We start from the raw sequence: 57,671 nt of genomic DNA, 5'->3' as shown, positions 1-57,671 counted from the left end.
ATTTTGCAACACGTTCTGATCTAGCTAAAGATCCAGTTTTTATTTGATTTGAATTTGTACCTACGGCCAGGTCTGCTATAAAAGTGTCTTCGCTATCTCCAGATCTATGAGAAATTATTGTTTTATATCCAATAATTTGTGCAAACTTTATAACTTCAAGTGTTTCAGATACCGTACCAATTTGATTGAGTTTAATTAATATAGAGTTTGAAGAATTATTTAAAAAGCCTTTTTTAAGTCTTTCTAAATTAGTTACATACAAATCATCTCCAACTATTTGCACATTATTAGTATTTTTCATTAATTTACTCCATGCCATCCAATCATTTTCTCCAAATGGATCTTCTATTGATTTAATTTTGTATTTATTTATTAGTTTTTGATATTCTTTAATAGATTGATCTACCGAAACAAATTTTTTTGAATGAATAGAATACTTATCTTTCTTCATTAATTCATTTGCCGCTACATCTAAGCAAATCGAAACATCTTTGCCATTTTTAAAACTAGACTTATTAATTGCAGCAACAACTAAATCTAAAGCTTTTTCATTATTACTAATCATTGGAGCAAAGCCCCCCTCATCTCCTACAGATGTTGACAACCCTTTCTTTATAATTAGCTTTTTTAAGTTATTAATTACAACAAAGCATATTCTCATAGCTTCTGAAAAACTCTTAGCTTTATCGGGTCTAATCATGAACTCTTGAATTCTTAATCCGTTATTAGCATGTGCTCCACCATTAATAATATTCATTAATGGATATGGTAATTTATAATTATTTTTTACTAAAAAAGTTTTATAAAGTGGAATATTCTTAATCTTTGCTGAAAGTTTTTTAGCAGCCATTGATACTGCTAAAATCGCATTAGCACCTAAATTTGTTTTTTGTCTAGTACCATCAAGATTAATTAAGATTGTATCGATACGTGTTTGATCATGAATATTTTTACCTGATAGTTTTTTAGAGATTTTAGTATTAATTAATTTTACTGCATTTAAAACACTTTTACCCAAATATTTTTTGTTAGCACTATCTCTCTTTTCAAATGCTTCGTAAGTTCCCGTTGAGGCACCCGATGGACAAATGGCAGATGCACTTAATTTTTTTGAATAAACTTCAGCTTCAATTGTGGGGTTTCCTCTGCTATCAAAAACTTGACGAGCTCTAATCTTTAAAATTTTACTCATTTATTTTTTAATCAAATTATCTATTTCGTGTAGCTGAGATAGTAATTTTTCTAATTTATCTAACGGAACCATATTAGGTCCATCAGATGGAGCATTATCTGGATCTTGGTGTGTTTCAATAAAGACACCTGCAACACCTACAGCTACTGCAGCTCTTGCTAAGTATTCTACAAACTCTCTTTGACCACCACTTGTTTCACCTAAACCTCCAGGTTGTTGCACTGAGTGCGTAGCATCAAAGATAACTGGATATCCATTTTTTGCCATTATAGGAAGTGACCTCATGTCAGATACAAGTGTATTGTATCCAAAACTAGCACCTCTTTCGGTAACTAAAATATTATTATTACCAGAGTCAGCAATTTTTTTTGTAACATTAACCATATCCCATGGTGCAAGAAATTGACCTTTTTTAACATTTATAATTTTTCCAGTTTTAGCAGCAGCAATTAATAAATCTGTTTGCCTACATAAGAAAGCTGGAATTTGTAATACATCAGCATAAGGAGCTACTACAGAACATTGCTCAGCATTATGTATGTCTGTTAAAATCGGAACATTTAATTCTTTTTTAATCTTATCAAAAATAGGTAAAGATTGTTCGAGACCCGCACCTCTTTGACCCTTTAAACTTGTTCTATTAGCTTTATCAAATGAGGTTTTATAAATAAAACCCATATTAAATTTTGAAGTAATTTCTTTGATTTTACCCGCCATATCCATGGCATGTTGCTCGGTTTCAAGTTGGCAAGGACCCGCAATAATGCAAATTTTATTATTATTTGCGATTTCAATATTTCCACAATTTACTTTAATATTTTTCATTTATAATTTTTTGCAGCCTTGATAAATGATGAGAATAAAGGATGTGGTGCTAAAGGTCTAGATTTAAATTCAGGATGGAATTGAACTGCTATAAACCAAGGATGGTTTTTTAACTCAATAATCTCTGGCAGTCTTTTATCTGGAGATAGCCCTGAAAAAATTAAGCCATTTTTTTCAAATTGGTCTTTATAGCTTATATTAACTTCGTATCTATGTCTGTGTCTTTCTTGGATTGATCTTGATTTATAGATTTTTTTAATTAATGAATTTTCTTTTAATTTAGCCTCATAAAGACCAAGTCTCATCGTACCACCTAGATCTTTATCTGTTCCTTTTATTAATTTTCCATCTCTATTCCATTCTGTAATTAAACCAATAATTGGAGTACCGGTGTTTCCAAACTCACTTGATGTAGCTTTTTTAATTTTTAACTTATTTCTAGCAAATTCAATAATAGCCATTTGCATTCCAAAACAAATTCCAAAAAAAGGTATCTTTTTTTCTCGTGCAAACTTAATTGCTTCAATTTTACCCTCTGTACCTCTTTTGCCAAATCCTCCTGGTATTAAAATTCCAGAAACTCCCTTTAATTTATTTTTTATTTCAGAAATTTTTAAATTTTCAGAATCTATTCTGACTAAGTTAACCTTTAAATTGTTATCAATACCACCATGAGTTAGTGCTTCATCTAAGGATTTGTAAGCATCCTTAAGGTCAACGTATTTACCAATTATTGCAATATTAATAGATTTTTTTGTTTGTAAAACTATTTTTGTAATCTTTTTCCAAGGATTTAAATTAACTTTTTTCCTTGATTTAATTTTAAAATATTCAAGCACCTGTTTATCTAAGTTTTCTCTATTGAAACTAATTGGAGCTTCATAAATAGTTTTAACATCAACAGTTTGAATTACATTTTTAATATCCACATTACAAAATAATGATATTTTTTTTCTATGATCTAATGGAATAGGTCTTTCCGATCTACAAATGATGATATCTGGTTGTATACCAAGGCTTCTTAATTCTTTTACAGAATGTTGTGTAGGTTTTGTTTTAATTTCATCTGATGCTTTAAGGTAAGGAACTAAAGTTAAATGAACAAATAAAGCATTTTTTTTCCCCACATCATTTGAAAATTGTCTGATAGCTTCTACAAATGGAAGGCTTTCTATATCTCCTACTATTCCACCAATTTCACAAATTACAAAATCTTCCTTTGAGGTATCATTTTTTATAAACTCTTTAATACGGTCAGTTATATGTGGAATAACTTGAACAGTTTTTCCAAGATACCCTCCTTTACGTTCTTTTTTAATTACATCACTATAAATTTTTCCTGTTGTGATATTGTCAGATTTTTTTGCAGATATTCCTGAAAATCTTTCATAATGACCCAAATCTAAATCTGTTTCAGCACCATCATTTGTCACAAAAACTTCACCATGTTGAAATGGGCTCATAGTTCCTGGATCCACATTTAAATACGGATCTAGTTTTCTAATTCTAACTTTGTAACCTCTTGATTGTAATAGATAAGCTAACGATGCTGAAGAGAGACCTTTACCAAGAGAAGAAACCACACCGCCGGTGACAAAGATATATCGCGCCATGGTAGTATCTTATAGACATTAAATATGAAAATGGAAAGAAGTATTTTATGTTAATTATTTATCCATTTTAAGAAAACATATAAATTTTCAATAGAAATCAAAATCGTGTTCTATCACCTTATCACCACATTTAGTTATTAGAAACAGTTGTCCCTCTGACTGCCAATTATTGCTTAATTCATTTCCACTACTATCTCTTTTTCTAAGAGATACATTACCTCTCATATCATATTTATCTCCTTCATATAGTTCCCTGGTTCCGGTAGGATGAAAAACACCATAACGATTGTAGGGATTGGCCATCCCGTTAAGTGTTGTTCTTGAACCTATATTTGAGTCTGCTTTTCTCGATAAATCTGTAATAGTAATTTCATTTATAGTAAGCCTGGCTAATTTTTCATTTTTCGTGTACCCATACTGATACACAACGTCCCTGCCGCCAATGAACATAGTATTACAATCATATTCCCAAGATTGTTCAGGATTCCACAAAAAATTAATTGTTGGGTTAAGCTCACACCACATTATATTTTCATAAACAGATTTAACTATGGTTCTAAAATTACCTTTGCAAGCTGATTCTTTAGCCCCAGCTGTATACCCATTATAAGCAACAACCCCGACAGATGATAAAATACCAATGATGGCAACTACCACTAATAATTCAATTAAGGTAAAACCTTTTTTATTATTTATAACTTTCATTTTTAAAATTTATAATCGATTTGATGTATCTTTTTATATCAAAAGATGTCCATTTTAGGTTTAATAAACTAATGATATTTAAAAACCACTTTCTCTTACAAGAATAGCAATAATATTTTTAAACAATTTTGTAAAAGGGCTCAAAAAAGGCGGAAGTCTCGCATTATCTTATCTATACGTATAATAATTTGAGAAAATTATTATTCTCACTTTAGTAGTCTTAACGTATTATTCTATACAAATGAGATTTTAATATATTCTATACGTATGAGATTATAAGAATTGTAATTATTAATATTATTATATTCTTACATTCTTATTTACGTGAAGAAAACATATAAATTTTCAATAGAAATCAAAATCGTGTTCTATCACCTTATCACCACATTTAGTTATTAGAAACAGTTGTCCCTCTTTATTCGCAGCTATTTCATTTCCACTACTATCTTGTTTTCTAAGAGTTACTTGACCTCTCAGATCATATTCATCTCCTTCATATAGTTCCCTGGTTCCGCTAGCATTAAAAACACCATAACCAGTTTTTCCCGCGTAGGGATTAGTCATCGAGGTAAGTGTTGATCTTGAGCCTGATTTCGTCTTTTTCCCCCGCGCTATGTCACCTGGTAGCGATAAATCATGAATAGCAATTTGATCTATAGTAAGCCTGGCTATTTTTTCATTTTTCGTGTACTCCGTATACACAGTGTCCCTGCCGCCAACGAACATATTATTACAATCATATTCCAAAGATTGTGTGGTATTCCACAAAAAATTAATTGTTGGGTTAAGCTCACACCACATTATATTTTCATAAACAGATTTAACTATGGTTCTAAAATTACCTTTGCAAGCTGATTCTTTAGCCCCAGCTGTATACCCATTATAAGCAACAACCCCGACAGATGATAAAATACCAATGATGGCAACTACCACTAATAATTCAATTAAGGTAAAACCTTTTTTATTATTTATTACTTTCATTTTAAGAAAACATATAAATTTTCAATAGATATCAAATTCGTATTCTATCACTTTATCACGACATTTAGTTATTAGAAACAGTTGTCCCTCTTCCTCCGCCTTCCAATTTGCAAAGCCTAATTCATTTCCACTACTATCTTTTTTTCCAAGAGTTACTTTACCTCTCTGATCATATTTATCTCCATAATAATATGCATTGGGTGAAGCAGCATCAAGAACAGTATAACCAGTGTAGGGATTAGTCATCGTTTTAAGTGTTGATCTTGAATCTAATTTTGTCTCTTTCCCTCTTGCAGCGGCAAGCTCTCTAATTCTATCCATATTACCAAGTTGATTTACAGTAAGCTTGGCTAATATTTCTTCTGAAGTTGCATTTAAGTTTCTGTTATAGTTTTCTTCCTCCAAATTACCACAATCATATTCTCGAGATTGTTGTGAACTCCACAAAAAATTAATTGTTGGGTTAAGCTCACACCACATTATATTTTCATAAACAGCTTTAACTATGGTTCTAAAATTACCTTTGCAAGCTGATTCTTTAGCCCCAGCTGTATACCCATTATAAGCAACAACCCCGACAGATGATAAAATACCAATGATGGCAACTACCACTAATAATTCAATTAAGGTAAAACCTTTTTTATTATTTATAACTTTCATTTTTAAAATTTATAATCGATTTGATGTATCTTTTTATATCAAAAGACGTCCATTTTAGGTTTAATAAACTAATGATATTTAAAAACCACTTTCTCTTACAAGAATAGCAATAATATTTTTAAACAATTTTGTAAAAGGGCTGTATCGACTCCCTTCAATATGAACATAACCAGGTAATTCGAATTGAATTTTACTACGTTTCGCAAGTTTGAAGTCTGCAATATAATGTGCTGTTTGTGGACGATATTGAAATTTTCCTCCTGTAAAATTTCTTATAGCAACTGGACCATTATGAATTGAGCTTAATGAAATGTAAGGAAGATTATTAACAGCAGATAAATCTAGTGATTTTGAAACTAAATAAACTTTATCATGAATTCCATCGTTTGGAATAAAGACAGCTGGGTTTTTTTCTAAAAATCGATCTATTTGTTCTTCTTTAATAAATCCTTTTACCTTTCCAGTACCGAATTGAACAATACCTAAAAGTTGATCTAAATTACTAACCCACATATCTTCAGATAAATTATAAAAATCTTTTATCTTTCCTTTAATGGGTGCTTTAATTAAAAGCTTATTTTGAACTTTTGTAAGACCAGATAATTCTGTTTGTAGAGCAATTAATCTTTGTTGTAACGTTAAGTATTGATCCATATTTCCTGCTGAATTACTTAATCGATTAATCTTTGTCTTGATTAGTTTTATATTTCTTCTTAATGAAATAATTTCATTCTCTAAATCAGGCGAATAAAGTTCAATTAGATTTTGTCCTTTTTCAACTTCATCATCTTTTTCAACTAATATTCTTTTAATCATTGAAGGATAAGGTGCGTAAATTTTTAAATACTGCTCAGAAATATATACTGCAGGTATTTTTAAAGATGACTTCCAGGGTAAGAATAAAACCATTAATAAAGCAGTAATAATGATTAAAGTTCTTTTGGTTTGTTTGTTAAATTTTATTTCAGATTTTAATTTGTACCAATTATTCACTTCACGAATTACCGGTAACATAATGAACCAATAAATTTCAACCGCAAACAGTATGATTCCTAAAAATTTAAATGCTAGGTGATAAACTAAAAGTGCAATACCTAAAAATAGAAAAAATCGATACAGCCATGTCGCCCAAGCATAAACGATAAAAGTCCATCTTCTTGAGGGGTTAATTTCTTCTGGAGGACTATGATTAAGACCAAATAAAGTTTCCCTTATTTTCCACCTTGCAAGAGCAAATGAACGAGGTTGTAAATTTTCAGCTTTTAACCAATCGGAAAAAACATAGTAGCCATCAAATCTCATGAAAGGACTTACATTAATTGTTAAGGATGAAATCCATGATGTTGTTGCAATGAAAAAGGCTGCACTTTTAAATCCACCCTCAGGTAAAATTCCCCAAATAAAAGTTGCAAATAACGCTAGATGTAATTCTGTAAGTATACCACCAAAGTTTATTAATAATCTTTCTTTGTGATTTCTAAGTCTCCAGGCATCAGTTGTATCGGTATATAAAAATGGAAAAAAAACTAAAAAAGCTATTCCAATCGCAGATACTCTGCAGCCATAGTGTTTTGCAATATAAGCATGTCCTAATTCATGAAGACATTTTACAAAAACTAAAGTTAAGAAATAAAGCATTAACCCTTGAAAAGAAAAGAAATAAAGAAAAGTGCTTTTAAAGGTTTCAAATTGTTGAGCGACTAAAAATAAACCAACAAAACCAAAGAAGTAAGTAATATTTCTAAATCGTTTTGAACCAAAATATTTTACATATTTTAAAGTTTTAGAAAGCCAATTGTCTGGTTTAAATAATGGAATTTTAAAAAATAGATAACTGTGTATTAAATATAATAACCAGCTCTTCTTCATGCTATTTTTTTGTTGTAGTAAATAGCTAACGTTTTGACCGGAAGGTTGGACAATTAAATTATTTTGGTGAAGAAAACTAATAAAACTTTTTATTTCATCTTCACTGGTTTCAATTCCTGATGAATTAATTTTCTTTTCAAAGTTTTTAATATCTTCACCTCCACTCCAGTTTTTAATAAGTTTAAAAGCAGTTAAACCAAGTGTGAAGTATTTATTTCGAATTGCATCATATAAAAGCCATGCGGGCGAACCATCTTCACGGCTATTACCACGAAAAACTTCTAAATCTTGTCTTAGATAAGGAACGATCATATTCCTATTAATTGTCTTACAAAAGTAATTGGTTTTCTAAGAACATAATAGAATAGAAAAACTCTTGAACCATAAACTTTAGCCGTTCCTCTCAATCCTATTCTTGGAGGTTTTTTTCCCTCAAAACTAGCTCCTAATTTATAAGATAATATTTCTTCAGGAGACAAAGAAGGTTCGTAAGAAGATCTTAAAAGTTTTCCTTTTAACGAGCTAATTGGATTGATGTCTAAAAACACTTTAACTTTAGAATTTTCTTTAATCACTAACGAGTCTTTAACCGGCAACCATATCAAAAACTCAACTTCATCAGGATTTGCAACAGTCATAATTTTTTCACCCACTGCAACGGGTCGTCCTTGCCAATCATTTTTTTGATCTACAATTGCAATTCCTTTTTGTTTTGCAAATAATTTTGTATTTTTTAGCTTTTCTTGTGCTGATGCTACTTCTACTTTTTTTAATTCAACTTGTGCCACTAATTCTGCTAATCGAGCTTTTTCCTCATTATTCGTAAAGGATGATTGTCTGCTTCGAAGAAGTTCTTTTTGAGCTACTTGAAGGGATTGGTTTGTAATATTTAAATTATTTTTAAGTTCGATATCTTCTAATAAAACCAATAAATCACCTTGCTTAATTTTATCGTTATTACTTGCTACAATATTTTTAACCACCCCATCAAATGGTGAAGTAACTAAGCTTGGATTTTTTGCTATAACCTCAACTGGAGCCGTACTAGTTATTCGAATAGGTAAAATTAAAATTATAAAAATAGCTGCATAAATTTTCCATGATTTTTTTCCAGTTAAATATTTTTTATAATGATTTTTAATTGAAAAATCTTTTAAGAACGAATTAAAAGCATGACCATAAGTTGAAGACAAATGTCCGGCAAGTTCAATTTCGTTTTCAGAAAATTTTTCACTTCTTACTAATAATAAATAACCTTGTAGGCCTTTTTGAGGTGAAATAATTGGAATAAATAAAATGTTTTCGGGTAAATTTTTTGGTTTCTCAGAATTAATATTTTTAGCAATTTTGTCTAATTCTAAATTTTGAATTTCTTTATCACTTAACGATTTATCGTTGTTCACAAAGTTTTCTATAAAAGTAAGTAAAGGTGACGTTCTATCAACTGTAGCTAAATCAGAGGTTGCTTTAATATTAAATTTATCCGCTGGTGTTTTTAATAATAAAAACGCACTGATATAATCGATAATTTGTCTTGTCTCATTTGCGATTACAAAATGTAGTTCGTCTTGAGATCTTGCTTCTCTTGCTTTTTTTTCTAAACCAAATAACCGAGCAACTTTTATGTTTTTATCTTCACTCAAAATTTAACGATCCCACTCATTCCAGGTATTAATGAATCGTATTTTTCATTAAACTGTGCTTTTAATTCTATTGTTTGACTAATTGCATCCACTGTAGCTCCTAAACTAATAACGGTTGCATCTAACGTTTCTCCAGTTTCATCAATAATGATTTTTACGTTATGTCCTTTTTTTAACCATTTAAGCCAATTACTTGGAGCAACAATTTCAGCTTCTAATAATCCATCCCCAACAATGTCCATTAAGGGTTGTCTTTGTTCTATACTGGTAAAAATAGTTGTATAAACATCCATCACTTTTCCATCATAAGGAGCAATGATTTCACATCGATCCACATTTAAAGTTGCAATACTCAATTCTGCTTTAGCCTTTTCATAATTTGAAACTGTTAATTGGTATTGGAGTTTACCAATTGATCTTAGTTCTAATAACTCTTTATCATTTTCTAATTGTATTCTTGCACTCTCATGTTCGGCTTTAATTACATCTTTTTGTGCTTTATAAATTTCACAATCAAAACTAATCAGCACATCCCCTTCTTTAAAGGCATCTCCTAATAAAAAATTAATACTTTGAACTCTTGCAGCAATTTCACTGGAAATTGAAACTTTTTCAGTTGCACTCACTAAACCTCGAGCTTCCCTTTCTTCAGAATGAACAGAGTTTAAAGATGATAAATAAATGAATAATATAAATAGTAATTGTTTCATGAGGCTAAGTTATTTTATAGTCTATTAATAAGGTCATTACCATAATCTTCCCAATCATTAAATTCTTTATCTAATTGGTCGCTTAAAGTAACAAATTTATTATTTTCACCCCCATCAAAATTTTGGGATACATTTTGCTCTTGTAAATCAATTTCTAAATCTTTTACAATAATTTTTCCATCCTGCTCAATAATAAGTTTTAATTCTAATTGAGAAACATCTTCAGGTGGATTTTCTGCAATAATTTGACCCGTTACAGGATCATACTCAAGCCAGTCAGGTACTTCGGTTCCATCTTTAAGAACAAGTTTAGTATTATTAAAATTACCCTTTAGCTCATTGGGTAAATCTATAATTAAATCATTTCCAATATTTAAAGGTTTAAGTTGAAAAATTGTTTCTGGTTTAAACGTTTCAATAATTTCATTGATATCTGCTGGATTGTTAAAATTTAATGTTTTGTTAAATGATCTTTCAACTAATCCATCTTCATTTTGTTTTACAATATTAACCGTACCATCTTCATTAACAGTAATTGAAGAATTTGTTCTTTTTGCTTGTTTGATAATTTTTCTATCTTGTTTTATTTTTTCAGGATCAATCTCAACTGCAATTTCTCGAGTTTCATTGTTTTTATCCGTTGCAATAATCATAATTTCAACTTTATCTACACCTTCTGGAATATTTGTGGTTGTTTGACCTGTTTTAGGATTAATTTTAATCCACTCAGGTAATGCAGAACCATCACTCATTTTTCCATCAAATTTAACAATCTCATTGTCGGCTTCATTCATGACACCAAATTTCAATTTTAAACCTTCTTGTTTGTCTTTAACTTTAAGGTTTGAAAGTTCTCCTTCTGAAATTTGAAGAGAGTCTGTTTCGGCAACTAAATCAACTAATTTGAGACCTTGGGAATAATCTGTTTTTCTTGCGGTTTGTTCAAATTCAAAATTATTTAAATCAAATTCTGTTGATTGATTTAGTTCTGTGAAAGTATTTTCAACTTGAACTCTTGCTTCCATTTTAGATTGATTTCTAATAATTCTTTCAGCTTTCTTTTCTCTAATTTCTTTAACAACACCACCACCATTTTGTAATTTTAATACAATTGAACTTGTATCCGTAACACCGCTGCCATCTCTAACTGTATAATTAAAATATTCATAAACTATTTCACCTGGATCCAATGTATCTTTTAAACCTTCATTAACTATATATGTGTAGCTACCATTTGAGTTCATTATCAAAGAACCATAAGTTCCAATTAATGCCTCCCCTAATGTTCCAGCAGTACCTGAGCCTTCAGTTGATCCTGTTTTTATCTCGGTTACTATTGATGTATCATTTGAATCTGGATCAGTATCGTTAGTTAACACATCTTTTTCAGAGTCATTTGTGACTGTTAAAGTTGAAGTTGCTGCTATATCAATTGTATTACTATCATTAACACCAACTGGGGCATCATTAGCACCTGTAACCGTTATAGTAAGTTGTCCTGTATCTGTTCCACCATTACCGTCAGAGACTGTATATGTAAAATAATCTATTCCAGTTTCTCCACTACCTAAAACATCATTAGGCGTATAACTATATGTTCCATCTGAATTAATTGTTAAAGATCCATAAGTACCAGTTAAAGGTGTAGCTATTGCTCCAAACGTTCCAGAGCCAGACTCTGTTCCTGTTCTTATGCCTGATATTTCTAATGTATCTCCCTCTGTATCTGTGTCGCCATAGAGAATATCTGAAGTCCCGTCTGTGACTGTTGTAGTAGTGCCTTCTGTTGCAGTATTTGTCTCATTATCAGCAACCGGATTATCATTTATAGCGGTTACGTTAATTGTCATAGTGTAACTTGAAGCACTATCTGCATCGCCATCATTTACAGAGAAACCAATTGTTGTATAAGGAGATCCATTTTCATCTGCAGTAGGATTTAATCTTAAATAACTATTTGAGATATCTGTTGCAGTTATTACTTGATTTAAGGTTACATCTACCCAGTTTGATCCATTATAATATTCTAAAGCACCAGCAGATTCTAATGTTGTAATTTTTACACTTACTAATGCATCGTCATCATCTGCATCTGTGTAGCCAAAATCAGATGTTGAAAATACATATGGTGTATCCTCTTCTGTTGAAACTGCATTGTTTGATGCTGTTGGCACATCATTAACACCAGTTACTGTAAAGATTAATGTTGCAGTGTCTGTCGCATTACTATCTGAAACTGTGTAAGTGAAACTATCTGTTGCAGTATCTGAGGCATCTAAATCGTCTGACGCTGATTGATCTGCAACGTAAGTGTATGTTCCGTTAGCTCCTATTTTTAATGTTCCATAAGTTCCAGTAACTGAGGTAAAATTATTGTTATAAGTACTACTTCCAGCAACTGAACTATTGGATTCACCTGTTACTGCAATTTGAGTTACTGTTAAAGTGTCACTATCAGCATCCGTATCTCCATGTAAAACATCTGAAGTTCCATCGGTGACTGTGACCGTTGCATCTTCATTCACTGAATTAATTTCGTTGTCAGCTACTGGAGCATCATTTGTATTGATTACATTAACGGTCATTGTATACGAAGATGAACTGTCCGCATCTCCATCATTTACAGAAAAACCAATTGTTGTATAGGGTGAGCCTGTTTCATTTTCAGTAGGATTTAATCTTAAATAATTATTTGAGATATCGGTTGCAGTTATTACTTGATTTTCAGTTACATCTACCCAAGCTGATCCATTGTTATATTGTAAAGCACCAGCATCTTCTAATGTTGTAATTTTTACACTTACTAACGCATCATCATCATCTGCGTCTGTGTAGCCAAAATCTGATGCTGAAAATACATAAGGAGTATCTTCGTTTGTAGTTACAGTTTTATCTGCAGCTTCTGGTACATCATTAACACCAGTTACTGTAAAGATTAATGTTGCAGTGTCTGTCGCTGTTCCATCTGATATTGTATAAGTGAAACTATCTGTTGCAGTATCATTTAAATCTAAATCATCCGCAGCACTTCGATCAGCTACATATGTATATGTTCCATCAGCTCCAACAGTAAGTGTACCATAAGTTCCTGTTACTGTTTCTGGTGAACCAGAATTATAAGTACTGCTTGCAGTAACTGCATTATTTGATCCACCTGTTACTGCTATTTGTGTAACTGTAAAACTATCATCATCATCAGCATCACTATCATCATCCATTAATAGACTTGATCCTGAAGTTCTTGTAACTGTTGCATCTTCATTTACAGCATCAGTATCATTGACTGCAGCTGGAGCATCGTTAACACCAGTCACTGTTATTGTAATCGTTCCGGTATCTGTTGCCGTTCCGTCTGATAGTGTATAGGTAAAGATATCTGTTGCAGTATCTGAGGCATCTAAATCATCAGCAGCACTTTGATCAGCTGCATAAGTATACGTTCCATCCGCTGCTAAAGTTAATGTACCATAATAACCTACAACGGCACTTGATCCTGCAGTTCCACTATTCCCATTTCCAGATGATGCACTTCCACCACTTTGATTTGTAGCTGAAGTATGAGAATAAGTTGTAGCTGTTAAAGTATCACCACTATCAACATCAGTATCACCATGTAAAACATCTGAGGTTCCATCCGTAACGGTTAATGTTGCATCTTCATCGACTGAGTTAGTTTCATCATCTGCAACAGGTGCATCGTTAACTGCTGTTACATTGACTGTAATGGTATTAGCTGAGGCACTATCTGCATCGCCATCATTTACTGTAAAATTAAAAGTAGTGTAAGAAGATCCATTTTCATTTGCAGCTGGATTAAATCTTAATTTGTTAGCAGCAATGTCAGTTGCTGTTATCACTTGATTTTCAGTTACATCTACCCAAGCTGATCCATTGTTATATTGTAAAGCACCTGCATCTTCTAATCCTGTAATTTTTACACTTACTAACGCATCATCATCATCTGCGTCTGTGTAGCCAAAATCTGATGCTGAAAATACATAAGGAGTATCTTCGTTTGTAGTTACAGTTTTATCTGCAGCTTCTGGTACATCATTAACACCAGTTACCGTAAAGATTAATGTTGCAGTGTCAGTTGCCGTTCCATCCGATATTGTATAAGTGAAACTATCTGTTGCAGTATCATTTAAATCTAAATCATCCGCAGCACTTCGATCAGCTACATATGTATATGTTCCATCAGCACCAACAGTAAGTGTACCATAAGTTCCTGTTACCGTTTCTGGTGAACCAGAATTATAAGTACTGCTTGCAGTAACTGCATTATTTGATCCACCTGTTACTGCTATTTGTGTAACTGTAAATGCATCATCATCATCAGCATCACTATCATCATCCATTAATAGACTTGATCCTGAAGTTCTGGTAACTGTTGCATCTTCATTTACAGCATCAGTATCATTGACTGCAACTGGAGCATCATTAATTCCTGTCACTGTAAAGATTAATGTTGCAGTGTCAGTTGCCGTTCCATCCGATATTGTATAAGTGAAACTATCTGTTGCAGTATCATTTAAATCTAAATCATCCGCAGCACTTCGATCAGCTACATATGTATATGTTCCATCAGCACCAACAGTAAGTGTACCATAAGTTCCTGTTACCGTTTCTGGTGAACCAGAATTATAAGTACTGCTTGCAGTAACTGCATTATTTGATCCACCTGTTACTGCAATTTGTGTAACGGTAAAACTATCATCATCATCCGCATCACTATCATCATCCATTAATAGACTTGATCCTGAAGTTCTTGTAACTGTTGCATCTTCGTTAACAGCATCAGTATCATTGACTGCAGCTGGAGCATCGTTAACACCAGTCACTGTTATTGTAATCGTTCCGGTATCTGTTGCCGTTCCGTCTGATAGTGTATAGGTAAAGATATCTGTTGCAGTATCTGAGGCATCTAAATCATCAGCAGCACTTTGATCAGCTGCATAAGTATACGTTCCATCCGCTGCTAAAGTTAATGTACCATAATAACCTACAACGGCACTTGATCCTGCAGTTCCACTATTTCCATTTCCAGATGATGCACTTCCACCACTTTGATTTGTAGCTGAAGTATGAGAATAAGTTGTAGCTGTTAAAGTATCACCACTATCAACATCAGTATCACCATGTAAAACATCTGAGGTTCCATCCGTAACGGTTAATGTTGCATCTTCATCGACTGAGTTAGTTTCATCATCTGCAACAGGTGCATCGTTAACTGCTGTTACATTGACTGTAATGGTATTAGCTGAGGCACTATCTGCATCGCCATCATTTACTGTAAAATCAAAACTAGTGTAAGAAGATCCATTTTCATTTGCAGCTGGATTAAATCTTAATTTGTTAGCAGCAATGTCAGTTGCTGTTATCACTTGATTTTCAGTTACATCTACCCAAGCTGATCCATTGTTATATTGTAAAGCACCTGCATCTTCTAATCCTGTAATTTTTACACTTACTAACGCATCATCGTCATCTGCATCTGTGTAGCCAAAATCTGATGCTGAAAATACATAAGCTGTATCCTCATTTGTAGTTACAGTTTTATCTGCAGCAGTTGGCACATCATTAACTCCTGTCACTGTAAAGATTAATGTTGCAGTGTCAGTTGCCGTTCCATCCGATATTGTATAAGTGAAACTATCTGTTGCAGTATCATTTAAATCTAAATCATCCGCAGCACTTCGATCAGCTACATATGTATATGTTCCATCAGCACCAACAGTAAGTGTACCATAAGTTCCTGTTACCGTTTCTGGTGAACCAGAATTATAAGTACTGCTTGCAGTAACTGCATTATTTGATCCACCTGTTACTGCAATTTGTGTAACGGTAAAACTATCATCATCATCCGCATCACTATCATCATCCATTAATAGACTTGATCCTGAAGTTCTGGTAACTGTTGCATCTTCGTTAACAGCATCAGTATCATTGACTGCAGCTGGAGCATCGTTAACACCAGTCACTGTTATTGTAATCGTTCCGGTATCTGTTGCCGTTCCGTCTGATAGTGTATAGGTAAAGATATCTGTTGCAGTATCTGAGGCATCTAAATCATCAGCAGCACTTTGATCAGCTGCATAAGTATACGTTCCATCCGCTGCTAAAGTTAATGTACCATAATAACCTACAACGGCACTTGATCCTGCAGTTCCACTATTTCCATTTCCAGATGATGCACTTCCACCACTTTGATTTGTAGCTGAAGTATGAGAATAAGTTGTAGCTGTTAAAGTATCACCACTATCAACATCAGTATCACCATGTAAAACATCTGAGGTTCCATCCGTAACGGTTAATGTTGCATCTTCATCGACTGAGTTAGTTTCATCATCTGCAACAGGTGCATCGTTAACTGCTGTTACATTGACTGTAATTGTATTAGCTGAGGCACTATCTGCATCGCCATCATTTACTGTAAAATCAAAACTAGTGTAAGAAGATCCATTTTCATTTGCGGCTGGGTTAAATCTTAATTTATTAGCAGCAATGTCTGTTGCGGTTATCACTTGGTTTTCAGTTACATCTACCCAAGCTGATCCATTGTTATATTGTAAAGCACCTGCATCTTCTAATCCTGTAATTTTTACACTTACTAACGCATCATCGTCATCTGCATCTGTGTAGCCAAAATCTGATGCTGAAAATACATAAGCTGTATCCTCATTTGTAGTTACAGTTTTATCTGCAGCAGTTGGCACATCATTAACTCCTGTCACTGTAAAGATTAATGTTGCAGTGTCAGTTGCCGTTCCATCCGATATTGTATAAGTGAAACTATCTGTTGCAGTGTCTGAAGCATCTAAATCATCCGCAGCACTTCGATCAGCTACATATGTATATGTTCCATTAGCTCCAACAGTAAGTGTACCATAAGTTCCTGTTACCGTTTCTGGTGAACCAGAATTATAAGTACTGCTTGCAGTAACTGCATTATTTGATCCACCTGTTACTGCTATTTGTGTAACTGTAAATGCATCATCATCATCAGCATCACTATCATCATCCATTAATAGACTTGATCCTGAAGTTCTTGTAACTGTTGCATCTTCATTTACAGCATCAGTATCATTGACTGCAACTGGAGCATCATTAATTCCTGTCACTGTAAAGATTAATGTTGCAGTGTCAGTTGCCGTTCCATCCGATATTGTATAAGTGAAACTATCTGTTGCAGTATCATTTAAATCTAAATCATCCGCAGCACTTCGATCAGCTACATATGTATATGTTCCATCAGCACCAACAGTAAGTGTACCATAAGTTCCTGTTACCGTTTCTGGTGAACCAGAATTATAAGTACTGCTTGCAGTAACTGCATTATTTGATCCACCTGTTACTGCAATTTGTGTAACGGTAAAACTATCATCATCATCCGCATCACTATCATCATCCATTAATAGACTTGATCCTGAAGTTCTGGTAACTGTTGCATCTTCGTTAACAGCATCAGTATCATTGACTGCAGCTGGAGCATCGTTAACACCAGTCACTGTTATTGTAATCGTTCCGGTATCTGTTGCCGTTCCGTCTGATAGTGTATAGGTAAAGATATCTGTTGCAGTATCTGAGGCATCTAAATCATCAGCAGCACTTTGATCAGCTGCATAAGTATACGTTCCATCCGCTGCTAAAGTTAATGTACCATAATAACCTACAACGGCACTTGATCCTGCAGTTCCACTATTTCCATTTCCAGATGATGCACTTCCACCACTTTGATTTGTAGCTGAAGTATGAGAATAAGTTGTAGCTGTTAAAGTATCACCACTATCAACATCAGTATCACCATGTAAAACATCTGAGGTTCCATCCGTAACGGTTAATGTTGCATCTTCATCGACTGAGTTAGTTTCATCATCTGCAACAGGTGCATCGTTAACTGCTGTTACATTGACTGTAATTGTATTAGCTGAGGCACTATCTGCATCGCCATCATTTACTGTAAAATCAAAACTAGTGTAAGAAGATCCATTTTCATTTGCGGCTGGGTTAAATCTTAATTTATTAGCAGCAATGTCTGTTGCTGTTATCACTTGGTTTTCAGTTACATCTACCCAAGCTGATCCATTGTTATATTGTAAAGCACCTGCATCTTCTAATCCTGTAATTTTTACACTTACTAACGCATCATCGTCATCTGCATCTGTGTAGCCAAAATCTGATGCTGAAAATACATAAGGAGTATCTTCGTTTGTAGTTACAGTTTTATCTGCAGCTTCTGGTACATCATTAACACCAGTTACCGTAAAGATTAATGTTGCAGTGTCAGTTGCCGTTCCATCCGATATTGTATAAGTGAAACTATCTGTTGCAGTATCATTTAAATCTAAATCATCCGCAGCACTTCGATCAGCTACATATGTATATGTTCCATCAGCACCAACAGTAAGTGTACCATAAGTTCCTGTTACCGTTTCTGGTGAACCAGAATTATAAGTACTGCTTGCAGTAACTGCATTATTTGATCCACCTGTTACTGCTATTTGTGTAACTGTAAATGCATCATCATCATCAGCATCACTATCATCATCCATTAATAGACTTGATCCTGAAGTTCTTGTAACTGTTGCATCTTCATTTACAGCATCAGTATCATTGACTGCAGCTGGAGCATCATTAATTCCTGTCACTGTTATTGTAATCGTTCCGGTATCTGTTGCCGTTCCGTCTGATAGTGTATAGGTAAAGATATCTGTTGCAGTATCTGAGGCATCTAAATCATCAGCAGCACTTTGATCAGCTGCATAAGTATACGTTCCATCCGCTGCTAAAGTTAATGTACCATAATAACCTACAACGGCACTTGATCCTGCAGTTCCACTATTCCCATTTCCAGATGATGCACTTCCACCACTTTGATTTGTAGCTGAAGTATGAGAATAAGTTGTAGCTGTTAAAGTATCACCACTATCAACATCAGTATCACCATGTAAAACATCTGAGGTTCCATCCGTAACGGTTAATGTTGCATCTTCATCGACTGAGTTAGTTTCATCATCTGCAACAGGTGCATCGTTAACTGCTGTTACATTGACTGTAATGGTATTAGCTGAGGCACTATCTGCATCGCCATCATTTACTGTAAAATTAAAAGTAGTGTAAGAAGATCCATTTTCATTTGCAGCTGGATTAAATCTTAATTTGTTAGCAGCAATGTCAGTTGCGGTTATCACTTGATTTTCAGTTACATCTACCCAAGCACTACCATTATAATATTGTAAAGCACCTGCATCTTCTAATCCTGTAATTTTTACACTTACTAACGCATCATCGTCATCTGCATCTGTGTAGCCAAAATCTGATGCTGAAAATACATAAGGAGTATCTTCGTTTGTAGTTACAGTTTTATCTGCAGCTTCTGGTACATCATTAACACCAGTTACCGTAAAGATTAATGTTGCAGTGTCAGTTGCCGTTCCATCCGATATTGTATAAGTGAAACTATCTGTTGCAGTATCATTTAAATCTAAATCATCCGCAGCACTTCGATCAGCTACATATGTATATGTTCCATCAGCACCAACAGTAAGTGTACCATAAGTTCCTGTTACTGTTTCTGGTGAACCAGAATTATAAGTACTGCTTGCAGTAACTGCATTATTTGATCCACCTGTTACTGCAATTTGTGTAACGGTAAAACTATCATCATCATCCGCATCACTATCATCATCCATTAATAGACTTGATCCTGAAGTTCTGGTAACTGTTGCATCTTCATTTACAGCATCAGTATCATTGACTGCAGCTGGAGCATCGTTAACACCAGTCACTGTTATTGTAATCGTTCCGGTATCTGTTGCCGTTCCGTCTGATAGTGTATAGGTAAAGATATCTGTTGCAGTATCTGAGGCATCTAAATCATCAGCAGCACTTTGATCAGCTGCATAAGTATACGTTCCATCCGCTGCTAAAGTTAATGTACCATAATAACCTACAACGGCACTTGATCCTGCAGTTCCACTATTTCCATTTCCAGATGATGCACTTCCACCACTTTGATTTGTAGCTGAAGTATGAGAATAAGTTGTAGCTGTTAAAGTATCACTATCTGCGTCTGTATCTCCGTGTAAAACATCTGAGGTTCCATCCGTAACAGTTAATGTTGCATCTTCATTAACAGCTCCTGTTTCATCATCTGCAACAGGTGCATCGTTAACTGCTGTTACATTGACTGTAATTGTATTAGCTGAGGCACTATCTGCATCGCCATCATTTACTGTAAAATCAAAACTAGTGTAAGAAGATCCATTTTCATTTGCAGCTGGGTTAAATCTTAATTTATTAGCAGCAATGTCTGTTGCAGTTATTACTTGATTTTCAGTTACATCTACCCAAGCTGATCCATTGTTATATTGTAAAGCACCTGCATCTTCTAATCCTGTAATTTTTACACTTACTAACGCATCATCGTCATCTGCATCTGTGTAGCCAAAATCTGATGCTGAAAATACGTAAGGAGTATCTTCGTTTGTAGTTACAGTTTTATCTGCAGCAGTTGGTACATCATTAACTCCTGTTACTGTAAAGATTAATGTTGCAGTGTCAGTTGCCGTTCCATCCGATATTGTATAAGTGAAACTATCTGTTGCAGTGTCTGAAGCATCTAAATCATCTGCAGCTGATTGATCGGCTGTATAAGTATAAGATCCATTGGCACCAACAACTAAAGTTCCATAAGTTCCAGTAATTGAGGTTCCATTAGAATGAGTAGTACTTGAAGTAACTGAACTATTTCCTCCACCTGTAACTGCAATTTGTGTAACAGTTAAAGTATTTCCATCTGCATCTGTATCATCTGCAACTAATAATTTTGATCCTGAGCTTTCAGTTATAGTTGCATCCTCATTTACAGCATCTGTATCATCTGTAGCTGAAGGAGCATTGTTACTACTATTAACTGTAATTGTTAAAGTAGCTGTATGTGTTGCTGTTCCATCTGATAATGTGTAAGTAAAAACATCGGTACCAGTACTTGAACCTGCAATGTATTGATAAGTACCGTCTGCACCAACTCTCAAAGTTCCCTTACTACCAGTAACTGATGTGTAACCTGAATTATAAGCAGTTCCTGGATTAACAGCAGTTGCACTTCCACTTGCTGTGGTTGCAACAATACTCGATACACTTAATGAAGCACTAGCATCTGCATCCGTATCCCCATGTAAAAGATCTGAAGTACCATCAGTGACTGTTAAAGTTTGAGTTGTATCAACTGAACCTGTTTCAGCATCTGCAACAGGTGTATCATTAATTCCATTAACAGTAATAGTTAAAACTGCCATATCCGTTTCACCTTGTCCATCTGAAACTGTGTAGTTAAATGTATCAGTAACCACATCCCCTGGATCTAAAGCATCTGCTGCATCTTGATTAGCTACATAGGTATATGATCCATTTGCTGCAATAGTTAATTGACCGTATGTTCCTGTTAAAGCTGAACCAACAGATCCTACGGTACCCGATCCCTCACTTGATCCTGTTCTAATTGCAGTAACTGTAAGAGTATCGCTGTCAGGGTCTGTATCATAATTAGCAGTTGAACTTGTGTTAATGACATCTCCTGAATGTTCGCCGCTAACATCATTTGTCAAATTAAAAGGTGAAGCTAGATTCCATTCCTTAATTTTTACTGGAGTACTACTATTAGCTCCGTTAAAACTAAAGAATTTTGATCCATCATTGTTAAAAGTGATATATCGAGCAGGGACTCCATTACCAAGAGAACCAGTAGCTTCACCAGTATCAAAATAGGTGCTATTTGAACTTGCAGTCATAAGATCATAAGCAGTTGACAATGACCACTGTAATATTTTTGCTGTAGAACCAATTGTTGCTGTTTGATGAACTGTAAATAACTTTGTACCATCGTTATTATATTGCATACCACTAAAGCTACCTACAGACAAATATGAGGAAGTTTTTGAAGCAGTTGAAGTATCAAAAGGATCACTTAAAGTATATTTGTATATTAAATAATCATGTTCACTAACAAACATCTCTGAACCATCGTCATTAAAAAGAAATGTTTTAAAATTATCATACTGATCCCCTAACAGGAGGGAATTACCCGCTGTTACAGTGCTGGTAATATCGTAAGGGGTGCTTAAAGTGTATTGATACATATAACTTCGAGTATTTTGATTAGTAGAATCATTAAGAACAAAAAGCTTTGTTCCGTCATTATTAAATCTCATAGCATAGTTGTATAATTCATAACCTCCAACAGTAATATAATCACTACTTGAAACTGAAGCAGTCGATACATCAAAAGGAGTTGACAATGTGTATTGAAAAAGGGTTTTACCAGAGACATTAGCATTATATCCTAGTGTGTACATTTTTGTTCCATCAGGATTAAAAAGTAAATCGTTAAAAGTACTTTGAGTAGTAGCAGGATTTGAATCTGAACCTGCAATAGTAAAGCTATCGCTATCATCGTAAGATGCTGGTGCAACAGTTGTTAAATTATCACCATCATCAACTTCTAACGTTGCATCTTCATTTACAGTACCATTATCATCTCGTGCAGTTAGATCTTGGCTAGCAATAATATTCATTGTAAGGGTTGCAGTAGATGTAGTGGAGCCATCTGAAACGATATAAGTGAAGACATCCTTTATATTTGCATCTCCTGCATCAAGGCCTGATATATTTGAGTTTGCAACATAAGAGTAAGAACCATCAGAGTTAATTGTTAAAGTACCGTACTCACCTATCACTGTTTCAGAGTTACTTGAAAAAGTTGTTTGTGCATTTCCACCTGCTGTCGTTGCAGTGATACTAGTAATATTGCTACCATTATCAGTAATATCTCCAGTATGATTACCGGTGCTTGCTCCAGAGTTAGCGGCCGCACTATTTGCAACAGTTAAAGTTCCACCTTCTTTAATGAAACCTGCATCATTAACTCCAAGAATTGTAATTGTAATTACTCCAATGTCTGTTGCTGTTCCATCTGATAATGTGTAATTAAATGATTCTGTGACTGAGTCACCTACCGCTGCATCTTGATTAGCTACATAAGAATAAGAGCCATCTGCTGCAATGGTTAATTGACCATAAGTACCCGTTAAAGCTGAACCAATTGAACCAGCGGTTCCTGAACCTTCGCTTGAGCCTGTTCTAATTGCTGAAACTGTTAGAGATGCACTAGCATCGGCATCACTATCTGTATGAGAACTTGAACTAGTATCAATTACATCACCAGAATGTTCACCTGTTGCATCATAACTTCCTGAAACATTGGCATTAGCACTATTTGCAACTGTTAAAGTTCCATCTTCAACAATAACCCCAACATCATTTTGTGCAACTGGAGTATCATTCATACCAATTACTGTAATTGTTATAGTTGCTGTATCAGTTCCACCATTTCCATCAGATACAGTATAAGTAAATACATCTGTTACAGTATCTCCTGAATCTAAGGCCTGAGTTACTGTTAGATCTGCAGTATAAGTGTAAGAACCATTACCTTCTAAATCCAATGTTCCATAATAACCTGTAACATTGTTGGTTCCAGCTGTTCCAGTACTGCTTGTTGAAGATATACTACCCCCATCTTGATCTGTTGCTGATGTATGAGAGTAAGTTGTAACCGTTAGTGCGTCGCTTTCAGGGTCTGTATCATAATTATCTGTTGAACTTGTGTTAATGACATCTCCTGAATGTTCACCTGATACATCTATTAAGCTGAAAGGAGTAGTAAGCGAATATTCAAAAAGTTTATCTTGTTGTGAGCCTGTCACAAACATTTTTGTACCATCATTGTTAAATGTAATACCGAGTGGATACCAATCTTTAGATGAAACATCAAAACTACCTACAAACTCAAAAGTAGATGATAAGTCAAAACCAGTTGAGAGTGTATATTCATTAACATCCTTTCCCAATCCAGATATAAACATTTTTTTTCCATCATTGCTAAATGCAAAACCGTATGGACTTGCTTCTTGAGTGCCAACACTTACATAATTATTTGTACGAGATGCTGAAGTTACATCAAAGGCAGTTGAAAGAGAGTATTCATGCACTTCACGTTGTTGTGCATCTAGCGCAAATAATTTGGTTCCATCGCTATTAAATGCTACGTTTACACCGGATCCCATATTACGCGTATTTGGGTACTCCAGTATTAAATCAAAGAAATTATTATTATAAGAGCTTGTGGAAATATCATAAGCAGTTGATACGTCATATTCATATAATCTACCCGAATAAGCTGAATAGAATTTGGTTCCATCATTATTAAATGTGAAATTACTCGATGAAGAATTCTCATTACTAAGGTCAAAAGTTTCATCTGCACCATCAAATGAAGCACTAGAAATATCAAAGGCGGTTGTTAATGTATATTGATGAATTTCATTTGTATTTTGATAAGTATCAAGCACAAACATTTTTGTTCCATCAGGACTAAATTTTGTTTCCTGACTTTGATATCCTGCATCCCCTAAAGATTTAGATCTAACAAATGAAGCTGCAGTAACACTTGTTGTTGCATCACTACTATTAGAAACTGTTAACGTTGCATCTTCATTTACAATACCAGTGTCATCTCTTGCAGTTGGTGCATCGTTAACTGCTGTTACATTGACTGTAATGGTATTAGCTGAGGCACTATCTGCATCGCCATCATTTACTGTAAAATCAAAACTAGTGTAAGAAGATCCATTTTCATTTGCGGCTGGGTTAAATCTTAATTTATTAGCAGCAATGTCTGTTGCTGTTATCACTTGGTTTTCAGTTACATCTACCCAAGCTGATCCATTGTTATATTGTAAAGCACCTGCATCTTCTAATCCTGTAATTTTTACACTTACTAACGCATCATGATCATCAGCATCCGTGTAGCCAAAGTCAGATGCTGAAAATACATAAGCTGTATCCTCATTTGTAGTTACAGTTTTATCTGCAGCTGTTGGTACATCATTGATACCAGTTACTGTAATAGTTAAATTTGCTGTAGCACCATCTGCCGTATAGACAAATACATCTGTTACTACGTCATTTAAATCTAAATCATCAGCAGTACTTTGATCGGCTGTATAAGTATAAGAACCATCCGCACCAATTACTAAAGTACCATAAGTACCCGTAACAGAAGTTCCGTTAGATGTATAAGTACTACTACTAGCAACTGTTGAATTTGGTCCACCATCTTTTTTAATATGGGTGACTACTAAACCATTAGTATCAGCAGCATCATCATTTAATACATCGTCTTGAGAACCAGTTTTAGTAATTGTTGCATCTTCATTAACACTATCCGTGTCATCTGTTAAAGAAATTGAACTTGCAACGGTAAAAGTAATGCTACCTACGTCATAGGCATTAGATCCTGAATTACTTTCATCATCACGTGTAGTAAATGTAAAAATGTCTGTTGCAGTTGCATCGTACGCAATATTATTTGTTGAACTTGCTGTATAAGTATAAGTACCGTTTGCTGCAATATTTAAAGAACCATAGGTTCCAGATACTGCTGAACCAACTCCAGTATTATTTGTAACAATTGTATTATTTGAACTTTCATTTCCAGATGCAACACCGGTTACCACTAAAACACTATCATTATCATCGCTGTCAGCAACGCCGTCATGAACATCGCCAGAACTGGTTCCACCTGCAGCAACTGTTGATCCAACGGTTGCATCTGTAACATTGGGTGCAGCATTAACAGATACTGTCATTGTGTAAGCTGATGAACTGTAATCTGTTCCATCATGAACTTTGAAACCAAACGTTGGATTACTTTCAGAGTTTGCAACTGGGGTAAATCTTAATCTATTATTACTAATATCTGTTGCTGAAATTTCTTGGTTCAATGTAACATCTGCCCAAGATGATCCATTATTGTATTCTAAAGCACCCGCACTTTCTAATGTAGTAATTTTAACTTTTGATAAACTTCCACTTGTATCATCGTCAGCGAAGTTAAAATCGCTTACTGCAAATACTTTTGTAATATTGAGTGGAGTTCTATCCCCTGCTGTAGATGCTTGATTATTTTCATTGATATTAACAGTTCCATTTGAAGCCGTTGGTGCATCGTTAATACCAATAACTCTAATTGTAAGAATAGATATATCAGTTCCACTATTTCCGTCTGAAACGGTATAATTAAAACTATCATATACAACATCCCCTGCATCTAATGCATCTGCTGCATCTTGATTGGCTACATAAGTATAAGAGCCATCTGCTGCAATGGTTAATTGACCATATGTTCCTGTTAAAGCTGAGCCAATAGATCCTGCTGTACCTGAACCCTCAACTGAACCAGTTCTAATTGCACTAATGGTTAGTGAATGACCGTCTGCATCTGTATCAGAAGTATCAGTGTTACTTGAGTCAATAACATCTCCTGAATGTTCACCTGAAATATCTATTAAATTATAAGGACTAGCTAAATTATATTCATGAACTTTATCTGAATCATAACCCAACATAAACATTTTAGATCCATCGTTATTAAACCTTAAACTAAAAGTGTTTCCGTCTTGTGATGACGTATCGTATTCGCCATGATATGTTGCTGTAGAAACATCAAAAGCAGTAGATAATTCATATTCCGTAATATCATCACCCGTACCTCCGGTAATAAATAATCTTGTTCCGTCGCTATTAAATTCAATGTCTCTAGGATTAGTTTCATAAGACGATGTATTTAACCTTTCACTATCACCTGCATACGTAGCTGAAGATGAAGATATATCAAATGCTGTTGATAGAGAATATTCTTCAATTCGTTGACTATCAAATCCAGTTACGAATAATTTTGTTCCATCATTATTAAAACGAATTCCACAAGGTCTATTGTCTACAACAGATAAACTAACGTTATCGTATGTTCCTGATGAAATATCGTAAGCTGTACCTAAACTATATTGAAAAACTGCATCAGCTGTGTTAGCACCAGTGAAATACAACTTAGTTCCATCATTATTAAAAGTTATACCAAAAATTTCGGCATCTCTTGCTGAGACATCTAAAGAATCTACATAAGAAGCTGACGATACATCAAATGCTGATGTTAAAGTGTATTCATGAATATCATCATTATCATTTCCTGCATGAAACATTTTTAAACCATCTTTGCTAAAAGCAAGTCCAGCAGCTTTATTTTCTTGAACACTAATACTCTCAGCATCATCTGCACTATATGAGGTTGCAGCAGTTGTAATACTGTTAGCATTATCACCATCTGCAACAGTTAACGTTCCATCTTCATTTACTGTTCCTATATCATTACGTCCTATTGGATCAGTATTAGATAAAGTAATAGTTAAAGTAGCAGTATCAGTAGCTGTCCCATCAGATAAAGTATAAGTAAAAACATCCGTTCCAGCACTTGAACCTGCAACGTATGTATACGTTCCATCCGCTGCTAGAGTTAAAGTTCCATAAGTACCCGCTAAACCTGAACCAATTGAGCCAGCAGTTCCACTTCCCCCTTCAGCTCCAGTTCTAATTGCTGAAACTGTTAAAGATGCACTATCATCTACATCCGTGTCTCCAAATAAAAGATCTGAAGATCCATCGGTGACTGTTAAAGTATTGCCTACAGCAACTGATCCAGTTTCATTATCTGCAACTGGTGCATCGTTAGCACCATGAATAGTTATTGTGATTGTAGCAATATCTGTTCCACCGTTTCCATCTGAAACTGTATAATTAAAAACATCAGTTACAGTATCACCAACATCTAAAGCATCAGCTACTGATTGATTAGCTATGTATGTATAAGACCCATTTTCTGCAATAGTTAATTGACCGTATGTTCCTGTTAAAGCTGAACCAACGGATCCTGCTGTACCTACTCCTTCAGTAGACCCTACTCTAATTCCTGTAATAGTTAGTGTATCACTATTTGCATCAGTGTCTTGGTGTGTACCGCTTGATGTTTGAAGAACATCTCCTGAATGTTCACCTGCAGCATCATAAGATCCTGAGACATTTGCGTTATCTCCATTATCAACTTGTAAAGTTCCATCTTCAGCTACATGACCAACGTCATTTCTTGCAACGGGAGCTGAATTACTAACAGCATTAACAGTAATGGTTAAAGTAGCAGTATCAGTAGCTGTCCCATCAGATAAAGTATAAGTAAAAACATCCGTTCCAGCACTTGAACCTGCAACGTATGTATACGTTCCATCCGCTGCTAGAGTTAAAGTTCCATAAGTACCCGCTAAACCTGAACCAATTGAGCCAGCAGTTCCACTTCCCCCTTCAGCTCCAGTTCTAATTGCTGAAACTGTTAAAGATGCACTTGCATCTGCATCCGTGTCTCCAAATAAAAGATCTGAAGATCCATCGGTGACTGTTAAAGTTTGATTAGTATCAACTGAACCTGTTTCGTTATCTGCAACTGGTACATCATTTACACCCGTAATCGTAATTGTGATTGTTGCAGTATCCGTTGCGGTTCCATCCGATACTGTATAGGTAAATACATCTGTTGCAGTATCACTTGCATCGAGCGTATCAGTGATATTTTGATCGGCTGCATAGGTATAAGTTCCATCTGCTGCTAAAGTTAATGTACCATAATAACCTACAACAGCACTTGATCCTGCTGTTCCGCTATTACCGTTTCCTGATGATGCACTTCCGCCACTTTCATTAGTAGCTGATGTATGAGAATAAGTTGTGACCGTTAAAGTATCACCACTATCAGCATCAGTGTCACCATGTAAAACATCTGAAGTTCCATCGGTAACAGTTAATGTTGCATCTTCATTAACAGCTCCCGTTTCATTATCTGCTACAGGATCATTGTTTATTTGTTTAACTAAAATACGAATGTAGTCACCAGCTGCTGTGTTGCTATTTTTGGCTCCAAATTGTAAACGATTATTTGTTCCACTTCCATAATCTGAAACTGAAACCCAATCAGCACCATTACTGTTTGTCATAGAACTACTTAAGGAACTTTTATAAGAATTGAAAAAATTGGTATAAGTAGAATTGGTTGTAGACTTACCTTCCATAATTCTAGCACCGTCCGTATCAGAAGAATTACTATTTCCTCCGCTACTTCCCATCGCATAAACAAAATTAGAACTATGATAAGTAACACCATCTACAGTTGATGCTCGCGTATATGGTTGATCAAATAGTATTCCAACTATTTCGCCATCAAATACAACTTCACCAGCAGAAGACGGAGACCTTTTGTTGGTATTATGGACAAGCATCATTAAATATGAATTTACTGATATATTGCTAGAGGCATCTACATCAATTCCACCATTCATATATGCATATGTGTAATTTCCAGAGTCATTTAACTTGTCGCTTGTATCAACATTGACATCCGAAATATGTTTACCTGATGAAACTGAAACATTCTGTTTTTCAATAGCTAAACCAAAATCAGAACCAATTGATGAATAAGCTCCTGAATTTCCAAGACCTACATTACCAGAGCTCATCATTGTTACATTGCTATCAATATGAGTAACTCCTGAGTTTGCTATAACCCCTGAGGTAGATAGTGATCCTAATGAGTGATCGTAATTTTCAACTCTTAGTTCTTTTACATCAATAAAACCTTCTTCTTTTTCTAAATCCCAGTCTCCACCTTTACCAGTAAGGTCATCTGACGCTGCAATATCTGCTTTGGTAATCTCTGAGATTTTTTTAATTAAAATTTCACCTTGTTCAGTAGAAGCTATATTACAACCATAAAATAAAATATCCCCACTTGTGGTTAACGATTGACCGATGGATGCTAAAGTTGATTGGTAATTAGTGATGGTATCGTTATTTAAAAAAGCATTACCAAATAAAATTTCTCCAGCACTACCGTGACCAATGATGTGCAAACCATCAATATCTTTTCGATCATTTAAAATTTCACTAATTCTTTTAAATCCATCTTCATTGGAGTTGATTAAATAAAACTCAGTGTTTTCTTTAAATGAATTAATAATGGTTTCATAATCAGAGACAGCACTATCAATGAAAACTACATTTTTTTTGTTTTGGTCTCTTGCAGTGTTTGCAAAAGGAACTTCATTGTTGTCTTTAGTGGTATCGATTATTTTAGAGTTTTTTTTTATCTCTTCTTGATTGCGTTCATCAATTAAATCTAAAAAGGTTGAGGCCCCTGCTCCATCGAGCATTATCCTCTGCTCAAGGGCTTCTATAAATATTTTCTGTTTCTTTTTAGGTTTTTGGGTCAATTGGTTCTTCGTCTAATTTTACCAGTTATTGTTTGTCCTGGTTTTGCAATTGATTTATTGGGTGTCTTTCTAATACCTCCAATTTTACCTGTTATAGTTTGTCCTGCTCTTGCTTTAACCACACGAGGTAATTTGTGCGTTTTAGGTGCATTCAATATGTTTCCTGAAACTTTTTTTTTATTCGAGGCAACTTTAACCTTAATATTCTTTGTAATTTTCTTCATTAGATCTCCTTAATTTATTGGATTTCTGAAGCTTTAACTATTTCAGCTTTTTCTTTTAATGTGGTACCTATTATTTTTGCTAAATCTTTTTGGCTCTTTAAAATTGGATCCACTATCAAAGTAAATTGATCATCAACTGTAGAATTGATATTTTTTGCATTAACAATGAGCTCTATTTCATGAATGTCACCTTTTAGTACCGAGTCTATTAAAAACGCTCTTTGCGTTGGTAAAAAATCTATCCAACTAGGTAATGGTTGATCATTTCCTAATCTTGCCGAATATTGTACAGAACCTTGACCTTCAAGTTTGAATGTTTTATCTGAAAATTCAAATTTTTTATAATTTTCATCAAATTGTTTAGCAACTGGATTTTGTTTTTGAATAGGTTCTGTTACTTTTGCAATGTATTTTTTACCTAAACCACTAAATTTATTCTTAATTTCATATGCAAATAATTCCGTTCCCCCTACTATGGTGTCTCTGGTGGTAATATCAATTCCAACTGAGGTATAAACTTGTGCAATTGAATGTTGCATTTTAGAGAATGAAATATCTCTTCTTAGTTCAGCAACAAGAGTACCCGCTTCTTCTCTAATTAATTCTAACTCACCAAATCTTGCAATTTTTTGTGCGTTTCGAACTTGGTCGGCAATTTTTGTTGAAACTTTTAAATAACGTTCAGCCGTATCATATTCTTCCATGCTCATTTGAAAATCAATATTTGCTAAATGAACTTGTGATAAGATAGCCATAGATAAAGCAAGACGTTGTTCTTTAATAATTTCTGTATTTGCCTCATTCATTTTCTTAATCGATGGTGCTCTAAAGACATTTAATAAGTTTGCGCCAACTGAAGAACCAAATTCAAAATTTGATTTATTTTGTAAATAATCATTTGAAGAACTTGTGAAAGCTGCGTTAATATTAAAATTAGGTAACAAAGATCTTAATCCAACTTTAGTTTCAGCAACGGATATTCTTTCTTGATATCGATTTTCTAATAACTCTGCTCTACTAACTAAAGCATGTTTTTCCATGTTTTTTAAATCCATGTCTAAAATATTGATAGGTTGATTGGTTGCTACTAATTTATAGCTTTGGTTGGGCAACAATCCCATTAAGGTTCCTAATTCAATTTTAGAATTAATTAAAGTTTGTCTTTGTGTAATAAGAGCTCTCTTTATATCTAGCAATTCTTTTTGATACAAAAGTGCATCCATTGGTTTTTGTAGCAACATCTCTTCTATTTTTTGAGAGTCGCTTAAAGCTATTTTTACTTTTTTAATTAAAGGATCGTATTTTTGAATTAACTTATCTGCAGAAAGAGCATTCCAATAAGATCGAATAACTTCTTTTGCAATATTGTTGGCTGATTTTTTTTCTATCTCTTTTGCAATTAAAAAACGATCCCCTGTTTGTCCTGCTCTAATATAAGACAAACCAAAATCAAGTGCGTTCCAAGCAAAACCTATATCTTGATCAACAACATCTCTATTTCGTGATGTAGAGTATGTAGACCCTTTGGATGCTGCTATATCATTATTTCCAACAGTTGCACTTGTGGATGATTGATAATTGTCACTTCCAGAATAACCTGCATTAGCTGACATGGTTGGTAACATGTCAAACTTTACGTCTTTCAATTGACGGTCCGCTAATGCGGTTTCGAATAATTTTACTTTTAAATCTTTGTTATTTTCGATTGCAAGGGCGATCGCTGTATATAAATCAATGTCTAAGTTTTTTTGTAATATTTCATTTTGCTTTCTAATTTTTGAAATTTTTTCAATATCTTCATCAGCAGATTTCTTTAAAAAATCAAAAGAAAATGGCAATGGGCCTCTATTGGCGCACGAAGCCAACAAGCTAAGGCTTAAGATTAATACAATTTTTATAATTTTTTGGTACACGAACTCTTTATAAATCATTAGAAATATTCTAATAAAGGTTGAGTGACCAGTTTGGGGTTTTAAAGGGAAAAAAGTATTTATTTCTTAAACTTTTTTTTAATTTTTTAATTATTTTCAGGAATTGAAGGTGTATCACTAGACTTTTCTTCAATGATATCCAAAACTGATTCAGTAGGTGTTAACTCACCTCTAGATATAATTGTTAAAGCTAAGCTACAAATTATAAATAAAGTTGCAACTACTGCAGTAGCCTTCCCCATAAAATTACCTGCAGATCTGGAAAGCATAAAATTATCCTGAGAGACACCTATGCCAAGAGCACCACCTTCTGATTTTTGTACAAGTATCAAAAGTACAAGTATTGTTGCTAGTACTAAGTTGACCACTAATAAAATATTTTCCATGTGGCTTAACTATACGTTTTTTTGACTATATCAATAAATTTTTTAGCACTTTGAGATGCACCACCAATCAAAAAACCATCAATATTATTAATTTTTTTTAAGTTTGTAATATTTTCAGGGTTGACTGAACCTCCATATAAAACTTTTGGCAATTTATCTCTAAATTTACTTTTAATAAATTCTATAGTTTTAAAAAGATCATATGATTTTGGTATAATGCCACTGCCAATAGCCCAAACAGGCTCATAAGCAATAAAAATATTAGATTTATTTTTAATATTTTTTAGACCAATTTTAATTTGTTTAGATAAAATTGAACGTGTCTTTTTTTTTCTTTTTTCACTTAAAGTTTCACCAATACAAAAAATAACTTTTAATTTAGCTTCGAGAGCACTTTTTATTTTTAGATTAATTAGTTTATCACTCTCACCTTGTTTTCTATTTTCAGAATGACCAATAATTACAAAATGCGCACCAATGTTTTTTAACATACGGGAATTAACATGGCCAGTGTGAGCACCATAATCTTTGCTTTCATGACAATTTTGTCCACCAATACCAATTTGACAATTATTAAATTTTTTAGCAAAAGAACTTATTAAAGTATTTGGAGGGCAGTAAATTAATCTACCTCCCTTTATTTCTTTAGATTTTGAAAATCTAATAACTTTATCCAATGTATTTAAAGAAGATAAATTCCCATACATTTTCCAATTAGCTACAAAATACATATATTTATTTGTCATAATGAAAAATTTAATCTATAGCTTGGTATTTTAAAGATCAATAAATTAATGAAGTAATGATAAATCCTTTTAAAAATTTTTCTAAAAAGAAAATTGGTGGTCTACTACTAATTTTTGTAATTATAGTAGCTTTTGGTTTTGGTGGTTTTGGTGGAGGATTTAGCACTGGCAATCAAAACAACATAGCTAAGATAAATAATACTAATATTTCTACACAAGATTTTATGGATTATTTAAATGAATCAGGATTAAGCCAACAGGTAATTAAAGAAAATATCGATAAAAATATTATAGAAGAACTTTTATCTACATTAGTATCCACGACTCTTCTTGATCTTGAAATAGAAGAACTTAATCTTTCAATCACAGAAGACGTATTGATTAGAAAAATTAAAAATAATAAAAATTTCCATGATGAAAATGGATTATTTCAAAGAACATTATATGAAAAATTTTTATTAACAAATAATTCTTCTGCAGCCATGTTTGAAATACGCTTGAAAAATAATGAACTTCAAAAACAATTATTTACCTACATAAGTGGTGGAACAAAATCACCAGAATTTTTAATTAATAAATTTTATAAAGAAAATAACAAAAAATTAGATATCGAATATATCGATCTAAGTACCTTTTATAAAAAAAAGGAAATGTTTACAGATAACGATATTAAGTTTTTCGTTGAAGAAAATGCAGAAAAATTAAAACAAGATTATATTGATTTCTCTTTTGTTGAAATTAGCCCAAAAAACTTACTAGGTATTGATGATTTTAATCAAGCATTTTTTGATAAAATTGACGATATAGAAAACCAAATATCAAAAAATATTGACTTTAAAACTATAGTTAAAAATTTGGATATTTCCCCTACCGAAGTTAACTCATACATAAATCTTGATAATAAAAAAATAATAGAAAATATGATCTATAATTCAAGAGAAGATAAAATTGAAATTCTTGAAAATAATGGTGCTTATATTTTTTACAATATAAATAATTCAATCTCTAAATTGCCAGATCTTGAAAATCCTATAATTAAAGAACAAATTACAAATCTTCTATTTCAAAAAGAAAAGTTAGAATTTAATAAAAATATTTTAGAAAAAATTAATAAAAAAACATTCAATCAAGTGTCATTTGATGAGTTTGGTAAAAACAATATAAAAGAAATTAAGCTAGATTCTATAAATGATACTAAAAAATTTGAGACAAACTCAATTCAAATACTCTATTCTCTTCCTATTAATTCTTTTACATTAATTGCAAACAATGAAAATGATGTGTTTATTGCAAAGACTATAAAATACGAAGAAAAAAACATTAACAAAAATTCTGCTAATTTTGGAAAAATATCTTCTGAAGAGGGAGCTCAAAGTAAAAATAATATTTTAAAATCATATGATTTATTTTTAAATAACAGATACCAAGTTGTTGTGAATGAAAAAACACTTGAGCGAGTTAAAAATTATTTTAAATAATGTTAAACAGAAACTTTAATGATTTTAAGTTTCAACATAAAAGAAACAAAAATCAAATCCTCTACACCACTAGGAAAATAAGAAATGATGACGAAATCCTAAATCTAATAGATAATTTTCTTATAGAAAAAAATAGTTTTGTTTTTGAATCCGTAGAAAAGGGAAAAATAAGAGGTAGATACACTATTTTTGGTAAAAACCCTGATAAAATTTGGGAGTTCAATAATAATAATTCATATTTAGTTACAAACAAAACTAAAAAAAGAATTAAAGGAAAACCTGAAAAAATTATAGAAAAGATAATTGAAGAATTTAAATTTAAAATACCATCAGGGCTTCCTCCTATTAGTTCATTAATTTCTGGTTATTTTTCTTATGATTCAATTAGATACATAGAAAAAATTCCAAACAAATGTAGAGATGATTTAAAACTACCTGATGTAAGGCTTTTAAGACCAAGGGTGTTAGTTGTCCACGATAACTTGAAAAAAAAGATTTTTTATATTGTTAATATCTTTAAGGATGAAAAAATTACAAACTATAAGAATAAATACCTTGAAATTGAAAAACAAATAAATGAATTATTAATTCAAGCTTCTCTCCAAAAAAAAGATTTTAATAAAGCCATTGTCAAAAATATAAAAATTAAATCTAATACAACCAAAAATAAGTTTTTAAAGATGGTAAACAAAGCTAAAAAATACATAAAAATTGGAGATATTTTTCAAGTCGTCTTAAGTCAAAGGTTTGAAGCTAAATTGTCTAAAAGACCATTAGAAATTTATAAAAAACTTAGAATTACTAACCCATCTCCATTTATGTATTTTTTTAATTTTGATGATTTTCAAATTATAGGCGCTAGTCCAGAAATTTTAGTAAGACTAAGAGATAACAAGATTACTGTTAGACCAATTGCTGGAACTAGACCTAGGGGTAAAGATTTAAAAGAGGATAACTTTTTTGCAAAAGATTTGCTTAAAGATAAAAAAGAACTTTCTGAACATTTGATGCTACTTGACTTGGGCAGAAATGATGCTGGTAAAGTTTCTAAAATAGGAACTGTTAAAGTTACAGATAGTTTTATGATCGAGAAATACTCTCATGTAATGCATATAGTTTCCAATGTGATGGGTGCTTATAATAATAAAATTTCAAAATTTAAATCACTACTTGCTGGATTTCCTGCAGGGACTGTTTCTGGTGCACCTAAAATTAGAGCTATGGAAATTATTGATGAGCTAGAAACCACTAAAAGAAAAGTATATGCTGGGGGTATAGGTTATTTTTCTGCGAATGGTGAGTTTGACACATGCATTGCATTAAGAACTGCTGTTGTAAAAAATAAAAAATTTTATGTCCAAGCTGGTGCAGGAATAGTAGCTGACAGTAATCCAATTAAAGAATACGAAGAAACTGTTAATAAAGCCAAAGCTTTAATGAATGCATTAAAATAATGAAAATTTTATTAATAGATAACTATGATAGTTTTACATTTAACTTATATCACTATGTATCATCACTAGGCGTTAAAGTTGATGTGGTTAGAAATGATAAAATCACCCATACACAAATACTAAAAATTAAATATGACAAAATTATTATATCACCAGGACCAGGTAATCCAAATCAATCAGGAAATTGTATTAAAATAGTAAAAGCACTTTATAGAAAAATACCAATTCTTGGAGTATGTTTAGGTCATCAAATTATTGGCCAAGTTTTCGGTTCAAAAATTATTCAAGCAAATAAATTAATGCATGGAAAGACCAGCACCATAAAATCAAAAAAAATAGGTATACTTAAAAATCTTCCCTCTAAATTTGAAGCTACAAGGTATCACAGTCTTATAGTTGATAAAAAAACGTTATCTGATCATCTTGAAATTACTGCAGAAACTGAAGATGGAATTATAATGGGCATAATGCATAAAGAATACAATATTCACGGTGTTCAATTTCACCCTGAAAGTATAAAAACTACCATTGGAATTAAAATATTAAAAAATTTTATTAATTACAAAAGTAAATGAAAGTTTTCATAGATAAATTAAAAGATAAACAAGACTTATCATTTGCTGAAAGCAAAAATGCTTTTGAAATACTAATGGATGGTAAAGCATCAGATGATGAGATATTTGATTTTTTAACTCTACTTTCATCTAAAGGTGAGAGCTCAGATGAAATTGCTGGAGGGGTTTTTGTTTTAAGAGATAAATCTAAAAGAGTTAACGTTAATGACTGTATTGATACATGTGGAACGGGTGGAGACGGTATGAACACACTTAATATTTCAACCGCTTCAGCACTACTTCTATCTAGTATGGGGATAAAAGTTGCAAAACATGGCAATAAAGCTGTTTCCTCTAAATGTGGTTCAGGAGATGTTTTGGAAGCTTTAAATATAAAGATAGATTTAGAGCCTAAAAATATTGAGGAACAAATTGAAAAAAATAACTTTGGTTTTATGTTTGCACCTAACTATCACAGTGCAATGAGATTTGTTGGTCCTACTCGAAAAAAAATAGGAAAAAGAACAATTTTTAATATGATTGGTCCCTTAAGTAGTCCTGCACTAGTTAACAGGCAAGTAATTGGTGTTTTTGATAAAAAACTATTAAAAATTTTTGCTAATGCTTTGAATAATTTAGATATTAAATTTGCCTGGATTGTAAATAGTGAAGATGGATTAGATGAAATATCACCCTATTCAAAAACTAATGTTGTTCAATTAAAAGATGGTAAAATTTCTGAAATATTAATTGATCCTATAAAACTAAATATAGGTGCAAATAAATTTGAAGATTTACTTGGTGATGATGCAAAATTTAACGCAAATAAAATGTTAGATATATTCAAAGGTGAGGATAATGATTTTTCAAAGGCTGTTTGTTTAAATGCTGCTGCAGGCCTTATTGTTTCAGAAAAACATACAATTTTTATTGATGCTTATAACGAAGCAAGAACACATATATTGTCAGGAAAAACATACAATGACTTAAAGGAAATTCAAAATGTCTAAAGATGTACTAGAGGAAATTATTAAAAAAAAAATTGAAAAAGTTGATTTATTAAAAAAATCAATTTCATTAAATTTTTTAAATGAACAAATAGATCAAAATAAATCATTTATTAACTTTAAAGATAAAATTCAAAACAACATTGATAATAATAAAATCTCTCTAATTGCAGAAATAAAAAAGGCAAGCCCATCTGCTGGTATTATAATTGATGATTATAACCCTATAGAAATAGCAAAAATCTACAATAACAATAAAGCAACATGTTTATCAATTCTTACTGAAGAAGATTTCTTTTTGGGCAGCCTAAGTGACATTAGTAAAGTGAAAGAAAAAATAAATTTACCTGTTTTATGTAAAGATTTTTTTATTGATAAGTTTCAAGTACCTCTTGCAAAAAGTTATGGTGCGGATGCAATATTAATTATATTAGCTGGTGTCTCTGACGACCTTGCTAATGAATTATATGAAGAAGCAATGAGACTTAATATGTCAATAATTGTTGAGGTGCATACAATTGAGGAAGCTGAGAAAGCTCTTAACTTTAAAGAAGCATTAATTGGAATAAATAATAGAAATCTTAAAACTTTAAAAACAGATCTTAATACAACTTATGATATCTATAACGTCTTAAGTAATCACTCCTCCCCTTTAATTTCTGAAAGCGGCATTAAAACAAAGGAAGAACTTCTTTCTTTAGAGAACAAAACAGAAATAAAAACTTTTTTAATTGGTGAATCACTTTTAAAAAATTTAAATAAAAATTCTATTTTTTCCGTTCTCTAGTAAAATAAGCCCCTATTTTAAACATTTTTTAGCTATTGCAAAATTAAAAGAACACTTGTAGAACAGATTTTGTACTTTATTTGTTCTTATGCTAACAAAAAAACAAAAAAACCTGCTTTTATTCATCAACAAAAAGTTGAGAGCCTCAGGTGTATCTCCTTCATACGAAGAAATGAAAGATTCTTTAAATTTAAAGTCTAAGTCAGGAATACACAGATTAATAAGTGCCTTAGAAGAAAGAGGTTTTATTAGAAGGTTAGCTCATAAAGCTAGAGCTTTAGAGGTTATAAAACTTCCTGAAACAGCTTCTGCTAATGATATTTACAATAGCTTTTCACCTAGTGTTATCAAGGGTGGTCTAGATACAGAAAATACTAACTTAAATGAAATGGAAATACCTGTATTAGGTAGTATAGCAGCAGGAACACCTGTGGAGGCAATACAAAATGAAGTTTCTCGTATACCTCTTCCAAGCAACCTTGAAAAAAACGGTCAATATTTTGGTCTAAAAGTTCAAGGTGATTCAATGATTGAAGCTGGTATTAATGAAGGTGATACTGTTATCATAAAAAGATCTGACACTGCTGATAATGGTAAAATTGTAGTAGCTTTAATAGATGAACACGAGGCAATGTTGAAAAGAATTAGAAGAAAAGGAAAAACTGTAGCGCTTGAAAGTGCTAATAGGAACTATGAAACCAAAATATTTGGTCCAGATAGAGTAAAAGTTCAAGGTGTTCTTGTATCTTTATATAGAAACTTCTAAGAAAATAGTCTAAAAATCATTGATGTCAAAAGTAGCAACAAGATTTGCTCCCTCTCCTACTGGAGCTCTTCATATTGGTGGTGTAAGAACTGCCTTATTCAATTGGCTATATTCTAAAAATAAAAACGGGACCTTTCATTTAAGAATTGAAGATACAGACAAGGAAAGATCTAAAGATGAACACAAAATTCAAATTATCAAGTCTTTAAAATGGATTGGCATTGATCATGATGGTGATGAATACATTCAATCAACTAAAATTAATGATCATGTAAATGTAGCTAATGAACTGCTTAAAAATGGACATGCTTATAAATGTTATTGTTCAAGTGATGAAATAGAAGAGCAAAAAAAACGAGCAAGACAAAAAAAACTTCCTTATGTTTACAATAGAAAATGTAGAGATCTTCAAGAGACTAATGCACCTACAATTATCAAACCAGTAATTAGATTTAAAAGTAAAATTGAAGGAACTTCAGTACTAAAAGATTTGGTGCAAGGAGATGTTGAAATTGAGAATACTACAATAGAGGATTTTATAATATTAAGAAATGATGGAACGCCGACATACAACCTTTCAGCTACTGTGGATGATCATCAAATGAAAATGACACATATAATTAGAGGTGATGATCATAAAATTAATACATTTAAACAAATACAAATATATTTAGCAATGAGTTGGGATCTTCCTAATTTTGCACATATTCCATTAATCCATACTATTGAAGGAAAAAAACTATCAAAAAGAGACAATGCATCAACATTGGACGATTACTCTAAAATAGGAATAATGCCCGATGCTTTAAGAAATTACTTATTAAGATTAGGCTGGTCTTATCAGGATAAAGAAATATTTACACTAAAAGAAAGCATTGAACTCTTTAATTTAGAAGGAATTGGTAAGTCTCCATCAAAACTAGATATGAGCAGAATATTATCAATGAATGAACATTATATTAAAACTATTAATGAAAATGAACTTTACGATCATCTTGTAAAATATTGTGAAATTTATAAGGAAAAAATTAAACCTGAAAAAGAAACAAAAATTAAACCTTCATTAATCTTTCTTAAAAATAAAGCAAAAACATTAGAAGATATATTTAATAATGCTAGATATATAATTTTTGATGATGTGAAATTTGAAGATAAAGATTTAGAATTAATTGATGATAAAGCAAAAAGTATCATAAAAGAGTTTAAGGAAAAATTAATTTCAATAAATACATTAAATAAAGAAACACTTGAACCCATAATTAACGATTTAATAAAAAGATATGAAACTAATTTTAAAGGTGTAGGTCAGCCCTTAAGAATTGCTTTAACGGGATCAAAATTTGGTCCTGGCTTGTATGATATAATTATTTCTTTGGGGAAAGAAGAAGTGGAACGAAGATTAGGAAACAAGATAATTATTTAAGATTAAAGCTGCTTCACTTGATGAAGAAGATTTTGACTTAATTCCCTCTAAAGTTTTTTTACAATCAACTAATTGTTTTTCAATTAACTCTGGGTTTTTAAGAAAATATGTAACAGTTTTATATATCTCTTCAGCATTACATTCTTTTTGTAATAATTCAGGTATTACCTCCTTGTCATTAATAATATTAATGATGTTTGCAAATCTAACATTAACTAACAATTTAAATATCATAAAATTTATAAAACCTAATTTATAAATGATTATTGAAGGAATATTGGCACTAGAAATTTGAAGTGAAATTGTACCTGATTTAGAGACCGCAAAGATTGAATTAGATAAAACCTGATCTTTAATATCTTCATCTGAAATTATATCTATATTATCTAAATTAGTTTTTTTTACTTTATTGACTATAAATTCTTTATTTTCGTCTGTTGCATGAAAAACGAATAAATGATCAAGGTTTTGTTTGTTCATTAATTTAATAAAATTTAATAAAATTGGCAAAAGAACACTCGTTTCCGATTTTCTACTGCCTGGAAATAAGGATATAATTTTTTTATCTTTAGAAATTAAATTATTTAATGATGTAACTACATTATCTTTTTTTTCAATTAAGGGATGCCCAACAAAAGTGTTTTTAATATTTTCTTCATCAAAATATTTTTTTTCGAAGTTAAATAATAAAAGTATATGATCAATAAACTTTTTAATTTTTTTAACTCTATTTTTTCTCCAAACCCATACCTGTGGAGCAACATAATGGATTGTCTTTATGTTGTTATTGATATTTTTTACTTTTTCAGCAACTCTTAATGTGAAATCAGGACTATCAACACTAAATAAGATATCAGGATTAAATTTTATAATCTCCTCAACAGTTTTGTTAATTTTTTTTTTAATTTTAAAGATATTAAACAGCACACTAGTAAAACCAAGATATGTAATCTCTTTGAGATCAAATATAGATTTAATTCCTAATTTTTTAATATGCGTTCCTCCTACTGACAAATATTCAATATTTGGATTATTTTTTTTGAGTTTAGAAATAACTGTTGAGGCTAATTTATCACCAGAGGGTTCACCCGTTAAAATAAAAATTTTTTTCATATAATCTTAACAAAGATCTTATTTTTATTAGCAAATGCTATACATTTGGCCTTATCTAAAAATATATTTTTTTTAGATCTTAATACTATTCCTTTTAGGCCATATTTTTTACAATCTTTCAGAGTTTGAAGGCCAATAGTTGGTAAATCCATTCTTAAATCCTGTTTTTTTTTAGGTAGCTTAATCAATATTCCTTCAGATTTTTTCTTTAATTTTGATAACATTTTCTTTGTTCCCTGCTGGTCTTCAATAGCTAGAATAGTATTATTTTTAACAATGATTGCTTGAACATGGTCTAGACTTTTTAGTTTATTAAAGTAAGTAATTCCCATTTTAATAGAGTTGATGTCCTTCCTATTAGCTTTCCATTTAGTATAATTTCCTCTTTTAACCGTTAATTCAGGATTAAAAAAGACAGAACTAATAACTTTTATTTTTTCATTATCTAAAATTTTTATTATAGCTTTAATAATTGCTGCATCACCTAACTTTGCTGCTTTTAAGATATTAGGCATATAGTAAATACCTTTAAGGTCCAATCTTAATGTTGAAAATTTTGGTTTTGCAATTTTACCTGCAAATAAAACTTTTTTTGATTTTTTTTCTTTAATTAAATTTATTATTTTACCAAACTTACCAATGCTTATTCGATTAGAGTTTATATCGTTTTTAAATTTATTATTTTTTGAAAAATCAATAATAAAATATCTTTTATTTAATTTTTTTATATTTTTAAGAACAGCTTCTGAAAAATCTGTATCTCCTAAAAATAGTCCAATCATTTTATTTTGAAAATGGTGTACAAATAGGTCTTTTTTTATCTTTCTCTAAAAAATTCACTACCTCTAATACAAGCTCATTCTTTTTAAAATCTTGATCTAGTTTGATCAAATTTTGAGTTAAATTCTCATCCTTAAAAATTTCTTTATAGGCATCACTTAAATTTAAAATTTGTTTATTTGGAATATTTTTTCTTCTTAAACCTATTAAATTTAATCCTTGTAATACACTTCGATTACCATGAGCAATTCCGTAGGGTATGACGTCTCTTACAACTCCACACATTCCTCCTATCATTGCTGACCTTCCAACTCTAGTAAACTGCTGTACAGCTGAATTACCTCCTATTATGACATTACTTTCTATATGTGCATGTCCTCCTAAAGGAACGTTGTTAGCTAAAATAACGTTATCTTCGACTAAACAATCATGTGCTATATGTGAAGAAACCATAAATAAACAGTTATTTCCTACTTTAGTTATTCCACCACCGCCAGCAGTTCCGGGGTTAATGGTTACATATTCTCTAATTTTATTGTTGTCACCAATTTCAATCTTCGTTTCTTCACCTTCAAATTTTAAATCTTGAGGATCATTTCCAATTGATGCAAATGAATAGATCTTATTATTAATTCCAATTTTGGTATGTCCAACAATGCTTACATGTGATTGTATTATAGAATTTTCTCCTATTTCAACATTGGGACCTATTAAAGTGTAAGCTCCAATACTAACATTGGCACTAATTTTAGCTTTTGGATCAATAATTGCTGTTTTATGTATCATTTATTATCTTTTAAAAAATCTCTAATATTTTTTGCAGGGTATCCCATTACTTTTGAATTATCTTTAATATCTTTTATCACTCCACTGCCACCTGCTATTTCAACATTATTGCCAATAGTTAAATGACCAGAAATCCCAGCTTGTCCACCAATTCGAACGTTATTGCCAATAATAGAGCTACCAGCAATTCCTACTTGCCCTGCTATAATTGAATTGTCTCCAATTTTAACATTATGAGCAATATGAATTTGATTATCTAAAAATGAATTTTTTCCAATAACAGTATTAGACATAGAGCCTCTATCAATGGTGCAACCGCACCCGATTTCAGAATTTTCACCAATTATTACAATTCCAATATGCGGATATCTTAAATTTTTTTCATTAATAGGAAAAAAACCAAACCCATGCTTACCAATAACGCAATTATCTAAAACTGTAACGTTATTATCAATTAACGTATTTCTTATAATAACATTTGATCCTATTGAGCAATTATCACCAATTGAAACATTTTGTTCAATAATAGTATTATGACCAATTAAGCAATTAGATCCAAGAGTAACATTATTACCAATTAAAACATTTTTTCCACATTTTACTTTATCTTTAAATTTTGTTTCAGCTATATTTCTTGCTGTATAATCAAAGTTATCATTAATTGAAGTGGGATAAAATTTTGATGTAACTTTAGAAGTTGAAACTAAAACATTCTCAACAATTAATGGTGTGCAGCTCTTTGGTAATTCGTCTTTTAAAATCTCAGTTGTTAAACAAAAAGAGGCTTTGGTATTTTTTGCAAAATTTTTATATTTCTTAGAATGAAAAAAAGTAATGTCATTTTTTTTTGATGTAAGTAGATCTTTAATATCATTAATTTCTTGATCATTATCAATATTAAGGTCATTAAGATTTATTAACTGTGTAATATCAGATATTTTAAATGGACCACAATTTATAAAAAAAGGATTAATCACAAATCCTTTTTACCAAAGCTAATTAAGCTGTGTTATCAAGATTTGTTGCTGATTATTTCTTATCAACAATAGTAGCTGACCATTGAGCATCAGCCATTTTTTTTCCATCAACAAAGGCATCTCCTTTATACTTCCAAACCCTGCCGTGGGTTCTGATTGCTTGAATTTTTAATTCTAATTTACAATCTGGTATTACAGGATTTCTAAATCTTGCTTTTTCTATACCCATTAAAAAAACTAGCTTATTTTCATATGTTTTTTTATCTAAACCATGAGCTGTTAATGCTGCAGCAGCCTGACCAAAAGCCTCAACTATTAGAACTCCTGGCATAACAGGATTGTCTGGAAAATGACCTTGCACAAAAAAACTATCTTTTTTTACATAAACAATAGCTGTGGCAGAAGATAGTTTTTCAATATCTTGCAATTCATCAATTAGTAACATTGGCTCCCTATGAGGTAGCAAATTAGCAATTTGTTTTTTATCTAGCATTTATTTATTCATTAATCTTAAATTCTTTAACTTCTGAATTTACAATTTTAATAACTTCGTCTGTAATGTCTAGTTGTGTTTTAGCAACAACTAAATCTTTTTTTTGTAAAATAATAGCTATTTCTTTGTCATTTGAAAATTTAATTAAAATTGGATTAATCAATTTTAAAAGATTATTGGTATTATCTACTTTTAATTTATTAAAATCAGATAACATTTTATTTCTATTTTGATTGTAGTTATTAATCTCAGATTTCAGTTCATTAACTTTTTTTTTAAAATCATTTTCAGATATAATATTTTTTTGAGAAATCAATTTTGTTTCTTTTTCTTTGAATTTTTTTTCTTCCTCATTTAAAAATTTTAAATTTTTTTTATTAAGATCTGTTAATTGTTTTAAAATTGAAGAGCCTGCTTTAGATGTTGAAATAACTTTATCCATATCTATGAATGCTATTTTTTGTTCAGAAAAAACTGTATTCGTAGAAAATAAAAAAATAATTAAAATTAATGAGAGTAGTTTTTTCATTAAAAAGTTGTACCTAAATTAAACCTGAAAGATTCAGTTATATCATTTTTACCTTTAGTAATAGCTTCAGTTAAAGAAAAGTTTAGAGGACCAACTGGCGTGAGGAAATCTACAGCTATTCCTACAGATGATCTAATTTTACTTTCATCGCTTAATGATGAACTATAATCTATACCCCAGACATTTGCTGCATCAAAAAAAACAGAAAAATTAGTATTTTGTGAATTTGGTAATATTTGAGATAGACTTGTTGCTATATTTATTGAAGCTGCATAATTTCCACCAACAAAATCCGCACCATCTTTCGGACCAACTTTTCCAGACTCAAACCCTCTTAGTTTGCTTGACGGTAAAAACAATCTATCAGAAAGTTTAATATCTTTACCAGCTAAAGAATTTGCAGTTTTACCAAAAAAACCAATCGAAAAAATATTTTCGCCTAACCATTCATTATAGATTTTATAATCATATGAATTAGTTAAAGTATAGCTTTCACTTATTAAAGGAATATTTTGAGAAAACCTACTAATATAACCATCAGAGGTTTTGTATCTTTGATCTCTCTTATCATAACTAAAAGTATGATTAAAAAAAGTATCAAAATATGATCCTTCTTGTTTTTTCATACTAGCGGAAGCTGTGCTATCAGTTTCTAGTTTTTCAACATACGAAGAAACACCTGTATTCCAATAAAGGTCATCATAAAACTCGAAACCACTTCCAACAGAAAAACCAGTTTTATTTGACTTATAACCAAAATTTTTAAGTCTATCTGTGATCGTACTTTCCAATGAGGTGTTTAATGATCTGTTAGAGCCCTTATAGTTTGGATTATTCATTGAAATAATTCCTTTAAGACTTTCAGTGCTGACTGAAATATCAGATGCAAACTCTATACCTCTACCAAGAAAATTATTTTCTGAAACACCAAAAGCAAAAGTTCCACCACCAGTACCAACACCAGCTCCAGCCATAATTTCCCCCGTAGGTTTTTCTTCAACTGTAATATTAATTATTTTTTTATTTTCATTATCAATATCTAAAATTTCAGACTCAACTTTACTAAAAAAATTAAGTCCTCTTAAGTTATTTAATGTTCTGGTTTGAAGTAACTCATTAAAAGCATCTCCTTCATCAACCAGAAGATTATTTCGAATTACTTCTTCACGGGTAACATTATTACCTAATATGTTAATTTTTTCTACATAGAATTTTTCTGACTCATCTATATCAAATGTAAGATTAATTAAATCGTCTTCTATACTCTCGTTAACAGTAGATTTTAGAAACTCAAATTGTTCATTCAAAACAATTTTATCAATTTCTTTTAAAATTTTATCAATGGAGTTGAGAGAATAATTTTCTCCTTTAAGCTTTTTAAAAATATTATCTAATTGCTGAAAATTAGCACGATCATAATCTAATGGAAGATTAAGATTAAATTCATTAAAATAAAATTTATTACCAGATGAAATATTGTAGATTATTTCAAACTCATCATTACCAAGATAGTTAGCAAATGACGACTCAATTACAACGTTAAAAAAACCTTTATTTTTATAAAAATTATTTAACAATCTTTTATCATAACTAATTAAATTTTCATTCAAGTATTTTTTACCAGAAAGAAACTTCCAAAATTTATATTCCTCACTAATAATTATGTTTTTTAATGTGCTGTCTTTAAATTTTTTATCCCCAATAAATGAAATTTTTGAGATTTTTGATTTTTCACCAAGTTCAATTTGGTAAAGGAGATCAATTTTATTATCCCCTAAATCTTGATAGGAGGATGTGACTTTAGAAAAGTAATAACCATCATCTTTAAGAAAACTTAATATAGCTGATTCATCTTTTTTAATTAAAGTTGAGTTATAAGAAGATCTATTTTTTAAAGATAAAATTTCATATAAAGATTCTTCGGTTTTTTTTCTTTTAATTCCTTCTATTAAAACTGTTTGAATTATTGGATTTTCCAATACATCTATAGTAAGATTATTATTTTCAATTTTAACTGTAACATCTTTAAAAAAACCAGATTTATATAATTTTTTTAAAATTTCATTTATGGAATTTTCGTCTAAAGGTATGTTATCTTGAATTTCTGAAAAAACTAATATTGTTTCATTAGATATTCTCTCATTACCATTAATAATGATTTTTTCATAATTTTTTGAGTATGACGAAAATGTCAAAAAAATAGAGAGTAAAATTAATTGAATAAAAAATCTAAACATAGCGAGTTTATACACTCATAGAGCTAATTTTTAAACTTACATAATCACTTAAATTTTGAATTTCATCAATATTTCTGGGCTTCATTGACTTAAATTTATTGAATTCAGGAGTATTACAAATTTTTATCAATGTATTAGATATATCATTAAATTTAATCTTATTATTTAAAAAAAGTTTCACTAATTTATCATTTGCACTCACAATTATAGTCTCAAATAAAGAATCTTCATTACTCAAATTATTAAGAATTTTAATTACTGGGAATCTAATATTATCAATTTTTTTAAGATTTAGATTATTTAAGATTTTAATATTGATATTTTTTGATTTAAGTTTTTTGTCGGTATTAAAATAAATTGAATTAAATATTGGAATTTTCATATCAGTATCATGAACTAAAAGTTTAGATAAACCATTATTAAATTTTACTATTGCATGTAGGTATGACTTTGGATGAATTAATATTTCAAGTTGTTTATAATTTAAGTTAAAGATTTTTTTTGCTTCTATAATTTCAAAAATTTTATTCATCATTGTAGCAGAGTCGATTGTAATTTTTTTTCCCATCGACCAATTAGGATGTTTTAATGCATCTTTAACTGAAATATTTCTAAATTTTTTTAATGGTAAGTTTCTAAAGGGACCTCCAGAAGCTGTTATGTAAATTTTTTCAAAATTGTTTTTTTTATTGTTATCTAATAGTGACCAAATAGAAAAATGTTCAGAATCTACTGGTACAAAATATGTTTTATATTTTTTTAAATCCTTTTTAATTAAATTCCATCCACATATGATGGATTCTTTGTTTGCTATCGCTATAGTTTTGGTAAATTTAATAATATCCAAAGTTGGTTTTAATCCGTCAAATCCTGAAATTGCACACATTGAATAATCAATTTTATTATTTGTATTAAAAATTTTGTTTAATGAATCAAAGTTATTAAAAACTTTAACTTTAGCATTCTTCAAAAGTTTGGTTGTAATTAAAAAAGAATTATAATCGGTGACAATTACATTTCTAACATTAAACAATTTAACTTGTTTTATTAATTTCTTATAATTTTTATTTACTGTGAGCAATTCAATTTTAAAGTTTTTTTGATCATCTTTAATAATCTTTAATAATGATGATCCAATAGAGCCTGTAGATCCAAAAATTGCAATTTTTTTCATACTAAATAAATATAAACAAAAAAATCCCAAGTGGTATTGCAAAAATTATTCCATCTATTCTATCTAAAACTCCTCCATGGCCAGGCAGCAAATCACTCGTATCTTTAACTTTTGCTTTGCGCTTTAAAAGTGAAATGAATAGATCTCCTAATTGAGATATTAGGGAAATAATGATTGTTATTAAAAAAAGATTTACTAATGATTGATCAATTTGAACTTTATAAAAAAAGGGGATCATCAATATAGAGAACATGAAAGAACCAATTGATCCAGAAATTGTTTTATTTGGGCTTACTTTAGTTAGTTTTTTTCCTTTAAATATTTTTCCACAAACAAGCCCTCCTATGTCTGACAATATTGCAACTAAAACAGAATATAAAAGGTATATTTTAAGATTAGAATTCTTTGATTCTATAGTAAAAATTAAATAAACTAACCCTGATAAATAAATTAAAGATAAAGCTTTATAAGAGAATCTAAAAAATTTATCCTTTAAAATATCTTTTTTAAAAATTTTTGATATTAATGCATAAAATTCAATCCATGAAATTATTGCTATAATAATTAAAGAAATTATCATTATATAAGAGTAAAAAAACATTCCTATTAAAAGAGCAATAAGAAGTATTGAAGTTAAAATTCTTTTTTTGATATTTGAGTTCATTAAATTGATCCAAAATTTCTTTTAATATTTTTAAATTTATTCATAATTTTATCAAAATCTTTACCTTTAAAATCGGGCCATAATTTTTTTTCAAAAAATATCTCTGTGTAAGATAGTTGCCAAAGTAAAAAGTTGCTTAATCGATGGGTATTTCCAGTTCTTATTAAAATATCAGGATTCGGTAGATGCTTTGTATACAAGTTGTTATCTATATTTTTTTCATTTATTGTAATTTTTTTTTGTTTAATTTTTTTTATGGTATTAATTAATTCAATTTTCGAACCATAGTTTAAAGCAATATTAACTTGTAACGTTTTTTTATTAAAAGTTTTTTTTTCTGATAATTTAATTAATTTTTGAAGTTTTGCAGGTAATTTATTTAATTCACCAATAAACTTAAGCTTAATATCTTTTTCAATAATTTTACTAATCTTTTTTTGTAAAAAGTTTTCTAATAATTTAAATAAAAAAACAATTTCATTTTTGGGTCTTTTCCAGTTTTCAGAAGAGAACGTATAAAGAGTTAAAAACTTAATTTTATGATTAATGCAATGATTAATGATTAGATCGACTGTATTTAAACCAGCTCTATGACCTGCATTTCTTGATTGTTTATGCTTAACGCCCCATCTACCGTTTCCATCCATGATGATGGCAACATGTTTAATTGGGTTCATATGGTCATTATTTCTTTTTCTTTGGCTTCAACTTTTGTATCTATGATTTTAATATGTTCATCTGTAAATGATTGTACTAATTTTTCATTAATCTTTTCTTCATCTTCACTAATTATTTTTTCTTTAACTAGGTTTTTTAAATCATCATTGGCTTCTCTTCTAATATTTCTAATTGAGATTTTACACTTTTCACCCATTGATTTGATTAATTTTTTAATCTCTGTTCTTCGTTCTTCATTTAAATCTGGTACAGGAAGCCTAATTAATTGACCATCAATTTGAGGATTTAAACCTAATTCTGATTTTTTAATTGCAGTATCAACAAGTGGCACATTATTAAGATCCCAAACTTGAATATTAATAGTTCTAGAATCGGGAGTTGTTATGCTTGATACTTGATTTAAAGGCATTGCTTGACCATAAACTTCAACCTTAACAAGATCTAACATCGAGGCATTTGCTCTGCCAGTTCTTAATGATGTTAACTCTTTCTGAAAAACTTCAATGGTTTTATCCATCTTTTGGCTATATGTTTTTTCATTAAACATTTATTCACCTATTTTAATTCTTAAAAAATTGTTAATCTTTAAATCGGGTATGTTTAGTTCTTTTATGATGTCTTGAACTTTCTTTTTTGGCTCCATAACCCAGGCCTGTGTTAATAATGCATTTTCTTCTTTAAATTTATTCATTTTACCTAAACTAATTTTTTGTGCAATCTCCTCTGGTTTTCCTGAGTTTTTTAACTCTTCTGCAACAAGATCCTGTTCTTTTTGAAGAAGATCTTTATCAATCAAATCTGAACTTAGTGCCAAGGGATTTGAAGCTGCAATATGCATTGAAAGTTGTTTACCAAAAGCTTTAACATCTTCACTATCGTTTGAGGTCTCAAGTGAAGTTATGACTGATAATTTAGACAAATTATCTTTAACTACAGTATGTAAATAATTAAAATTTTTAGAACCTTGTTGGCTAAATGTTTTAGCTTTACCAAGTGTTATCTTTTCTCCCATTTTTGCAATTAATGCAACAAGACTATCTTCAACTGTTTCTCCATTTGCCATTTTTGATTTATTAAGTTTCTCTAAGTCAGATGAATTTTGATTATTCAGTTCACTTAATTCTTTTGCAAAGGATACAAAGTCATCATTTTTAGCAACAAAGTCTGTTTCACAGTTAATTTCAATAACAGATATTTTATTTTCATCACCTGAAGTTGCAATAACACCTTCTTTAGCATCTCTTGACATTTTTTTTGAAGCTTTAGAAATTCCTTTTACTCTTAAAATTTCAACAGCTTTATCTAGGTCACCTCCAGATTCTTTGATTGCTAAATTGCAATCTTTAAATCCAGCACCCGTTGCTTCACGTAATTGTTTTACTTTTTCTATATCACTCATGTTAATTTAGTTTTTCCTTATCTTTTTTTGAAAATTTAGCATCTAACTTCTCTCTATCAATCTCCTGAATAGTTTTTGATGAAGTTTCTTTTGTTTTTGTATCATCAACATCTGGTTTTTCTTCAGATTTAGATGGAGCAGCTTTTTTTGCATTTTCAATAGTTTCTTTTACTAAATTGCAATACAAATCAATTGCTCTTCTAGCATCATCGTTACCTGGAATTGGGTAATCAATACCATCAGGATTAGAATTGCTGTCAAGTATAGCACAGATTGGAATGCCTAATTTAGAAGCTTCAGCAATAGCTAGAGATTCATAATTAGTATCAATAATAAAAACTAGATCGGGAACCTTTTTCATTTCTGCAATTCCACCTAATGCTCTTTCTAATTTATCTTTTTTAACACTCATCTTTAATAGTTCTTTTTTTGTAAAGCCTCTATTTTCAGCTACAAGATCTGCCTCATATTTTTTCATCTTTTTAATTGACCCTGAGATTGTTCCCCAGTTGGTTAACATTCCACCTAACCATCTGTAGTTTACAAAGTATTGTCCAGTTTCTTTTGCAACTTCAGCAATAGCTTCTGATGCTTGTTTTTTTGTAGATACAAAAAGAATTTTGCCATTATTGGCTATCGTATTGTAAACTTTTTCTAAAGCTACATTGGTTAATTCTAATGTTTGAGTTAAATCAATAATGTGAATTGAATCTCTTTTTCCAAAAATGTATTTTTTCATCTTTGGGTTCCATCTTAAGGTCTTATGACCTAAATGAACGCCTGCTTCTAATAGTTGTTGGATAGTTAGACTTGGTATTTTCATATTTATTCCCGGTTAAGCCACCACAGTAATTTCCATTTAAGGACCGGAGGTATAAAACCACAAACTGTGTGCGTGTTAATTTAATTTAAGAGTTATTTACAAATTATTTATAAAACAAACAAGTCTTTTTTAATGAATAGTTGTCGAAATATCTTTATTTCTGATAGTATTAATAGCTTTCCTGTCAATAAGACGCTTATTTTTCAATTTAAAGCTAATTTCATTGTTTTTATCAGTTATATTAATTTTTACCTCAGTTGTCCCCTCTTCATTCACTAAATCAGATATTTTATCGATGTCTTTAATTGATTTAATATTAAATACAATTTCGTTAACAGGCTTATTAAAAAGATCCTTGAGAGATGCAATTTTTTGAACATTTATTCTTTTAAATCTATTTTCATCGTTAGAAATGGTTTTGATCAAGGTTATGATTAAAGAGCTACCTTCAACTAAAGACTCTCTATTAAGTTCTAAAATATCTGAAAAAATAAAGAGCTCAAAAACACTGGTTAAATCAGTGAACTTAATAACTCCGTATGAATTACCTTTTGCAGTTTTTCTTTCAGTGATTTTTAAAAGTGTAGCTGCGATATTTGCCTCTTTTATTGTATCATCCAAATTAAATTGTGCGTAATCGACAATTTTATAATCATCAAAAATTTCTTTGAATTGATTTAAAGGATGGTCAGATATAAAAAAACCAATAGCTTCAAATTCTCTTGATAAACGATCCTCAAACTTCCAATCTTCAATATTTAGAACTATTTCATTATCCTGTTCTTCATCTGAGCCAAAAAGATCAATTTGATTTGCTGCTTTGTTTTCATAAATATTTTTTGTTTTTAAAATAAAATTTGGAATAGAACTAAATAAGGCTTGTCGATTGTTATCTATATTATCAAAAGCTCCTGCTTTAACCAACCCTTCTAATTGAAGTTTATTTATATCTTTAGGATTAACTCTATTTAAAAAATCATTTATAGATTTAAAATCTCCATTTTCATTTCTCTCTTTAACAACATTTGATATTGCTTCATAGCCAACACTTTTAATTCCACCGAGAGCATAATAAAAATTATTGTCATCAAATTGAAAATCTGCAAAGCACTTATTAATATCAGGTCGTATAACTTTAATATTAATTCTTTTTAGTTCTTCATGGAATTCACCCAATTTATTTTGATTTGAAATATCCATTGTCATAGATGCTGCAAAAAACTCTTTAGGATAATAGGTTTTTAAAAAAGCTGTTTGATAAGAAATTATAGCATAAGCAGCAGCATGACTTTTGTTAAATCCATATTCAGCAAATGGTTCAATTTTTAAAAATATACTAGCTGCAACTTCTTTGCTAATTCCATTTTTCAAAGCACCAGCAATAAATCCCTGTTTCTGCTTTTCTAATTCGGCTCTTTTTTTTTTACCCATAGCTCTTCTTAAAATATCTGCTTCACCAGCGGTAAAACCAGAAAGTTTTTGCGCTATTTGCATCACTTGTTCTTGATAAATAATAACTCCATAAGTAGGCTTTAAAATATCTTCAAGTAATGGATGCAAATAATCAGGTGTTTGTCTTCCATGTTTACAGTCATTATAAATTGGTATGTTGCTCATAGGTCCTGGACGGTAAAGAGCAACAAGAGCAATAATATCTTCAATATGGTTGGGTCTCATTTGCAACAAAGCTTCACGCATACCAGCACTTTCAACTTGAAATAATCCAACAGTGTTACCAGAAGATAAAAGTTCAAAAACTTTTTGATCATCAAAATCAATATCTTCAATTTTGAAATCTTTAACTTTTTTATTAATCAATTTTTGTGTTCTATTAATAACTGTTAAAGTTTTTAATCCTAAAAAATCAAACTTGATTAAGCCAGCATTTTCTGCTGAATACATGTCAAATTGTGTTGATGGTAACAGCAAGTCTGCTGCAGCATCTTTGTATAAAGGTACAACCTCTGTTAATTTTCTATCAGCTATTACAACACCTGCTGCATGAGTCGCTACATTTCTATTTAAACCTTCTAATTTTAAAGAAAGATCAGTTAATTTTTTTACACGTGGGTCTTCATTAACTAATTTTTGAAGTCGTGGTTCACTATTTATACACTCAGTTAGACTTTGAGGTCTAGAAGGATCAAAAGGGATCATTTTTGAAATACTGTCAACAAAACCATATGGTAGACCTAATACTCTTCCAACATCTCTAATAACCATTCTTGCTTTTAATTTTCCAAATGTAATTATATGAGCAACACTATCTTTATATTTTGTAGTTAAATATTTAAAAACAAGATCTCTTTTTTCCTCACAAAAATCTATATCAAAGTCAGGCATTGATACTCGATCTGGGTTTAAAAATCTTTCAAATATTAAATTAAATTTAATCGGGTCAACATCCGTAATGGACAAACACCAAGCAACTAGTGAGCCAGCCCCAGAACCTCTACCAGGTCCTACTGGAATATCGTTATTTTTTGCCCATTTAATATAATCAGATACAATCAAAAAATAACTTGGATATTTCATTTCGATTATGATTTTTAACTCATGATCTAGTCTGTCTTTGTATTTCAAAAATTTATCATCTGTTTTTAAATTGTTTTCTTCAATTTTAAAAACTTTCAGGAATTTTTCTTTTAATCCATCTAGCGAATCTTTTTTAAGTATTTCATCAGCACTGCCTCCTTTTTCAGAACTAATATTTGGAAGTACGGGTTTTGAAAACTGTGGTCTAAAATTACATTTAAATGGTAAATTGAAGTTATTTTCTAAAGCTTCAGGAAGATCTGAAAATAGCTTTGACATTTCTTCATTAGATTTAAAATAATGCTGGTTGCTATATTTAATTCTATTTTTTTCATTAACATAAGTTTTAGAACCAATGCACGTTAAAGCATCATGAGCTTCGTGCATGTCAGGTGTTAAGTAATAAACTTCATTTGTAGCTATAATTGGTGTCTTAATTTTTAAAGATTGTTCTAAATTAAATTTTTCAAAAGCAATTTCGTTTTGATCACCATGTCTTTGGATTTCTAAGTAAAAATTATCATTAAATTTTGATGATAAGCTTCTATATAATTTTGATATTTCATCTAAACGACCTTTTTCAAATAGTTTACCGAACAAACCTTGAATAGTCCCAGAAAATAAGGACACACCCTCAGTGTCTATTAAAAGTTCTTTTACATCTAAATGAGGGTCAGATAATGCATCATTTTCAAGGTAAGACCTTGAGGAAAGTTCAATAATTCTCTTATATCCATTTTCGTTAAGAGCTATTAGGGGTAATAGCCCTGTTGTATCTTCAAATCTAAAATAAATTTGAGTGCCAATAATTGGCTGTGTACCAACCTTAGAAATATTTTCAGCGAACTCTAATGCACCACATAAATTAGATGTGTCTGAAATACCTAAACAGGGTATTTTTTTTTCTTTACAAAAATCTTTTAAGTTATCAATTTTGATAGCACCTTCACAAATTGAATACTGTGTGTGAATTTTTAAGTGATTAAAATTTTGATTATTTAATTCTGGCATTGATAGCTTTTATATTACCATCAATCATTTCTAATTTGCAATCAGCCATATTAGCAAAAAATCTATTGTGAGTTGCATAAATTATTAATCTATTTTTATTTTTTAATTTATATAAAACATTAAAAACCTCTTTAGCAGTAGTATGATCTAAGCTGCCTGTAGGTTCGTCTGCTAATATAATTTCAGGTTCATTAATTAGTGCTCTAGCCATTGCAATTCTTTGCATTTCACCTCCTGATAGTTCAGATGGAAAATGAGCTTCACGTGATGAAAGTCCCATTGTTTTTATAATTTCTTTTGCTCTTTCAATTGAATTTTTTTTATCATTAATTAAAGCTAAACCAGCTAAATAAACATTCTCTAATGCAGTAAAATCTGGAAGTAAATTATTTTGTTGATAGATAATACCAATCTTACTTGATCTAATTTTATCATTTTTTGCATTTTCATTAAAGTTTACCGGTGTTTTATTAATTAACAATGAACCAGTGGTAGGTTTATCTATTAGTGACAAAACATTTAATAATGTAGACTTTCCAGATCCAGATGGACCAACTAGAGAATAAATCTTACCTTTTGTAAAAGAATAATTAATTCTTTTTAAAACATTTATTTTTTTATTGTTAGAAAAAGATTTAGATATGTTCTTTAATGATATCAAATTATTCATACTTAAGTCCTTTAACAGGGTCTAATTTTGAAGCTTTTATTGCTGGAAAAATTGAAACGATAATAGTTATAAAAATTGAACAAAGAGAAATTATAAAAATTGAAGTTGGGTTTATTTCAGAAGGCATTGTGCTCAAAAAATAAATCTCTTCAGGAAACAAGCTAATATTAAATGTATTACTTAAGAATTCTCTCAGGTTTTCAATGTATAAAGAAAATATTACACCTAAAAAGATTCCAAAAAGTGTTGCTGTAGTTCCAATAATAACACCAACAAGGAAAAATATCTTAACAATAGACTTGTTCATGACACCAATTGACTTGAGTATAGCTATATCTCTTGTCTTATTTTTAACTAAAATTGTAAGACCCGAAATAATGTTAAAAGCAGCTACTATAATAATCAAAGATAAGATTATAAACATTACATTTCTTTCAACCTTTAATGCAGAAAACAATGAGCTATTCATATCAGCCCAACTATATACAAATTCATTTTTGAATATTTCTTGAATTTTATTTTTTGCTTCTTCAATATCTGATGGTTTGTTCAAATAAATTTCTAGGTTACGGTCTTCTTTTTTAAAACTAAAAAAGTTTTCCAATGTTTCTAAATTTATAAAAGCAATATTTGCATCA

General features: G+C 31.0%; 37 protein-coding genes (2 of these 37 only partly in view). 7 read left to right on the top strand and 30 right to left on the bottom strand.

Annotated features, from left to right (window positions below; genetic code table 11):
- The 14 genes from eno to AC5SLY_RS02605 all read right to left on the bottom strand — a co-directional run.
- Window positions 1-1,192 carry the 5' portion of a phosphopyruvate hydratase gene (eno, locus tag AC5SLY_RS02670; RefSeq protein ID WP_494599061.1) on the bottom strand. 65 nt of this gene lie to the left of the window's left edge, so 1,192 of the gene's 1,257 nt are visible here — the first part of the coding sequence; its start codon is at window positions 1,190-1,192; its stop codon lies off the left edge, out of view.
- Complete coding sequence (gene kdsA, locus AC5SLY_RS02665) at window positions 1,193-2,017, bottom strand: 3-deoxy-8-phosphooctulonate synthase (RefSeq protein ID WP_018414091.1); 825 nt, start codon at window positions 2,015-2,017, stop codon at window positions 1,193-1,195.
- Complete coding sequence (gene pyrG / locus AC5SLY_RS02660; RefSeq protein WP_018414090.1) at window positions 2,014-3,630, bottom strand: CTP synthase; 1,617 nt, start codon at window positions 3,628-3,630, stop codon at window positions 2,014-2,016. Before pyrG ends, kdsA begins: the two co-directional genes overlap by 4 nt.
- Before the next feature lie 87 nt (window positions 3,631-3,717).
- Entirely contained in the window at window positions 3,718-4,335 is a 618-nt protein-coding gene (locus AC5SLY_RS02655; protein WP_494575662.1) for a type IV pilin protein, read from the bottom strand.
- A gap of 345 nt (window positions 4,336-4,680) precedes the next feature.
- Window positions 4,681-5,316, bottom strand: a complete 636-nt coding sequence (locus AC5SLY_RS02650) for a type IV pilin protein (RefSeq protein ID WP_494574316.1) — start codon at window positions 5,314-5,316, stop codon at window positions 4,681-4,683.
- Between the two features lie 21 nt (window positions 5,317-5,337).
- Window positions 5,338-5,976: a pilin gene (locus AC5SLY_RS02645; RefSeq protein ID WP_494599060.1), complete on the bottom strand. Its 639-nt coding sequence runs from the start codon at window positions 5,974-5,976 to the stop codon at window positions 5,338-5,340.
- A 78-nt stretch (window positions 5,977-6,054) separates the two neighbouring features.
- On the bottom strand, window positions 6,055-8,157 hold the full coding sequence (locus AC5SLY_RS02640) for a site-2 protease family protein (protein ID WP_494574314.1): 2,103 nt from the start codon (window positions 8,155-8,157) through the stop codon (window positions 6,055-6,057).
- Window positions 8,154-9,488 (bottom strand): efflux RND transporter periplasmic adaptor subunit, encoded by a 1,335-nt coding sequence (locus AC5SLY_RS02635; protein ID WP_006996984.1) that lies wholly within the window; start codon window positions 9,486-9,488, stop codon window positions 8,154-8,156. Before AC5SLY_RS02635 ends, AC5SLY_RS02640 begins: the two co-directional genes overlap by 4 nt.
- On the bottom strand, window positions 9,485-10,198 hold the full coding sequence (locus tag AC5SLY_RS02630; RefSeq protein ID WP_006996985.1) for an efflux RND transporter periplasmic adaptor subunit: 714 nt from the start codon (window positions 10,196-10,198) through the stop codon (window positions 9,485-9,487). The genes AC5SLY_RS02635 and AC5SLY_RS02630 overlap by 4 nt, the downstream gene beginning before the upstream one ends.
- 14 nt (window positions 10,199-10,212) lie before the next feature.
- Window positions 10,213-30,348, bottom strand: coding sequence for a cadherin-like domain-containing protein (locus AC5SLY_RS02625; RefSeq protein ID WP_494599059.1), 20,136 nt, complete (start codon window positions 30,346-30,348; stop codon window positions 10,213-10,215).
- A gap of 56 nt (window positions 30,349-30,404) precedes the next feature.
- Window positions 30,405-30,632 (bottom strand): hypothetical protein, encoded by a 228-nt coding sequence (locus AC5SLY_RS02620; protein ID WP_011282048.1) that lies wholly within the window; start codon window positions 30,630-30,632, stop codon window positions 30,405-30,407.
- 14 nt (window positions 30,633-30,646) lie between these two features.
- Window positions 30,647-32,545, bottom strand: coding sequence for a TolC family protein (locus AC5SLY_RS02615; RefSeq protein WP_494599058.1), 1,899 nt, complete (start codon window positions 32,543-32,545; stop codon window positions 30,647-30,649).
- A 104-nt stretch (window positions 32,546-32,649) separates the two neighbouring features.
- Window positions 32,650-32,949 (bottom strand): preprotein translocase subunit SecG, encoded by a 300-nt coding sequence (gene secG / locus AC5SLY_RS02610; RefSeq protein WP_006996993.1) that lies wholly within the window; start codon window positions 32,947-32,949, stop codon window positions 32,650-32,652.
- Window positions 32,950-32,954: 5 nt separating this feature from the next.
- Window positions 32,955-33,695, bottom strand: a complete 741-nt coding sequence (locus AC5SLY_RS02605) for a triose-phosphate isomerase (RefSeq protein ID WP_006996994.1) — start codon at window positions 33,693-33,695, stop codon at window positions 32,955-32,957.
- A 56-nt stretch (window positions 33,696-33,751) separates the two neighbouring features.
- Between AC5SLY_RS02605 and AC5SLY_RS02600 the strand changes: the two genes are divergently transcribed.
- The 7 genes from AC5SLY_RS02600 (at window position 33,752) to gltX (ending at window position 41,164) form a co-directional block, all read left to right on the top strand.
- A complete protein-coding gene (locus tag AC5SLY_RS02600) occupies window positions 33,752-35,173 on the top strand; it encodes a SurA N-terminal domain-containing protein (RefSeq protein WP_011282044.1) in 1,422 nt (473 codons plus the stop codon).
- Window positions 35,173-36,627: an anthranilate synthase component I gene (gene trpE, locus AC5SLY_RS02595; protein WP_027306561.1), complete on the top strand. Its 1,455-nt coding sequence runs from the start codon at window positions 35,173-35,175 to the stop codon at window positions 36,625-36,627. Before AC5SLY_RS02600 ends, trpE begins: the two co-directional genes overlap by 1 nt.
- Window positions 36,627-37,202: an anthranilate synthase component II gene (locus AC5SLY_RS02590; RefSeq protein ID WP_494599057.1), complete on the top strand. Its 576-nt coding sequence runs from the start codon at window positions 36,627-36,629 to the stop codon at window positions 37,200-37,202. The genes trpE and AC5SLY_RS02590 overlap by 1 nt, the downstream gene beginning before the upstream one ends.
- Window positions 37,199-38,191, top strand: a complete 993-nt coding sequence (trpD, locus tag AC5SLY_RS02585) for an anthranilate phosphoribosyltransferase (protein ID WP_494599056.1) — start codon at window positions 37,199-37,201, stop codon at window positions 38,189-38,191. Before AC5SLY_RS02590 ends, trpD begins: the two co-directional genes overlap by 4 nt.
- Window positions 38,184-38,975, top strand: coding sequence for an indole-3-glycerol phosphate synthase TrpC (locus AC5SLY_RS02580; RefSeq protein WP_271480906.1), 792 nt, complete (start codon window positions 38,184-38,186; stop codon window positions 38,973-38,975). The genes trpD and AC5SLY_RS02580 overlap by 8 nt, the downstream gene beginning before the upstream one ends.
- A gap of 88 nt (window positions 38,976-39,063) precedes the next feature.
- On the top strand, window positions 39,064-39,741 hold the full coding sequence (gene lexA / locus AC5SLY_RS02575; RefSeq protein WP_006997000.1) for a transcriptional repressor LexA: 678 nt from the start codon (window positions 39,064-39,066) through the stop codon (window positions 39,739-39,741).
- Between the two features lie 22 nt (window positions 39,742-39,763).
- Complete coding sequence (gene gltX / locus AC5SLY_RS02570; RefSeq protein WP_494599055.1) at window positions 39,764-41,164, top strand: glutamate--tRNA ligase; 1,401 nt, start codon at window positions 39,764-39,766, stop codon at window positions 41,162-41,164.
- Here gltX and lpxB read toward each other — a convergent pair.
- From lpxB to AC5SLY_RS02490, 16 genes are all read right to left on the bottom strand, one after another.
- The gene (lpxB, locus tag AC5SLY_RS02565; protein WP_494599054.1) at window positions 41,141-42,277 is read right to left on the bottom strand and encodes a lipid-A-disaccharide synthase; all 1,137 of its coding nucleotides are present in this window, start codon (window positions 42,275-42,277) and stop codon (window positions 41,141-41,143) included. The two genes, gltX and lpxB, sit on opposite strands and share 24 nt — an antisense overlap.
- Window positions 42,274-43,059 (bottom strand): UDP-2,3-diacylglucosamine diphosphatase LpxI domain-containing protein, encoded by a 786-nt coding sequence (lpxI, locus tag AC5SLY_RS02560; protein ID WP_494599052.1) that lies wholly within the window; start codon window positions 43,057-43,059, stop codon window positions 42,274-42,276. The genes lpxB and lpxI overlap by 4 nt, the downstream gene beginning before the upstream one ends.
- A gap of 1 nt (window position 43,060) precedes the next feature.
- On the bottom strand, window positions 43,061-43,843 hold the full coding sequence (lpxA, locus tag AC5SLY_RS02555) for an acyl-ACP--UDP-N-acetylglucosamine O-acyltransferase (RefSeq protein WP_494599051.1): 783 nt from the start codon (window positions 43,841-43,843) through the stop codon (window positions 43,061-43,063).
- A complete protein-coding gene (lpxD, locus tag AC5SLY_RS02550; protein WP_027306568.1) occupies window positions 43,840-44,820 on the bottom strand; it encodes a UDP-3-O-(3-hydroxymyristoyl)glucosamine N-acyltransferase in 981 nt (326 codons plus the stop codon). The genes lpxA and lpxD overlap by 4 nt, the downstream gene beginning before the upstream one ends.
- A 52-nt stretch (window positions 44,821-44,872) precedes the next feature.
- Window positions 44,873-45,313, bottom strand: a complete 441-nt coding sequence (fabZ, locus tag AC5SLY_RS02545; RefSeq protein WP_006997006.1) for a 3-hydroxyacyl-ACP dehydratase FabZ — start codon at window positions 45,311-45,313, stop codon at window positions 44,873-44,875.
- A 4-nt stretch (window positions 45,314-45,317) separates the two neighbouring features.
- Window positions 45,318-45,842, bottom strand: coding sequence for an OmpH family outer membrane protein (locus AC5SLY_RS02540; RefSeq protein WP_494574307.1), 525 nt, complete (start codon window positions 45,840-45,842; stop codon window positions 45,318-45,320).
- A complete protein-coding gene (gene bamA, locus AC5SLY_RS02535) occupies window positions 45,842-48,079 on the bottom strand; it encodes an outer membrane protein assembly factor BamA (RefSeq protein WP_494599050.1) in 2,238 nt (745 codons plus the stop codon). Before bamA ends, AC5SLY_RS02540 begins: the two co-directional genes overlap by 1 nt.
- A 7-nt stretch (window positions 48,080-48,086) precedes the next feature.
- Window positions 48,087-49,253: a 1-deoxy-D-xylulose-5-phosphate reductoisomerase gene (locus AC5SLY_RS02530; protein WP_494599048.1), complete on the bottom strand. Its 1,167-nt coding sequence runs from the start codon at window positions 49,251-49,253 to the stop codon at window positions 48,087-48,089.
- Window position 49,254: 1 nt separating this feature from the next.
- Window positions 49,255-49,917, bottom strand: a complete 663-nt coding sequence (locus tag AC5SLY_RS02525) for a phosphatidate cytidylyltransferase (RefSeq protein WP_006997010.1) — start codon at window positions 49,915-49,917, stop codon at window positions 49,255-49,257.
- A complete protein-coding gene (gene uppS, locus AC5SLY_RS02520) occupies window positions 49,917-50,594 on the bottom strand; it encodes a polyprenyl diphosphate synthase (RefSeq protein WP_494599047.1) in 678 nt (225 codons plus the stop codon). The genes AC5SLY_RS02525 and uppS overlap by 1 nt, the downstream gene beginning before the upstream one ends.
- Window positions 50,591-51,142 (bottom strand): ribosome recycling factor, encoded by a 552-nt coding sequence (gene frr / locus AC5SLY_RS02515; protein WP_494599045.1) that lies wholly within the window; start codon window positions 51,140-51,142, stop codon window positions 50,591-50,593. Before frr ends, uppS begins: the two co-directional genes overlap by 4 nt.
- Window positions 51,143-51,994 carry a translation elongation factor Ts gene (tsf, locus tag AC5SLY_RS02510; protein WP_494599044.1) on the bottom strand — a complete coding sequence of 284 codons (852 nt, stop codon included), beginning with the start codon at window positions 51,992-51,994 and terminating at the stop codon, window positions 51,143-51,145.
- A 1-nt stretch (window position 51,995) separates the two neighbouring features.
- Window positions 51,996-52,817, bottom strand: coding sequence for a 30S ribosomal protein S2 (gene rpsB, locus AC5SLY_RS02505; protein ID WP_006997014.1), 822 nt, complete (start codon window positions 52,815-52,817; stop codon window positions 51,996-51,998).
- 129 nt (window positions 52,818-52,946) lie between these two features.
- Complete coding sequence (gene dnaE / locus AC5SLY_RS02500; protein ID WP_494599043.1) at window positions 52,947-56,363, bottom strand: DNA polymerase III subunit alpha; 3,417 nt, start codon at window positions 56,361-56,363, stop codon at window positions 52,947-52,949.
- Window positions 56,347-57,033 (bottom strand): ABC transporter ATP-binding protein, encoded by a 687-nt coding sequence (locus tag AC5SLY_RS02495; protein ID WP_494599042.1) that lies wholly within the window; start codon window positions 57,031-57,033, stop codon window positions 56,347-56,349. The genes dnaE and AC5SLY_RS02495 overlap by 17 nt, the downstream gene beginning before the upstream one ends.
- Window positions 57,026-57,671, bottom strand: partial view of an FtsX-like permease family protein gene (locus AC5SLY_RS02490; protein ID WP_494599041.1) — the 3' portion only. Its footprint extends 587 nt past the window's final position; the window shows 646 of its 1,233 coding nt (coding positions 588-1,233); its start codon lies beyond the right edge, outside the window; the stop codon is at window positions 57,026-57,028. Before AC5SLY_RS02490 ends, AC5SLY_RS02495 begins: the two co-directional genes overlap by 8 nt.

The sequence above is a fragment of the Candidatus Pelagibacter sp. PS_23 genome (genome assembly GCF_059417905.1).
The sequence above is the reverse complement of the archived record's forward strand: the minus strand, read 5'-3'. Positions and strand labels throughout refer to the sequence as shown.

Coding starts and splice junctions, on each gene's coding strand:
- AC5SLY_RS02630 (WP_006996985.1), bottom strand. CDS start 10,198: ATGAAACAATTACTATTTATATTATTCATTTATTTATCATCTTTAAAC.
- AC5SLY_RS02495 (WP_494599042.1), bottom strand. CDS start 57,033: ATGAATAATTTGATATCATTAAAGAACATATCTAAATCTTTTTCTAAC.
- lexA (WP_006997000.1), top strand. CDS start 39,064: ATGCTAACAAAAAAACAAAAAAACCTGCTTTTATTCATCAACAAAAAG.
- AC5SLY_RS02580 (WP_271480906.1), top strand. CDS start 38,184: ATGTCTAAAGATGTACTAGAGGAAATTATTAAAAAAAAAATTGAAAAA.
- AC5SLY_RS02605 (WP_006996994.1), bottom strand. CDS start 33,695: ATGACAAATAAATATATGTATTTTGTAGCTAATTGGAAAATGTATGGG.
- AC5SLY_RS02650 (WP_494574316.1), bottom strand. CDS start 5,316: ATGAAAGTAATAAATAATAAAAAAGGTTTTACCTTAATTGAATTATTA.
- AC5SLY_RS02530 (WP_494599048.1), bottom strand. CDS start 49,253: ATGAAAAAAATTGCAATTTTTGGATCTACAGGCTCTATTGGATCATCA.
- AC5SLY_RS02540 (WP_494574307.1), bottom strand. CDS start 45,842: ATGAAAAAACTACTCTCATTAATTTTAATTATTTTTTTATTTTCTACG.
- dnaE (WP_494599043.1), bottom strand. CDS start 56,363: ATGCCAGAATTAAATAATCAAAATTTTAATCACTTAAAAATTCACACA.
- frr (WP_494599045.1), bottom strand. CDS start 51,142: ATGTTTAATGAAAAAACATATAGCCAAAAGATGGATAAAACCATTGAA.
- tsf (WP_494599044.1), bottom strand. CDS start 51,994: ATGAGTGATATAGAAAAAGTAAAACAATTACGTGAAGCAACGGGTGCT.
- lpxI (WP_494599052.1), bottom strand. CDS start 43,059: ATGATTGGACTATTTTTAGGAGATACAGATTTTTCAGAAGCTGTTCTT.
- pyrG (WP_018414090.1), bottom strand. CDS start 3,630: ATGGCGCGATATATCTTTGTCACCGGCGGTGTGGTTTCTTCTCTTGGT.
- uppS (WP_494599047.1), bottom strand. CDS start 50,594: ATGAACCCAATTAAACATGTTGCCATCATCATGGATGGAAACGGTAGA.
- bamA (WP_494599050.1), bottom strand. CDS start 48,079: ATGTTTAGATTTTTTATTCAATTAATTTTACTCTCTATTTTTTTGACA.
- trpE (WP_027306561.1), top strand. CDS start 35,173: ATGTTAAACAGAAACTTTAATGATTTTAAGTTTCAACATAAAAGAAAC.
- AC5SLY_RS02590 (WP_494599057.1), top strand. CDS start 36,627: ATGAAAATTTTATTAATAGATAACTATGATAGTTTTACATTTAACTTA.
- AC5SLY_RS02600 (WP_011282044.1), top strand. CDS start 33,752: ATGATAAATCCTTTTAAAAATTTTTCTAAAAAGAAAATTGGTGGTCTA.
- AC5SLY_RS02645 (WP_494599060.1), bottom strand. CDS start 5,976: ATGAAAGTTATAAATAATAAAAAAGGTTTTACCTTAATTGAATTATTA.
- AC5SLY_RS02625 (WP_494599059.1), bottom strand. CDS start 30,348: ATGCTCGATGGAGCAGGGGCCTCAACCTTTTTAGATTTAATTGATGAA.
- secG (WP_006996993.1), bottom strand. CDS start 32,949: ATGGAAAATATTTTATTAGTGGTCAACTTAGTACTAGCAACAATACTT.
- rpsB (WP_006997014.1), bottom strand. CDS start 52,817: ATGAAAATACCAAGTCTAACTATCCAACAACTATTAGAAGCAGGCGTT.
- trpD (WP_494599056.1), top strand. CDS start 37,199: ATGAAAGTTTTCATAGATAAATTAAAAGATAAACAAGACTTATCATTT.
- AC5SLY_RS02620 (WP_011282048.1), bottom strand. CDS start 30,632: ATGAAGAAAATTACAAAGAATATTAAGGTTAAAGTTGCCTCGAATAAA.
- AC5SLY_RS02640 (WP_494574314.1), bottom strand. CDS start 8,157: ATGATCGTTCCTTATCTAAGACAAGATTTAGAAGTTTTTCGTGGTAAT.
- AC5SLY_RS02655 (WP_494575662.1), bottom strand. CDS start 4,335: ATGAAAGTTATAAATAATAAAAAAGGTTTTACCTTAATTGAATTATTA.
- fabZ (WP_006997006.1), bottom strand. CDS start 45,313: ATGCTAGATAAAAAACAAATTGCTAATTTGCTACCTCATAGGGAGCCA.
- lpxA (WP_494599051.1), bottom strand. CDS start 43,843: ATGATACATAAAACAGCAATTATTGATCCAAAAGCTAAAATTAGTGCC.
- AC5SLY_RS02525 (WP_006997010.1), bottom strand. CDS start 49,917: ATGAACTCAAATATCAAAAAAAGAATTTTAACTTCAATACTTCTTATT.
- lpxB (WP_494599054.1), bottom strand. CDS start 42,277: ATGAAAAAAATTTTTATTTTAACGGGTGAACCCTCTGGTGATAAATTA.
- gltX (WP_494599055.1), top strand. CDS start 39,764: ATGTCAAAAGTAGCAACAAGATTTGCTCCCTCTCCTACTGGAGCTCTT.
- kdsA (WP_018414091.1), bottom strand. CDS start 2,017: ATGAAAAATATTAAAGTAAATTGTGGAAATATTGAAATCGCAAATAAT.